This window comes from Streptomyces sp. MnatMP-M17, from assembly GCF_900091995.1.
Classification (GTDB): domain Bacteria; phylum Actinomycetota; class Actinomycetes; order Streptomycetales; family Streptomycetaceae; genus Streptomyces.
In genome coordinates this window covers 1-48436 of record NZ_FMDK01000088.1, presented here as the reverse complement: position 1 = coordinate 48436, position 48436 = coordinate 1, and the positions used below count along the sequence as shown (strand labels likewise).

Genomic DNA, 48436 nt, shown 5'->3' with positions numbered 1-48436 from the left:
TCAGCCGCTCCCGCGGCGGGCGCTCCCTCACCCAGCCTGATCCAAACGAAAGACCCTAGCCCGGTGGTCGAGGTCCCGGTCGCGCCGCGAGAGAGGGGCAGCCGCGCACAGCGGGGCCGGACGTCGTCCGTGGAGGACCACTCCGCACAGAAGCACCGGCTGTTTGGGTGTCGAGTTCCCGGACGGCGCCCGTGCGTACGTCTTGCTGGACGGATCGGCAGGTCCGAGCGCGTCGGGGACTGGATCCGTCAGGCGGTCCGACGGGGCGCCCGCGCGGCCTCCCGGCGGGCCGATGCCGAGGCCAGACTGTGACGCATGCGCAGGGCGCCGTCGTGGAGATGGATGGTGCGGGTGGCGAGGCGGGTGAGGGCCGGCCGGTGGGTGGTCATGACCGCTGTCCGGCTCTCGACCAGACGGCCGAGCGCGCGGACGACGAGTTCTTCGGCGGCGTTGTCCAGTCCCGTGGTGGGTTCGTCGAGCAGCACAACGGGGGCGTCGGCCAGCAGGGCGCGGGCGATGCCGACGCGCTGGCGCTGGCCGCCGGACAGTCCGGCGCCTCGGTCGGCGAGCCGGGTGCCCAGGCCATCGGGCAGGCGTTCGGTGAACTCGGTGACCAGGGCTGCCTCTGCCGCCCGGGCGATCTCGCGCGGGCCGGCGTCGGGTCGGGCGTAGCTGATGTTGTCGGCGATGGTGCCGGAGAACAGGAACGTGTCCTGGAGCACGACTGCGATCTGGCGGTGCAGCCAGATGGCGGGGATGTCGGTGAGCGGTAGTCCATCGAGGAGCAGGTGGCCGCGGGTGGGCGGGTAGAGCCCGGCGATGAGGGAGAGCACGGTGGATTTGCCGGAGCCGTTGGGTCCGAGCAGCGCGAGGTGTTCGCCGGGGTGGACGGTGAGGTCGAAGTGGTTCAGGACGGGGCCGCGGCCGTAGTCGAGGGTGATGTCGCGCAGGTCGATTCGGCCGGTGGCGCGGTCGGGCAGGCGCCGGTGTGGTGTCGGGGACGGCGGTGGCTGGTCGAGGATGGCGGCGACGCGTTCCGCGGAGGCCGCGCCCTGGGGGAAGGTGATCGAAAGGCGGGACATCGATCGCATGGGCTTGATCATGTCTTTGAGGTAGCTGGTCACCACGACCAGCAGACCGACGCTCCACCAGTGGTTCACGACACCGAGGCCGCCCGCCCACAGCAGTGCCGCGGTGGCCACCGCGGCGGCGGCTTCGAGCAGTGGAGTGAATCGGGCCCGCAGTTCGACGCTGCGCAGGCCGGCGTCGAGGGTGGTGCTGTTGCCGGCGGCGAAATGCGCGTCGTGCAGATCCTGGCGGCCGAAGGCGTGGATGGTGCGGATGCCTTGAAGGGATTCGGTGACGAAGGCGGCCAGGTGTCCTTCGGCGGCGCGCTGCCGCCGTTCCGTCTGGCGGGTCAACCGGGTGTAGCGGGCGGCCGTGAAGAGTATCAGCGGGGCGCCCCCGATCGCGATCAGCCCCAGGCGCCAGTCAACGGAGAGGATGACGGTGGCGTAGCCCGCGAGGGCCAGCAGTCCGGGCAGAAGTGTGGAGAACAGGTCGACCAGAGCGTCCTGGATCCGGCTGGTGTCGATCGCGACGCGGCTCGTCAGTTCCCCGGCCGCCTGTCTGTCGTGGTAGCTCATGGGGAGCCGTTGCATATGGGCGAACACGTCCGTACGGATCTCCGCGGTGATGCGCTCTCCGGCGCTGTTCATCACACGGTCACCGAGGTAGTCGAAGGCCCCCGAGGCGAGAGTGATCAGCAGCAGTGCGACGGCGGCCACGCTGAGCATGGCCAGCGGGGAATCGCCCACGATGCCCGTGAGCCAGACCAGTGGGCCGCTGGTCCGGCCCTTGAGTACGTTGTCGATGACCAGCGCCAGCGGCCAGGGTGCGGCCAGGTCGGCGATCAGTTCTCCGATGCGCAGTCCCACGCCGAGCATGAGTGTGCCCAGGTGCGGTCGGCCGTAGGAACGGAATCGCCATAGGTGTCGCATCATTCCCACGTCGTCTTGGCGGGCCCTCATCTGCCCACCTCCCCGGTCAGGTCCGCGCGGGCGGCGTCTTTGAGGGCTGTGTTGCTCGCGCCTGGGCGTATGCCGTGCTCGGCCATGGCGGTCAGCACCACCGGCGCGAGTCCTGGGTCGGCACGCGTGATCGCGGACAGCAGCCGGGAGAACTGGCGGCGCTCGTTCAAGGCGTCCTTGGTCAAGGCGTCCTTGGTCAGCTGAGCGGCATGGGCACCGGCATCGGCCGACTCCATGCCGCGCAGCAGCGCCGCATCGAAGCGCGCCGCGTCGGCACCCGTATCGATGACCCGCTCACGAGCGGACCAGCATGCCGATGCCCACACGGTGCCGTCGGCGTGCGGGTCCTGGTCCCGCCCGCCCAAGAAGTGCGCCATTGTCCACCGGGGCTGAAGTTTGCGGCGCCGCTGGTCCCACTCGGCGATGGCCGCGCGGTGCCAGCCGTAGATGTCCGGGGTGCCCAGCAGGATGGCCGTGAAAACATCTGCTGTGCCCTCGTCCAGGGCGACCTTCAAGTTGGTCTGCTGCGCCGGGGGACGCAGCCGGTTGAGCCGGAAGTCCGCGGTGTGCCGGCACAGATGATGGCCGACCTCGTGACAGATGATCGCGGCGTTGTGCGCGGGGGCGTGGAAATACCGGCTGCCGTCCGGTGCCGGGACGAATCCGGCGCCGCCCCCCAGATGGATCTCACCCGCACAGCTGAGAGCGGCGGGCTCGTCCGTGAGTGACGCCCTGGGAAGCCGGTAATGCCCTCCGTGCCAGCGGCGGGGCTGGTTGTGCATCCCGATTCTGACCAGCAGATGAGGGAGAGGGTGGCCGAGCAGGGCTGAAGCGAACCGCAGGGCACGCTGGACGTGGAAGGCCGCGTTGGTCACGCCGAATGCTCGGGCCTGCCGCTCTGCGGCGGCGTCTGCCAGGGGGCCGCCACCGGCCGCGGGGTCGAACATCAACGTGGAGCCGTCGAACAGCCGCCCGCCGCGCTCGTCACGGACCGTGGCCTCGGGCAGCACCACTTCGGCCGGCCGCAGTTCAAGGACGTCCAGGGCGGCTTCGTGCAACTCACCGGGCCGGGGACGCCCGTCAGGTATGTAGACGATCACCGGTATCACGGGGCATCAGCCCCAGGCAGCAGCGTCGGCGAAGGGTCCCGTCGTGGCGGCGGTCTGCCGGGCCGGCGCACGCACCAGGAGGTCCACGGCCGCGCCGTTTGCCAGCTGTGGCGGGGACAGGACCGGCAGTCCCGTGGCCGCGTGTGCTTCCTGGGAGGCAAGGGGGCTGGCGGTGACCAGGCCACTCACCATACGGACCGGGACCCCCAGTCCCTGGAGGATCGTCACCCCGGCCACCGCGTCCAGCGCGTTGGCCGCCGCCAGTACGACACCGTGGGCGAATCCGGGCAGGCACTCGGCAAGCGCCCGTGTCTCGGACTGCAGCAGCCCGTCGGCTATCTCCAGGACGACTGCGTCCGCACCGTCGTCGACCAGGGCATCGCGGATGGCGATCATCGTGGTCCGCAGCCGCTCGACCGGATAGCCGAACGTGGATGACATGCCGAAGTCGAGGAATTCGGCTACAGTGCTGGCGCCCGCGTCGATGTACATCCAGCGGTCCTTGCCGCTGCCGGAACCGGTGACCTTGCCCGCACCGGCAGCCAGTCCGGCTCGCGTCCAGCCGGACACCATGGCCGACGCCGTCGTGGTCTTGCCCGCGTTCATCGACGAGCCGAGCACGACCAGAGTGCCCCACTCGGGCGCCGTGTGCGGCGACGGCGTCCGCGCGTAGTGATCCAGCGACAGTGGCATCCCGGACCGGTCGTTCAGCGTGCCGATCACCTTCAACTCGGTCGGTGGGAGCCGTCGCGTATGCGCCGAGGCGACCGTTCCCACAAGGCCGCCCGCCGTCAGCAGATGAACGTGGGGCCCGGTCGGCAGGTAACCCTCGTAGAAGTCCGTGGCATACCGGTTGCCGTACGCACCCACGACAATGTCGCCCGAGTAGAGACGGACGCGCCGACCGTGGACATCCTCCAGATGGTCGAGCTCGCCCAGGTGGACCACGGTGGCAACCACGAGATCCCCGAGCTGCGGTTCGCGAACCGACCCACCGGGTACGGTCGCGTCCCGGTCGTGGATTCTGCGTGTCACATAGCCCCACTTGGCCCCGGCAAAGTCTCTCATCACAGATCCCTCACGGTGCGGGTCGGGCCCGTTCCGGCGCCCGAACGAGTGGTCGTCCATTCGATCGCTCACACCCATGTTCCGTGCTCCCGCGATCGATCGCATTGTGGTGGTGGCTCTGGCGATGACCGGCGAGGCGAAAGTCCAGGGCCAGGGCGGGAGTCCGCAGGTCCCAAAAAATTCCCGGCGGGTGCGGTGGTCAAGGTGCTGCCGCAGGACCTACCGGGAAAGCTGAGAATTCGAGCAGACTCCCGCCGGGCCTGGATTCGTGTATGACACACCCAAGCCCTGGCGGCACAAAGGCGGGCAACACAGAGACAAGAAAGGGCAACAGAGCACGCAAGGGCACCGCGCAAGAAGAACCGATGGCGCGAAGACGCTCTCGCGCTCCCGTCTGACACTGTCTGACGACGGTCCGTCAGCCTTTGCGGGTAAGCCCCACCATCGGCGGACACGGAACTATAAGTACAGCAGCAAAGCACGGCAACCGCTGCGACTGACAGTGACCGTCAACAACCCTGCACGTTCTTCCGGAACGCATGGTCGCGAAGCATTTCCAGCCACCCCGCAACGACCGCCGAACTCTTCGTCGACGGCGGCCTGGCCCAGGTCCGATCGATCGCGCCCGCTGAGGAGCGGGCGTCAGCGATTCATCGGCGATTCGTCAGCGATCGTCCAGCTTCGGAGCGAGCAGATTCAGGGCTTCCTCCCAGTCGAAGTGGGCCCCGGCCGCGGCCGAGTCGGGCTGGTGAGGCGTGTGCGTTCCGATCAGGACGTCCATCTCGCGCAGCCGGTCGAGACTCTGCCGGTACGCGGGATGGGCGGCCTGGGCCGCGTTCAGATACGGGAGTACGGCAGTGGGGACGCCCAGACCGTACGCCTCGCACAAGATGCCCACGGCCAGCGTGTCGGAGATACCCGCCGCCCACTTGTTGATCGTGTTGAACGTGGCCGGCGCCACCGCTATCGCATCCGGAGGCGGCAGTGGACGCGGGTCTCCGGGGCCGCGCCAGGCGGAACGGATCGGATAGCCCGTCCGCGCGGTGATCGCCTCGGCGTCGATGAAGGCCAGCGCTCGCGGAGTGGCGATCACTCCCACGTCCCACTGCCGCTCCTGCGCCGCGGCGATCAGCGTGGTGACATCGCCCGCGATGCCCGCCGCGCAGACCACGACATAGAGAAACGGTTTCCCGCGCGGATCGTGCGGATCGCGCGGATCGCGCTGCTCAGTCATGAAGAGCTTTCCGTTGGAGTGGCAGTGCCTTCTACAGCGAGAACCTCGCCCGGTCGGACCTGTTCGTAGAGCCACTCGGCGTCGACGGAGCGCAGGCCGATCCAGCCGTGGGTGGCGTCGACGCGGCCGGGTGCGCTCTCGTTGTACGTCATGGCGACGACGTAGTTCGTGCGGTTGTCCGGCGCGCGCAGCTCGATGACCCACGGGAGCGTGACCTCGTACTCGCCACCCATGTCCTTGCCGGTGCCCATGCCGTCGGCGGGCATCCGCTTGGTGCGGTACTTGGCGACGACGGTCATCCGGCCCTGAGGCGTGAGTCCTTCGGCCGTGCCCGAGGAAATGGGCAGCTCACGGTCGGCAACGGTCAGCAGCCGACGCGCGAGATCGGCCGTGCCCACCGGGGGTGCCGGCGAGGCCGTGCCCGCCGAGGACGCCGTATCCGCCGGGATGGCACGCTCCTGGGTGGTTTGGCCACCGACGTCGGCGGTCAGGGCGAAGACGAGAACTCCGACCGCCGCGGCGGCGCCACCCGCCAGCACCGCTCCTCGGCGGCGCGCACGGCGGCGTATGGCACGGCGCCGGATCTCCGAACCCGGGATCGACGGAGGTGTCTCGTGTTCCTGGGCCAATTCCCGCAGCGTAGTGGTGAGTTCATCGGACACGGCCGTCCTCCTTCTCACCCTGCTCATCGGCGTCGCCCACGGACAGATGCCGGGCGAGCGCTGCCCGGCCGCGCGCCAGACGGGCCTTGACGGTTCCGACCGGAGCGCCGGTTTCGGAGGCTACCCGCTCCACGCTCAGGTCGCACAGATGGTGCAGTACGACCGCCGTGCACTGGGCCTCCGGCAACTGCCGCAGCGCCGCGACCAGTGCGGTGCGCTCGGGATCCGGGCCCGGTGTGTGTTCAGGCGCGGGATCACGCCGTACCAGCTCCAGCCAGCGGCGCGCCCGGCGCCAGCGGCTCACCGCGAGCCGCATGGCCACCGTACGGATCCACGCCTCGGGCGCCTCGTCTGCGAGGAAGCTCTGCCGCCGGTCCCAGGCCCGTACGAACGCCTCCTGGACCACGTCCTGCGCCTCGCCGTGATCCCCGGTCAGGGCGTACAACTGGCCGGTCAGCCGAGGGAACGCGGACGCGTAGAAGGCGTCGAACTCGTCCTCGGTCATGCCCCCGCCCCGCCGCTCTCCCCGGCACCGAACTTCTCGGTTCCGTGTGCAACCCGGTCGGCCCCGTCGTGCGTACAGGTCGCGTACATCGAAACACAACAGGGGGAACTCCATGACCTCGGGAGTCAGGACCAGTCGTCTCGCCCGCGCCTTGAGCGCGGCGGCCCTATGCGCGCTCGCACTCGCAGGCTGCTCGGCACAAGCAGACGCGGGTACGAGCACGGGCGCCGACGATCAGAAACAACAGCCCGCCGCCGCGGACCAAGCGCACCGGGCCAGTCCCCGGGCGGAACCTACGGCTTCCACGGCCTCGACGGCCTCAACAGTCCCGGTGCCGGCCGCGTTCAAGGGCGTACGGATCAATATCGCCGACCGGCAGACCGTCGGCGTCGGCATGCCCATATCGGTCACCTTCGACCGCCCGGTCCCGGCCACCGAACGGGCCGCCGTGGAACGGCTGCTGACGGTCGAGACCACGACGGGCGTCACCGGATCCTGGAGCTGGATCAAGGACCGCAATCTGCTCGACGGACAGCGTGTCGACTACCGGCCGCGCGACTTCTGGAAGCCGGGCACGGAAGTGACCGTACGGGCGGGCTCCGGCGGCTCCGGCAGTCCCGGCAGTCCCAGCCACTCCAACCGCTCAGGCCTCACCCGGCACTTCACCGTCGGCCGCTCGCTCGTCGCCACCGTCGACGTACGCACCCACACCATGACCGTCGAGAAGGACGGCACCACCCGGCGCGTCCCCATCACCGCGGGCGCGCCCGGGATGGACACCTGGAACGGCACCATGGTCGTCTCCGACAAACAGCGCCGGGTGCTGATGGACTCCCGTACGGTCGGCTACGGCGACGCGTACAAGGGCTACTACGCCTACGCCGTCCACCTCACCACGTCCGGCACCTATCTCCACGAGAACCCGAAGGCGGACACCTACGCGGGCCGGCAGAACGTCACCCACGGCTGTGTCGGACTCGCGACGGACGGCACCGCCCGGCGCTTCTACGAGGAGGTCATCCCGGGTGATGTGGTGCGGGTCACCGGATCCACGGAGACCGTGGCGGCGGGCAACGGATACGGGGACTGGAATCTCGGTTGGGACGAGTGGCGGGCGGGGAGCGCACTACGCTGACTTCGGTGACCGTGACACCTGTAAAGGCCGTATAGGTCAAAAGTTGCGCACGCTTTAAAGTGTCCGCATGGGCATGCGCATGGGCGATCACGATTACAGCGGAACGGATTGGGAGACCGCGGTCCTCGACGGAGGCCCCGCGGACGGGGTACGGATGCGGGTCGCCGACCGGCCCGCCGTGGTGCAGGTGACATATCCCTGCGAGGTGGACGGGCCGGCGGGCGGAGCGCAGGTGGAGGCGCTGTACGTGTACCGGCGCGATCCGCGCGTACAGGAGCAGCCACTGCGGTACGGGTTCGACCAGGCGAGCCCCTGACACAGCGGAAGGGCCGGAGCCGGTTCGGTGGGCAGTACCAGGGAAGGGCTGCCCGCCGAACCAGGTCGGTCCGCGGTACGACGTACACCCAGGCGGCCACACAGCCACGCGACCACACGACCACATGGGATCAGGCGCGACCAAGCGCGATCAGACATGGCGGACCGGCGCGTGGCGCACAGGAGCGCGCGCCGCCCGGTCGGTGAGCTGTCCGACCATCAGCCGGACCACGGTGACGACATCGGGATCGTCGACGAAGTAGACCTGTCTGCGGCCTTCGCGCCGCGACCGTACGAGCCCGGCCAGCTTCAGCTTGGTCAGATGCTGGCTCACGGCGGGAAGCGCGCCGCCCACCCGCTCCGCGAGCCCGGTGACATCGCTCTCGCCCTGGGCCAGCACCCATACGATATGCAGCCGCGCCGACGACGCCAGCAGCCCGAACGCGGCAGCCGCTTCCGCGAGCACCTCTGCGGACGGGTCTCCGGAGCCACCGACCTCTGCCGTCACGATCGCTCTCCCGTCCCGCGCGGACCCGACGGCTCAGTCTAGGCGTCGGGTCCGGGGACGGGCCCGGAGCGTTGGGGCGCACCTGGAGCGGAGCGCATACGGCGAAGAGGAGCTCGTACGGCCCAGGACCCAGGCCCCAGCGGGTCAGGGCCTCACCGTTCGGGCCCCAGCGAGTCAGGCGAGTCAGGACTGCGCAGGCGGATCGTTCCGCTCGACGATCGTGCCGGTCACGACGCGACGACCGGACGCGGCGGACTCCGACGCCTGGCTCTGCCCGCTCTGGCCCTGCCCGCTCCGACTCTGGCCGCCCTCGTCCTCCTTCTTCAGCGCCTTCGTCTCACTCTTGAGTATCCGCGCGGCCTTGCCCGCCGAACGGGCCAGCTCAGGCAGCTTCTTGGCGCCGAGCAGAACGACGATGACGATGAGGATCAGGGCCACTTCGCTCAAGCCGAACATCAGATCTGCTCTCTCCCGGGATCGGACGGGACCGGTCATAGGTATCTACAGTGCTGTAGAACTATCTCCTACCGTACGACCGTCCAACAAGACCACTTTCCGGCCCGGCCGCCAGACCACCGTCACGCCACCGCCGCCCCGCCACACCACCGGTCACGCTACGCGGGCGCCGTGAACTACGTGGGAACTCCCAGTGCCCTCTTCGACGAGCGGTACCGCGTGATCAGCACCGGACGCATCCAGCGCATGGGCGCGGGGAAATTGCTCACCAGAGGCGCGTAGCCCGGGACCTCCTCCGGGTCCTCCATCAGGCCGAACACCAGATGGGGCCCGGTGTGCGGGGCTCCGCCAACGATCGCCGACCGCAGCCTGCCGACTTCGGCGTCCGGCAGCTCCGGCATCAACTCCTTGATGAGGGCTTCCTCTTCATCGAAATGCCTGTTCAGAACGGATTTGACCCGCTGCGTCGAGGGCAGCCCGGACAGCGCGGCCTGGCCCACGACCACCAGGGCCGCGTCCCGTTCGCCCGTGACCTGCTGGGCGGCGATCGCGTCGACCGTCCTGGTGAGTTCATGCAGCTCGGCATCGAGCGCTTCGAGCGCGAAACCCAGCCCGCCGATCCTGGCGGCATCGCCGGGAACGAGCTCACGCAGCACCGGCCAGAGCAGCACGTCCTCGCTCGCGTGGTGGCGGCGGACGGACTCGATCAGCCAGCGAGCGGTGTTGACGAGCACCTTGACGTCGACGGGCTCACCGCTGGCGAGGCGCCCGAATGATTCGGATACGAGGGCGGTGCCCCGACGCAGAATCGTGTGCACGGCGAGCAACTCTTCATACATGCATGACCGTTCGGCGCAGAGCTTGGGTGGAGCAGCCATCGCGTATTCCTGCCTGTCCCAAAAATTGGGGTTGGTATTTGGGGTAATATTTGGGGTAAAAGAGAGAGTATTGAGAGCATCGTTCCCGCAGTGAATACCCACCAGATATAAGTTATGTGTCATGGCCGCCGAGACCCGTCGCGACATCGGCGACGCGGCCCGGCGGCTCTTTACTGGAGTGCGGCTATGCGCGGGCGCTGACCGCCGTCGTGGGCATCGCGCGCCGAGCCGGGCGGCAAGGAAACCGTGCGATTGATACGGAATTCAGAGGATGGACCTTCCGCAATCGCCCTGTCGGCACACCGCACGCGTCTCGGCAATGAGGAGTACGGCGAATCCATCGCCATCCCCTACAGCACCCTGCCGGTGCATGAAAACGCGGCAGAACTCCGAGAGGAAAGCACCTCTCTTTACTTCTCTGCCCTCCGGGAGATCGCCTCACACCTCGACAGCCTCGGTGCTCACCGGGACCGCCCCCCCGCTGTGGCCACGAGGATCCTGATCGACGTACGGGAGCTATCCACAGGCTGGTTGTCCACAGGCTGAGGGGGAGGCCGACGGGATGTCAGGGTTCCGGCGCAGAATGGGGGCATGAATCAGATGGCCGGTTCGATGCCGGAGTGGGAGAAGCGCTTCCGGGCGCCGCGGGTTTCGCTGCCGGACTGGGCGGAGGACGCGCCGGAGCGAGCGCTGTTCGTGTCCAATGCGACGGGGACGTATGAGCTGTACGCATGGGATCGCGCGACCGGCGCCCAGCGGCAGGTGACGGACCGGCCGAACGGGACGACGGACGGGGTGCTCTCGCTGGACGGTGAGTGGATCTGGTGGTTCTCGGACACGGACGGGGACGAGTTCGGGGTGTGGATGCGCCAGCCGTTCACGCCCGGGGAGAGCGGGGCCGGGACCTCCGGTCTCCCGAGCCTCTCCGGTCTCGATGAGCCGGCGGCGCCGGGGCTCGCTCCCTCCTATCCGGCCGGGCTCGCGCTCGGACGGGACGGGACGGCGGTCGTCGGGCGGTCGACCGACGAGGACGGCACGACGCTGCATGTCGTACGGCCCGGGGAGGCGCCCGTCGAGATCTACCGGCACCGGGAGTCGGCCGGAGTCGGGGATCTGTCGTACGACGGCACGCTGCTCGCGATCGAGCACACCGAGCACGGGGACGCGATGCACTCGGCACTGCGGGTGCTGCGGCTGGACGGTTCGGTGGTGGCGGAGCTGGACGACACCGAGGGCGGCACGCGTGAGCTGGGCCTGGAGGTGCTGGGCTTCGCGCCGGTGGCCGGCGACAGCCGGCTGCTCGTCGGGCATCAGCGGCGAGGTCGCTGGGAGCCGGTCGTCTGGGATCCGCTGACCGGCGAGGAGACCGATCTCGCCGTCGAGCTGCCCGGGGACATCAGCGCCGAGTGGTATCCGGACGGGTCGGAGCTGCTGATCGTGCACAGCTTCGAGGGCCGCAGCGAGCTGTGGCGTTATGACTTCGCCAAAAGTGCGCTGATCGAGGTGGAGACTCCGGCGGGGACGGTGTCGGGAGCGACGGCCCGGCCGGACCGCAGCGTGGAGTATCTCTGGTCGTCCGCGGCCGAGCCGCCGCGGGTACGGTCCACGGCGGGCGGCGTCGTGCTCGATCCGCCGGGGATGACGGCGCCCGCCTCGGTGCCGGTGGAGGACGCGTGGGTCGAAGGTCCGGGCGGCAGGATCCACGCGCTGGTGCAGCGGCCGGCGGGCGAGGCTCCGTTCCCGACGGTCTTCGAGATCCACGGCGGTCCGACCTGGCACGACAGCGACGCGTTCGCCGCGGGACCCGCCGCCTGGGTCGACCACGGCTTCGCGGTCGTCCGGGTCAACTACCGCGGATCCACGGGCTATGGGCGCGAGTGGACGGACGCGCTCAAGCACCGCGTCGGGCTGATCGAGCTGGAGGACATCGCGGCGGTCCGGCAGTGGGCGGTGGACTCCGGTCTGGCCGATCCGGCGAAGCTGGTCCTGGCGGGCGGCTCATGGGGCGGCTATCTGACTCTGCTCGGGCTCGGCACCCAGCCGGACGCCTGGGCCGTGGGGCTGGCGGCGGTGCCGGTCGCCGACTATGTGACGGCGTACCACGACGAGATGGAGGCGCTCAAGGCGATGGACCGCACCCTGCTGGGCGGTACGCCGGAGGAGGTGCCGGAGCGTTTCGAGGCGTCGTCGCCGCTGACCTATGTCGACGCGGTCCGGGCTCCGGTCTATATCTCGGCGGGAGTGAACGACCCTCGCTGTCCGATCCGCCAGGTGGAGAACTATGTGGACCGCCTGGCCGCCCGAGGCGCGGTCCATGAGGTGTACCGCTATGACGCGGGCCATGGGTCGCTGGTCGTGGAGGAACGGATCAAGCAGGTCAGGCTGGAGCTGGACTTCGCCACAAGACATCTGAAGTAGACGAGACATCTGAAGCAGAGGAGGAAGACGCGGGGGAAGACGCAGGGGCTGGGCCCAGAGACGGGCCCGGGTCCGGGTCCCCGGGTCCGGGCCTCAGCGAGGACCGGAGACCGCGAGGTCGCGAGGCACAGGAGTGGAGGGCCAGGAGCCGGGCCGGGCGGAAGTGGATGGCGGGACCCGGGAAGTGGCGGGACCCGGGAAGTGGGCGGGAAGGAGCGTTCCGTACGGTGGAGGCGTGTACCGATTCCTGGTGACTCCGCGCTGGTGGGGAATCAATGCCTTCGTTCTGCTGGCGATCCCCTTCTGCATCTTCATGGGGACCTGGCAGCTCGGCCGCTTCGAGGACCGCGTCAGCACCCACCAGGCCGCACAGGAGCGGCCGGATCCCGGGGAGCGGGCCGCGGTGGCGGTGCAGACGCTGCTGCCCGTCGATCAGGAGACGTCGGGTCGTCATGTCACGGCGACAGGACGGTACGGAGATCAGTTCCTGGTTCCGGACCGGGTGCTGGACGGCAGGAACGGCTCGTACGTACTGACCATGCTGCGTACGGACGGCGGCAAGGCGCTGCCCGTGGTGCGCGGATGGCTGGCCGAGGGCAGGAAAGCGCCCGCGCCGCCGGCCGGTGAGGTCAGTGTGACCGGCGCGCTCCAGGCCTCCGAGTCCGTCGGATCCGACGGCGTGCGGGCGGGCGGCGGTCTGCCTCAGGGACAGCTCGCCATGATCAGTGCGGCGTCGCTGGTCAATGTCGTGCCGTACGAGGTGTACGACGCGTGGATCACCGTGACGCGGGCGTCGGACGGGCTGCTGCCGGTGCCCGCCGCCGCACCGCAGAACTCAGGGCTGGACCTCAAGGCGTTCCAGAACCTCGGCTACACCGGTGAGTGGTTCGTCTTCGCCGGCTTTGTGATCTTTATGTGGTTCCGGCTGTTCCGGCGCGACGCGGAGGCGGTCAAGGACCGGGCGCTGGGACTGGAGACCGCCGCGTAGGCCACCGCCGCGCAGGCCCTGTGCGGTCGACCGGTCGACGGGCGGCCAGAGCCCCAGGTGGCCGACATCATCCCGAGGCCGTGGCCAACGCCCGTTCCGCTTGAGCGGCCCGGCCACCGCGACCACCGGACCGCTACGGCGCGTTGAGGACGCCCGTTCGGTAGATCGTGCCCGCGCAGGCGTTGGGGATCGTCGCCTCGGCGACCGGTGCGCCCGGCTCCGGGGTGTGGACGACAGAGACGGTGCCGTCCATCGTGCCGCCCTCGGTGAGGAGCTGAGGCTCCGCGTTCGTTCCCGTACCCGCTCCGGCGTCGGTGCCCGTACCGGTGCCACCGCCCGTGCCCGCGCCCGCCGAGCTGTCGCCCGACGGTGTGGGATCCGGGGAGGCGCCGGTGGTCGGACAGCTCTCCGCCGGTACCCAGGCGAACTTCACCTCGTACGCGCTGTTCGGCGCCAGCGTCACCGCCGCCGCTTCCAGGGACGGATCGGGCAGGCCGGTGGCCGCGTCGCCCGCCGTGTGCGTCACGACGGTGATCTTGGCCTTGTCGGCCGCGCCTCCGGTCTGGAAGTCGACCGTGCCGCGGCCGGTGACCGAGCAGTCGGTGCCCGAGGCATTGGCGACGCGGAAGGTGCCGTACACCTTGCCGCCGGAGTCGGGCGCGCCGGCTTCGGCGACGGTGATTTGGAGCTGGTTCGGCGCGCAGGTGGGCAGGGACGAGGACTGGGTGCCGCCGCCCGGATCGGCCGTACCGGCGGTGCCGCCCTCGGCCGTACCGCCCGAGGCGGTGTCCTCCGGCTTGGCCACCTTGTCCGGGTCGTCCGCGTCGGGAGACACCTGGTCGGCGGGATGGTGCGGATCCTCGCCCGCGCCGCCGCCGGAGTCCTTGCTCGTGCCCGTACCGCCCTGGGCCTGCTCGCCGTGGCCGGCGTTGACGGAGTGGTCGTCCGCCGTGCCGCCGGAGTTGGCGACATGCACGAACGCGGGCACCGCCGTACCGAACAGCAGTGCCGCGGCGGCCATACCGACGACGGCCTGGCGCTTTCTGGCCCGCCTGGTCGGTACCGCCTTGCGGAGATGGTCGAGGGCGCCCTCGGACGGCCGCAGATCGTCCACGGCGCCATGCAGCAGACGGCGCAGCGCCAGCTCGTCCATGTCGAGGCCGTCGAGGCTTCCGCCCACGTCCCCGTCCAGGTCACGGCCCGGCTCGCCGCCGAGGTCGGCGTTCAGATGGCCGGCGTCTCCGCCGGCATCACCGCCCGGCTCATGGCTGCCCGTACTGCCCTTGGCGCCACCGGCGCCACTGACACCGCCGATGCCGCCGGCGCCGGTCTCACCACCAGCACCACTGGCACCGGCGCCGCCGTCTCGACTACCGCCACTTCCACTGCTGCTGCCGGCACCCGTATGACCGAGGCCGCTCAGCTCGTTATCCGGCCCGTTGTTCACAATTCCGTTCCCAGTCAGGTCGTTCAACGGCGCGTCCGGCCCGGTCGCCCTGTCGGGCCCGTCCTGCCGGTCCTTCCGCGCACTCATGCCGTGGCCTCCATGGCGACGCGCAGCGCCTTGATGCCGCGCGAGCCGTACGCCTTCACCGAGCCCAGTGATATCCCAAGAGTCTCGGCGACCTGCGCCTCGGTCATGTCCGCGAAGTACCGGAGAACCAGCACCTCGCGCTGCCGCCGCTGCAATCCGCGCATCGCCTTGATCAGCGCGTCCCGCTCCAGCTGGTCGTACGCGCCCTCCTCCGCGCTCGCCATGTCCGGCATCGGCTTGGAGAGCAGCTTCAGACCGAGGATGCGCCGGCGCAGGGCTGACCGGGAGAGGTTCACCACGGTCTGCCGCAGATACGCGAGCGTCTTCTCCGGCTCCCGTACACGGTTGCGCGCGGAGTGCACCCGGATGAAGGCCTCCTGGACGACATCCTCGCAGGAGGCCGTGTCGTCCAGCAGCAGAGCGGCGAGACCGAGCAGCGACCGGTAGTGGGCGCGATAGGTCTCCGTGAGGTGATCGACGGTGGTACCCGCTGCCATCGCGCCGTCAGCGCCCTCGCGCTGGGACGGCAGACGTGCGGAACGCGCGGCGGGCATGGGCGCGATCACCGGCATACCGCCGGGTGTACGGGGCCGCCGGAGCGGACGCACCGCCGCGCCGCGTACCGGGACGATCGCTGTGATGTCGAGAACCTCTGCCACGCCTGTTGGACACGCTTCCCCCCGTCAGGGTTGTACGCGCACGTCACCCCATTTGACGCTGCACCAATTGCCGTCATGCGTACCCGATCTCCCCCTATGCCCCAATTCTCGCGACACCGCGAAGGGGTGACCGCAGAGACGCTTCCCGGCCGGTCAGCGGTTGCGGTGTTCTCGCAGGAAAGACAGACGGGCAACGTCGAACAAGACAACGTCCCAGTTCAAGCCGGTGTGACCATGAACCTGACCAAAGGACGTTCACAGATCCTACAAAGTTTTAGGGTTCAACGGCTTCTGATTTTCGTCGACTTTTGAGCCACAGTTGAGGTTTCTCGCGGTTACGGCAAAGAACCGTGACCAGGGTCACTGCTACGGCTTCGGCTACTACGGCCGCTACGGTTTCGACAGTTCCAGGGCGATGGCCTCGGCGATCTGAGCCGTGTTCAGGGCCGCGCCCTTGCGGAGATTGTCGCCGCAGACGAAAAGCTCCAGCGCCCTGGGGTCGTCCAGCGACCGCCGTACGCGCCCCACCCAGGTCGGATCCGTCCCCACCACATCCGCGGGCGTCGGGAAGTCGCCCGCGCCCGGGTTGTCGAACAGCACCACGCCCGGCGAGGTCGCCAGGATCTCGTGCGCCCGGCCGACGGTGATCTCCTGCTCGAAGCGCGCGTGCACGGTGAGCGAGTGCGCGGTGATCACCGGGACATGGACACAGGTCGCCGTCACGCGCAGACCGGGCAGGTCGAGGACCTTTCTGGTCTCGTCGCGTATCGCCATCTCGTCCGAGGACCAGCCACCGTCCTGCGGCGCACCGGACCAGGGCACGACATTGAGCGCCAGCGGAGCGGAGAAGGGACCGGTGGTGTCACCGACCGCGCGGCGCACATCGCCGGGATGCGTGCCCAGTTCCGTACCGGCGACGAGGGAGAGCTGGTCGCGCAGGGCGGTGATGCCGTCCTGGCCGGCGGCGCTGACCGCCTGGTACGAGGAGACCACCAGCTCGCGCAGTCCGAACTCGGCGTGCAGGGCGCCCACCGTGACGATCATCGACAGTGTCGTGCAGGCCGGGCTCGCGACAATTCCACGCGGCCGGGACCGTACCGCGTGCGGATTGAGCTCGGGGACGACCAGCGGTACGTCCGGATCCATCCGGAAGGCGGCCGAACTGTCCACGACGACCGCGCCCTTGGCGGCGGCGACGGGCGCCCATCGGGCGGACACCTCGTCCGGTACGAGGAACACCGCGACGTCGACGCCGTCGAGCGCCTCTTCGGTGAGGCCGACGATCTCGGTCGGCTCGCCGCGCACGGAGAGCTTGCGGCCCTCGGTGCGCGGCGAGGCGATCAGCCGGATGTCGCCCCAGACGTCGGCGTGCTGGGAGAGGATCTGGAGCATGACGGCGCCGACGGCCCCGGTCGCACCCACGACCGCGAGCGTCGGCCGGCCGTTCACGGCGCGGCGCTCCCGCGTCTGCCCCCGACGTCGCCGTACGACCGGCTTCCGCGCGGCCGGTTCATCGGCCGGTGCCTCCGTAGACCACGGCCTCGTCGGAATCGCTGTCGAGACCGAAGGCGGTGTGCACCGCCCGTACGGCCTCGGTGACATCGTCCGCGCGCGTGACCACGGAGATCCGGATCTCGGAGGTCGAGATCAGCTCGATGTTCACACCCGCGTCCGACAGCGCCTCGAAGAAGCTCGCGGTGACGCCCGGGTTGGTCTTCATGCCCGCGCCGACGAGGGAGATCTTGGCGATCTGGTCGTCGTAGCGCAGCGACTCGAACCCGATCGTCGACTTCGTCTTCTCCAGCGCGTCGATGGCCTTGCGGCCCTCGGTCTTCGGCAGCGTGAAGGAGATGTCGGTCAGTCCCGTCGCCGCGGCGGAGACGTTCTGGACGACCATGTCGATATTGATCTCGTTGTCGGCGATGGCTCGGAAGATCGTCGCGGCCTCGCCGGGCTTGTCGGGGACGCCGACGACCGTGATCTTCGCCTCGGAGGTGTCATGGGCGACACCGGAGATGATGGCCTGCTCCACCGTGCGGTCCCCTTGCGGCTCGTTGCTGACCCATGTGCCCTGAAGCCCCGAGAACGAGGAACGGACATGGATCGGAATGTTGTAACGGCGTGCGTACTCGACGCACCGGTGCAGCAGCACCTTGGAGCCGGAGCTGGCCAGCTCCAGCATGTCCTCGAAGGAGATCCACTCGATCTTCCGGGCCTTCGTCACGACCCGCGGGTCGGCGGTGAAGACACCGTCCACATCGGTGTAGATCTCACACACCTCCGCGTCCAGTGCGGCTGCGAGCGCAACGGCGGTGGTGTCGGAACCGCCGCGTCCCAGTGTGGTGATGTCCTTCTTGTCCTGGGACACACCCTGGAACCCGGCGACGATGGCGATATTGCCCTCGTCCAGCGCCGTACGGATCCGGCCCGGCGTGACATCGATGATGCGCGCTTTGTTGTGGACCGAGTCGGTGATGACGCCCGCCTGGCTGCCGGTGAACGACTGGGCCTCGTGGCCCAGGTTTTTGATCGCCATCGCCAGCAGGGCCATGGAGATCCGCTCTCCGGCGGTCAGCAGCATGTCGAACTCACGCCCGGCAGGGATCGGGGACACCTGCCCTGCGAGATCGATCAACTCGTCCGTCGTGTCGCCCATCGCCGAAACCACGACGACCACTTGATGGCCGTTCTTCTTGGCATCGACGATTCGCTTGGCGACCCGCTTGATGCCCTCGGCATCGGCTACGGAGGAGCCTCCGTACTTCTGCACGACAAGGCCCACGTGCGCTCCTCGCTCAGTTCATCACTACTGTCGGCACAGTTTAACGAGCGACCGCACGACGACTCGGACATATCACATCGTGAGATGTTCCGCTCACTCAGTGATCATCGAGGACTGGCCGCCGCCCGCTCGGTGAGGATGCATGCCCCGGCTGAACAGCACCACGCAAAAAAGTGGGACGCGTCACACAGCAGGGCTAGGGTCTTTCGTTCGGATCAGGCCGGATCAGGGAGCGCCCGCCGCGGCAGCGGCTGATGTCGGCGTTGGTGCCGTGGATCGCAAGGCGGAGGAGGGAGGCGACGCGGAGCGTCGTCGACTGACGTCAACGCGCTGGTCAGCCGATCGGGCGGCGTATCTCTTCGCGCGCCTTCAGGACCGTCCGCGCTGTCGCTTCGAGGTCGATGGTGCCGGGGTCGGGCTCGGTGTCCACGGGGGTGAAGATCGCGACGCCGGCGACCGTGTTCTCGTCGCCCCATGCGCACACAGGGACGACGAAGGTGGCGGCCCCCTCCTCGGAGAGCATGACGGTGCACGTCAGGTCGGTGTCGGAGCCGGGCGGAGTGACGTGCTTCCGAGGGCTGAGTTCCTTCAGACCACCCTTCTGTATCCCGTCCAGCGTGCTCGTCACCTCCAGCGCCGGGTTCTTGAACTGGCCGTACATGCCGGCCAGGCTGAGCCCACCGGAGTTGTCGGCAGCGGCGTACATGCCCAGGGACGTCTTCACATTCCGCGAAATCAGGGTGTCGCGGAGATCCTCCTTCCTCACCTCACCGTTCATCTGCTCGGTCACGTCGTCGAGCCGCTTGTACTCGTTGTCCAGCAGTTTCTTCGGAACCGTGAGGCGGTACTCGGCGGCGGGGAACTTGCTCGCGGAGGCCACCGCGTCGCCGGCCTTGTTGCCGACATAGGCGAGGGCCGCGACGAGCGCGATCGAGCCGGTGACAATGCCGAAAATCAGCCCGGTCCGCCTCTTGCGCGGAGGCGGACCCACCGGCGGCTGCCCCCAGGAGCCCTGGCCGGCGTACGACGCGTACGCCTGGGGAGGCTCCTGCCCCTGCGGGTACGGCAGCCCGTGCGGGGGCTGGGCAGACGGGTTCTGCTGGTGCGGAGAGCCGTTGGGGCCTGGAGCCTGCGAAGGCGGCATGGTCATGACGGGACACGCTACAGCGCGACGGCGTCCCGTCCTGACGACACGGTTTCTCGCAGGCGACGGCCCGGTGACCGTACGGATTATCCGGTGACCGTACGAATATCCGGTGACCGTACGGATTACCTGACGGTGCGCAGACCCAGAGGGCCGGCGATTTCTTCCGCCATTACTTTGCCCGCCTCTTCCGCGAGGGCGTCCTCGCCGAGGTCCTGGTCCGTGTCGAGGCCGTCCAGGGCCGGGAGCGGTTGGTCGAGGCGGACGTGGGCCACCAGGGACTGGAGGGCGCGCAGCGTCGCGGAGGCGGTGGAGCCCCAGTTGGAGAAGTACGAGAACTGCCACCACCACAGCGCCTCGGCCGTACGGCCCGCACGGTAGTGGGCCATACCGTGGCGGAGGTCCGTGATCACACCGGCGATGTCGTCGGAGATACGGGCCGCGACGGGCGCCTTGCGCGGCTCGTACGGATCGAAGACCTCGGAGTACACGTCGATCGGCTCCAGGATCACCGCGAAGCGCTCGCGCAGCTCGTCGACATCCGGCTCCGGGCCGAGGTCGGGCTCGTAGCGCTCGTCGGGAAGGAAGTCCTCGTGCGCGCCCAGCCGGCCGCCGGCCAGCATGAGCTGGGAGAACTCCAGCAGCAGGAACGGTACGGCGCTGTCCGGCTCATCGCCCTTCGCCACTTCCGTGACGGCCACGATGAAGCTCTCGATCTGGTCGGCGATCTGGACCGCGAAGTCGTCCGGATCCTGATGGGCGGCGTGCAGCGTTGCGTCAGACATCGAGAAGTCGTCTCCCCTCGAAGGCACGCCCGAGCGTGACCTCGTCGGCATATTCCAGGTCGCCCCCCACGGGCAGACCGCTGGCCAGGCGTGTGACCTTCAGGCCCATCGGCTTGATCATGCGGGCGAGGTACGTGGCCGTGGCCTCGCCCTCCAGATTGGGATCGGTCGCCAGGATCAGTTCGGTGACCGTGCCGTCGGCGAGCCGGGCCAGCAGTTCACGGATCCGCAGATCGTCCGGGCCGACGCCCTCGATGGGACTGATCGCGCCGCCGAGCACGTGGTACGTACCGCGGAACTCACGGGTGCGCTCGATGGCGACGACGTCCTTCGGTTCCTCCACCGCGCAGATCACCGTCGGATCGCGGCGCGCGTCACGGCAGATACCGCAGCGCTCCTCCTGGGCGACATTGCCGCACACGGCGCAGAACCGGACCTTGTCCTTGACCTCAAGGAGGGCATGGGCGAGACGGCGGACATCGGTCGGCTCGGCCTGGAGGACATGGAAGGCGATCCGCTGCGCGCTCTTGGGACCGACGCCGGGCAGCCTGCCCAGTTCGTCGATGAGGTCCTGAACGACGCCTTCGTACAACGGACTGCCTTCCCGTGCTGTTGCTGTTGACTGCTGGCTTGTCGGCTGTTGCCTTGTCGGCTGCTGGTGCCGTGGCTGTGCTGCGGCTGTGCTCCGGTGCTGCGGGTGCGTACGGGCCTTGTACGTACGCTAGTTGGTGCCGGGAGGTCTTAGAAGGGCAGGCCCGGCATACCGCCGAGGCCCTGCGCGAGCGGACCGAGCTTCTGCTGCTGGAGCTGCTGCGCGTTCTCGTTCGCCGCGTGGACGGCGGCGATGACGAGATCCGCGAGCGTCTCCCCCAGCTCCTGCAACGAAGACGCGGACTCCGGGTCGACGGCCTTCGGATCGATGACAAGGCCGCGCAGTTCGCCCGAGCCGTTGACCGTCGCCTTGACCAGACCACCGCCCGACTGGCCGTCGACCTCGGTCGCCGCCAGCTCCTCCTGCGCCCGGGCGAGTTCCTGCTGCATCTGCTGAGCCTGCTGGAGCAGCTCTTGCATATTGGGCTGACCACCACCGGGAAACACGGTCACTCCTGGCATTCGACGACGATTTCCTCTGTAAGCCGAGCCTACGTGGTCACCGGGCAGCCCGCTCCACCCCACCGGAACGAACTCTTTCGAGTGAGAGCCCCATGGCTCCTCCACCTGTTCAAGGCCCACACGTGGTGGTAAATACCGGGATTTCGGACACACAGCCCACCATTCGGCGGTAGGAATGCATGCGCGGAATCGCCCGCCGTACGTCTGTCATCCGTCCGTCATCCGCCCGTCCGACCACCCAAGAGCCGAGAACCGAGAACCGAGACCGAGAACCGAGACCGAGAACCGACCGATCGTCGACCAGCCGTACACACAAAGTCACAGCAGACCGCAGAGGAGTGCCCAGGTGAGCCAGCCGGAGATGCAGCCCGGAGGCCCTGCCCGGGAGGAGGACGCCTCGTCCGGTGGTGCCGTGCCGCACGGCGGCGAGACCGAGGGCGACCGCGATCTGACCGGAGGGCCGTTCCCGCTCGGCGACTGGGGCGAGCCCGCGGAACGGCTCGACGAGCTGTACCGCTGGGTCGAGACCGGCGCGCTGCGCACCGTCGACTGGTATCTGAGCACCCGGTTACGGAAACGGCGCGCCGCCCGCGTCCTGCGGGCCGCGACGGCGCTCGGCGTGACCGCGGGCGCCGTCCTGCCGCTGCTGGATCTCACCGGAGCGCTGGCGGGAGCGGCGGGCTGGGGCTATGTCTCGCTGCTGCTGGGCGCCGCCTGTCTGGCGTGCGACCGCTACTTCGGGCTGACGTCCGGCTGGATGCGCGCGGTCGCGACGGCGCAGGGCGTCCAGCGCAGATTGCAGACGCTCCAGTTCGACTGGGCGTCGGAGTGCGTACGGGAGGTCCTCGGGCCGACCGAGGGCACCGCGAGCGAGGCCGCGGAACGCTGTCTGGCGGTGCTGCGGCGGTTCACGGAGGACGTGACCGAGCTGGTACGGGCCGAGACGGCGGACTGGATGATCGAGTTCCGCTCGGGCCCCGCGCCGCTGGTGATGCAGTCGATGCCGATGGGCGGCGTACGAGGCGAGGGCTCCGTACCGCCGCCCGGACGTTTCCCGCTGCCGCCGGGCACCCGGCCGAATATGCCGAGACAGCGCCCGCCCGAGCCGCGGTGACGACCGCGCCGTGTCCTCACGCGCCGGACGGGCTTCGGTCAGCCCGTCCGGCGGTTGAGGACGAATCGGCGTCCGTCAGCTGAAGATGATCATTGAACCCTGGCCCAGACTCCTGGTCGCCGCGGCGTGCAGGCCCAGCCAGACATGGCGCTCCCGGGCGAACGGGCTGTCGTCGTACGGGATCGAGGTCGCCGGTTCCTCCAAGGACGTGGGGCGCTCCGGCGGAGCGGGCGCGGCCGGCGGGTTGGCCGGGTCGATACCGATCGCCGGAGCGACGATCTCCAGCTCGCGCAGCAGGCCCTGGGTGGAGCCCAGCGGGCCGCCGCCCGCGAGGAGTTCCTCGTTCGAGAGAGGCGCGTCGTAGTCCACCGGGACATACGCGCCCGCGTGGTCGTAGTGCCAGACGAGATGCGACTGCTGGGCCGTCGACTCGAACATCTCCAGCAACTGCTCGTAGTCACCGCCCAGTTCGCCGACCGGCGTCACCGCCAGACCGCAGAGCTGGAGCAGATACGCGCGCCGCAGAAAGTGCAGCGCGTCGTAGTCGAAGCCGGCGACCGGGGCGACATCGCCCGAGAGGCCCGGCATATAGGCGAAGACGGGGACGGACGGCAGCCCGGCGTCGCCGAGCGCCTTGTCGTATACGGCGATCTCTTCGGCGAAGGGATTGTCGGGGCTGTGGCACAGCACATCGACGAGGGGGACCAACCACAGGTCACAGGCCAAGGGAGGCTCGCTCTCCAACGGGTCGTACGCGTACGCGCGATGGTCGGGACAGCGTAATGCGACGGGCACGTTCAGCGAAGGGCCCCGGTCGGCCCTCCCCTACGCGTCCCGCTCGGCGCAGGACCGCCGGTACGGTCCGACACGGTCCGGAACGGTCCGGCACGGTCCGGAACGCGGTCCGGAACACAGACCGATGACACCGCGTCAGGCCATCATCCCGTACGGACCGCTCCCGCTCCTCCGGTGGGCGGCAGATCCCAGATCCAGACTCCGCCGATCCGCTTCCCGGGCCGTCCCAGCAGCTTCTCCACCGTCTCGTACAGCGCCGCGTCATTGGCCTGAGGCGCGAGCACCACGACGCCCGCCCGCCAGAAGGCGAGGTCGAAGCGCGCCTGCGCCCGCCAGTTGGCCCCGATGACCGGCGCCTGGCCGCTGTAGCGGACATCGCGCAGCAGATTGGAGGTGTAGCGGGCGGGAGCGCCGTAGATGCCCATACGTTCCTTGCCCCACGGCCCGTTGAAGTAGCCGCCGGGCACGGAGAATCCGAGGCCCGTCGCGGACTGCCAGTGCAGCGCCTCCGCGCTGCCGGGATCGGGCAGCGGTACGGGTACGACGGACTCGCCCTCGGAGACATACGCGCGGTACATCCCGTCGGCGATGAACCGCGGGACGTCCGGACGGTCCCGTACCGGCAGCGCCGTCGGGACGATCGGGATCAGCGCCGCGGCCACCGCCGCGAGCCCGACGAGCCGGTGTCTGCGCCATCGCGCCCGGGCCCGGTCGCCCGGTCCAGGGCCCGCGGATTCCGTATCCGTATACGCGTCCGCGTCCGCGTCCGGCGTATCCGCATCCGCCGCATCCGCGTTCGCTTCCGCCTCCGCCCGGTGGGCCGCCAGCCGGTCCGCCGCCAGTGCCACCAGCGCGCCCAGCGCCGGCGCGCAGATCATCGCCACGCGCGACTCGATCACCGACTCGAAGAGCGGCTGATGGGCGAGGGCCCGCCATGGGCCGGTCAGTACGACATCCGTGAACGGGATACGGATCTTCGGCCCCATGGAGAGCAGCGCCGCCGCCACCGCCGTGAACGCCAGCGCCCTGACCACGGCCAGCCGCCACAGCCACACCACGATCCCGAAGGCGAGGGCGATCAGCGGCCAGCCGTAGAAGGCGTTCTGCTCGGTACGGTTCATCGCGAGCGCGTCGGCGGTCGTCTCGTCGCCCAGCAGCGCGCGCCCGGAGAACTCCAGGAAGGCGAGCGGGCTGTTGCCCGCGTTGTCGCCGTGCAGAACGCTGTGGTAGCTCTGCGGGCCGAAGAACTGCCAGTACAGCGGGAACGCCAGCAGCGGCAGACAGACCTGCAACGCGTATCCGAGGCCCAGCAGCAGAGGCCGTAGCGCGGCGCGCGCCACATCGCGGCGTACGACGGCGTACGCCAGCGCGAAGAGCAGCATGCCCATCACGGCGAGCAGCAGCGGTTCCTCGCCGAGGAAGATCTGGTATGTGACGAAGAGGCCGAGCAGCACGCCATCGCGCAGGACTCGGCGCCCTTCGGCCTCGCCGTCGGGATCCTCGATGTCCTCATCCGTCACGCCCACGCAGAGCCGCAGTGCCCGGTCGATGATCACCGGAATCATGAAGAGGACAAGGAAGTTGGGATGCGCGTTGGCGTGCGACATCATCGGAGGCGCGAACGCGGCGAGCGCCGCGCCGAGCGCCGCCGCCCGGCGGTCCCGGACGAGCCGGCGCGCGAACAGCCGGTACCAGGAGATGGCTGTGGCCGTCAGACCGAGCGTGAGGACCAGCGCCCAGGTGACGGTCGGTCCGAAGACGAGCGTGACGGGTGTGAGCGGGACGGAGAGCCCGAGCATGACCGTGTTCGCCATCAGGTTCACACCGTCGGGAAAGTTCTGGAGCGTCGTGAACAGCGGGTTGCGCAGATGGACGACATTGTCGGCGGTGACGCGGAAGAACCACTCCCACTGGTTCTGGTCCGAGCCCGCGTCGGCGAGATAGGCGTGGTCGAGATCCGCCCACAGGCCCTTGTAGAGAAAGAGGGAGACGAGAAGGAACAGCCCGGCGACGGCGAGATCGGTACGGCGGAGCCCGCGCGGCCCGCGGACGCCGATGACTCCACGGCCTCGGCCCTTCTGGCCGTCCGCCCTGCCTGCTGACCGTTCGCCCGCCCTGAGCCGCGCCAGCTCCAGCAGGACCTTGCCGTAGTCCAGCGGCCGTACCTTCGAGCCCGGCTGGTGCGCCCAGCGCACGGGCACCTCCGTCACCGGCCAGCCCGAGCGCCGGAAGTGGCGCAGAATCTCGACGTCGATGCTCCAGCCGTCGAGCCGGGACTCGGCGAAGGCGACGCGCGCCCGCTCGCCGTCGAAGAGCTTGAAACCGCACTGGGTGTCGCTGATGCCGTCGACCGCGACCAGCCGTATCAGCCGGTTGCCGAGCCGGCCCAGCCACTCGCGCAGCGCGAGCTGGCGTACCTCGATGCTCGCGTCCGGATGGGCGCGCGAGCCGATCGCCGCGCCGTCGCCGTCCGCCGTGAGCTGCTTGTCGAGCCGGTCCAGTTCATCGATGGGAGTGGCGAGATCGGCGTCGGTGACCAGGACGCGCCGGCCGTGCGAGGCCAGTACGCCCTGGCGCAGGGCATGGCCCTTGCCGTGGTTGCCGTCGCTCCTCAGCAGCTGGATACGCGGCTCGTGGGCCGCGGCCTCGGCGGCGATGGCGGCCGTGCCGTCCGTCGAACCGTCGTCGACGACGATCAGCTCCCACTCGCCCCAGCGGTCCGGATCGGCGCGGAGATGGGCGCGGATGGCGTCGAGAGTGGGGCGCAGCCGCGCCTCCTCGTTGTACGCCGGTACGACAACGCTCAGCGCCACGCTCCCGGCGCGCGCCTGGCGCTCAGTGGCGTCCGTGCTCTCCGCACCCGGCGGCTCCGGCGCGTCCGCTCCCTCCGCGCGTGCCCTGGCCGTACCGTCCGCGCGTCCCCCGTCCCCACTCACCGCCGCGAACTCTCCAGTCTGTCGGCCCACTTGAGCGCGTGGTCGTCGTAGTCCGCGATCACGGCGCGCACCGCCGCCGCGTCGCCGAGCGTGAGCGCGTCCACGAGCTGTTCATGCCCGCTCCACAGCCACTTCCCGCCCTCGGCCTCGTCCCGGAGGAAGGGCACCGAGAACACCCATGCCTGCACCCGCAGCCGGTGCAGGAAATCGGCGACATATCGATTGGCGACCAGCGCGCCCAGCTCGCGCCAGAACCGCAGGTCGTAGCCGATGAGGACATTCAGATCCCCGCTCCTGGCCGCGCGCGCGGCCTCCTCGGCCCGGCGCCGTACGGACACCAGCGCCGCGCCCTGCGCCTTGGCGGCCAGCTGCTCGCCCGCCAGCTTGCGGAAGACACCGTCCACGATCAGCGAGCGCGCCTCGACCATGCCGCGGAAGTCGTCGATCGAGAACCGGTGGACCCGGAAACCGCGGTGCTGGTCGGAGTCCAGCAGATCCTGCGCGGAGAGGTCGACCAGCGCTTCCCTGACCGGCGTCGCGGAGACTCCGTACTGCTCGGCGATCTGCTTGACGGTGAACTCCTGCCCCGGCAGTAAACGCCCTGCCAGCACTTCGTCACGCAGCGCGTCCGCGATCTGCTGCCGCAAGGTACTGCGGGTCACGGCTCCGCTGGCGGGCATGGTTCGTCTCCTCGTCCGGCTCCGGACACCTTAAGCCAGGGGGTGCCGGAGGGCGGGACGGGACGGGTGTGGTGTGGCCGACTCCGGCCTACGAAGTGCTCGTACGCCGTGCAGCCGTCGCCTACGCCGTGTACTCGTCCGCGACCGTCAGCGCCAGGTCCAGGATCGCCAGCCCTTCCTTCGCCTCGGCCTCGGTGATGTTGCAGGCCGGGACCGCGTGCGTACGGTTCATGTTCACGAAGGGCCACAGACCGTTCGCCTTGCAGGCCGCGGCGAAGGCGGCCATGGGCGCGTTCGCCTCGCCCGTCGCGTTGTACGGCACGAGCGGCTCGCGGGTCTCCCGGTCCCTGACCAGGTCGAGGGCCCAGAACACACCCGTACCGCGCACCTCGCCCACCGAGGGATGCCGGGCCGCCAGCTCGCGCAGCCCAGGACCGAGGACCGTCTCGCCGATACGCGCCGCGTGCTCCACGACCTTCTCCTCCTCCATCACCCGGATCGTGGCGACGGCAGCGGCGCAGGCCAGCGGATGGCCGGAGTAGGTGAGCCCGCCGGGATAGGGCCGGGCCGCGAAGGTCTCCGCGACGGCCGCGGAGATCGCGACGCCGCCGAGCGGGACATAGCCCGAGTTGACGCCCTTGGCGAAGGTCAGCAGATCGGGTACGACGTCGAAATGATCGGCGGCGAACCACGCGCCCGTACGCCCGAAGCCCGCCATCACCTCGTCGAGCACGAAGACGATGCCGTGCCGGTCGCAGATCTCCCGTACGCCCGCGAGATAGCCGGGCGGCGGCACCATGACACCGGCCGTGCCCGGAATGGTCTCCAGGATGATCGCGGCGATGGTGGCCGGGCCCTCGAAGGCGATGGTCGATTCGAGGTGCTCCAGCGCGCGGGCGCACTCCTCGGCCTCCGTCGAGGCGTAGAAGGGCGAGCGGTAGAGGAACGGCGAGTGGAAGTGGACCACACCGGACGAGCCGCTGTCGGACGGCCAGCGGCGCGGATCGCCGGTGAGATTGATCGCGGTGGAGGTGGCGCCGTGGTACGAGCGGTACGCGGAGAGCACCTTGGGCCGGCCGGTGTGCAGCCGGGCCATCCGGATGGCGTTCTCGACGGCCTCGGCGCCTCCGTTGGTGAAGAAGATCTTGTCGAGATCGCCGGGAGTGCGCTCGGCGATCAGCCGTGCGGCCTCGGAGCGAACGTCGACGGCGAAGGCGGGCGCGAAGGTGGCGAGGCGCCCGGCCTGCTCCTGGATCGCGGCGACGACGGCCGGATGCTGATAACCGATGTTGGTGAAGACGAGACCGCTGGTGAAGTCGAGATAGCGGTGGCCGCCGTAGTCCCAGAAGTACGAGCCTTCGGCGCCGGCGACGGCGAGCGGATCGATCAGGCCCTGGGCGGACCAGGAGTGGAACACATGGGCACGGTCGGCGGCCTTCACGGCGGCGCCCGTCGTCGGATCGGCATGAGGGATCATGCGGTCCAGGGTAGAGAACGGCTGGTCGGGGCCGGTATGGCCAAGATGTATGGACTGAGCGGCCCGGGTCGGCATGGTGTCGGGCGGTTGCCGGGCCGTTGGGAAGCGGATCGCCGGACAGCGGACTGCCCGGTGCCGTCGCGCGAGCGCCGGCGCCCGGGTGCCCGCCCCCGGGCGCCGGATGTACGTCCATGGAGAAATGGCAGGGCCAGGGCGTACGGGGCCACAGTGGAATCAGGGGCCCGGCGCCCCCCGGGCCCCTCAGTGGTCTCTGTGGTCTCTGTGGTCTTCTCTCCCGAAAGGAATTCCGCCATGACCGAGCGCATCGCCGACATCGAAATCCCCGACAGCGGCCTCGTCAAGGAAGCCACCGAGCTGATACGGGACATCGAGAGCCCTCTGCTGTACGACCACTCCCGCCGGGTCTTCCTCTTCGGCTCCCTCCAAGGGCGGCGGCAGGGCCTGTCGTACGATCCCGAACTGCTCTACATCGGCGCGATGTTCCATGACCTCGGCCTCACCGAGGGCTACCGCTCCTCGCGGCAGCGCTTCGAGCTCGACGGCGCCGACGCGGCCCGTGACTTCCTGCTCGGCCAAGGGCTGCCGCCGGAGAGCGCGCGGACCGTCTGGACCGCGATCGCCCTGCACACGACACCGGGGATCCCCGAGCACATGGAGCCCGAGGTGGCGCTGGTGACGGCGGGCGTCGAGTTCGACGTCATGGGAATGGGTCTCGACACCGTCCCGCAGAGCGTCAGGGACGCGGTCGTCGCCGCACATCCGCGGCCCGACTTCAAGCGGCGGATCCTGCGGGCGTTCACGGACGGTTTCGCACACCGGCCCGAGTCGACCTTCGGCACGGTGAACGCGGATGTGCTGGCGCGCTTCTCGCCCGGATTCGTACGGACGGACTTCGTGGACGTGATCGAGAACTCGGCCTGGCCGGAGTGACGTCGACGGAGTGACATCGACCGAGTGACGTCGCTCGTATGGCGTCGGCCGAGTGACGTCGCAGCTCAGCCTCGGGCGAGGACCGCGAGGACGGCCCGTTCCAGATGCCCGCGGACGGCTTCGGAGTCGTCGAGATCGCCGCCGACCATCGCACCGTCGCGCAGCAGCAGCGTCGCGGTGGCGTGGTCGGCATCGGCGCACCCGGCCGCCGTGACGACCCGGGCCTACGCGGTGAAGCGGCGTTCGGGATAGTCGGGATACTCGACGAGTCCGCCCGTCTCATGCGAGATGATCCAGGGCGGATACCGAACGTCGCACGTACGGGAGGGGCCGCGCGGCCATGGAGAAGCTCGTAGCAGAAGACCCGCAGCACATCGGCGCCTACCGGCTGCTGGCACGGCTGGGTGCCGGCGGTATGGGCCGGGTCTATCTGGCGCGGTCCGACCGTGGCCGTACGGTCGCGGTGAAACTCGTACGGCGTGAACTGGCCGAACAGGAGCAGTTCCGCAGCCGGTTCCGGCTGGAGGTGGCGGCGGCGCGGCGCGTCGGCGGTGCGTGGACGGCGCCCGTGCTCGACGCCGACACGGAGGCGCCGGTGCCATGGCTCGCCACCGGTTATATGGCGGGCCCGAGCCTTCAGGCCGTCGTGTCCGGCGGTCACGGTCCTCTTCCGGAACGTTCGGTGCGGATACTCGCCTCCGGTCTCGCGCACGCGCTCCAGGACATCCACGCGGCGGGACTCATCCACCGCGATCTCAAGCCGTCCAACGTACTGGTGACGATCGACGGGCCGCGCGTCATCGACTTCGGCATAGCCCGTGCGCTGGAGACCGTCACCGAGGAGGGCCTGACGCGGACCGGCGCGCTGGTGGGCTCTCCCGGCTTCATGGCGCCGGAACAGGTACGCGGCGACCGGGTGACGGCGGCGTGCGACGTGTTCTGTCTGGGCTCGGTGCTGGCGTACGCGGCGACCGGACGGCTGCCGTTCGGCGCGGCGGACAGCGGAGTGCACGCGCTGATGTACCGGATCGCGCAGGAGGCACCGGACCTGTCCGGGCTGTCGGACGACCTGGCGGTGCTCGTGCACGCCTGCCTCCAGAAGGAACCGGCCGCGCGGCCGACCACTAAGGACATCCTGGCCCGGGTGGGCGAGGCGGCGGACGCGGGCGCGGGTCCCGGCGGAGAACCGTGGCTGCCGGGCGGACTGCTCGCGCGACTGGGCCAGCACGCCGTACGGCTGCTGGAGTACGAGAACCCGACGGGACGGATACGGACACCGGCACAGGACGAGCTCGCCGCACCGGCCGCGGAAACGAAGGCGGAGGCGCAGACTCAGACGCCGGCGAAGGCACCCGCGCAGGTGACAGCAGCGCCGGCACAGGCACCTGAACAAGCTCCGGCCGAGCAGCAGAAGTCCCTTCCCGCGCCGACCGCCCATGGCGCGACAGCGCCACCGGTGACACCGACGCCAACCCCGCCCGCGCCAACGCCCACGCCGGTCGCGGCTCCGCAGACCGCTCCTCTGCCGGTTCTGGTACAGCCCGTACCTTCCGCGCCCGCCCCGGTCCAGGCACCACAGCCACAACCCGCACCACAACCACAGCCACAGCCCGCACCACAACCTCAGCCACAGCCACAGCCACAGCCACAGCCACAGCCCTACGGCTATCCCCAGCCGGGTTTCGGACCGCCTCCGCCCGCGCCCTACGGCGCGCCTCCCGCGTACGGTCAACAGGTCACGCCCTTCGGTCCCACTCCGCCGTACGGTGTCGCCCCGCCGCCGCCCCAGCAGCGTCCCGGGCGCAATCCGCGCGGTACCGCCGCCTTGATCGCCGTGGCGCTGATCGTCGCGATCGCCGCGGGCGGCTCGGTGTACGCGCTCATGAACGGCGGCAGCGCGCAGGACGACGGAAAGACACGGGTGAGCGGCTCCGCCGACCCGAAGCCGCCGGCGGACATCACCCCGCGGCCGTCCCCGTCCACCACCGCCTCGCCCACGGACGGGACGGCGGAGGGCGCGGTGCCCGAGGAGTACCTCGGCACCTGGACCGGCGGGCTGGACACCGCCGCGGGCTTCAGCACCCGCCGGCTCGTCATCCGGCAGGGCGAGGTCGGCGAAACGGTCCTCTCGCTGACGGCGGACGGCCCGGCCCAGGGCGGCGGCAGCTACCACTGTGTCTTCGAGGCGCCGCTCGCCTCGGCGCCCGATCCGGATCCGGAAGCCCCGCTCCGTATCGGCCCTTCCGAGGTGACCGAGGGCGAGCCCATGTCGTCCTGCACACCGGGAAAGCCGACGGAGCTGACGATCCTGCCGGACGGCAGCCTGCACCGGGAGTCGACCGGCGGCGAGTCCCTCACCTACACCAAGGGCGACTGACCGGAGACGGCCGAGGCCGGGGGCGACCGGCAGACAGCCGCCGCCCCTGGCCTTCACCACCGGCCCTGCTACAGGAACGAGTTGATCTCGATCGTCTCCGTACGCCCGGGACCCACACCGATCGCCGAGACCGGCGCGCCCGACATCTCCTCCAGCGCCTTCACATACGCCTGCGCGTTCTTCGGCAGATCCGAGAAGCTCTTCGCCTTCGTGATGTCCTCCGACCAGCCGGGCAGATACTCGTACACCGGCTTCGCGTGATGGAAGTCCGTCTGGCTGTACGGGAGTTCCTCGACACGCCTGCCGTCGATCTCGTAGGCCACACAGACCGGGATCTGCTCCCAGCCCGTGAGCACGTCCAGCTTGGTGAGGAAGAAGTCCGTCAGCCCGTTGACCCTGGTCGCGTACCGCGAGATCACCGCGTCGAACCAGCCGCAGCGCCGGTCGCGTCCCGTCGTCACACCGCGCTCGCCGCCGATACGGCGCAGCGCCTCGCCGTCCGCGTCGAACAGCTCCGTCGGGAACGGCCCGGCGCCGACGCGCGTCGTATAGGCCTTGAGGATGCCGATGACTCTGCTGATCTTCGTCGGCCCCACGCCCGAGCCCGTACAGGCGCCGCCCGCCGTCGGGTTGGACGAGGTGACGAAGGGATACGTGCCGTGGTCGACGTCCAGCAGCGTGCCCTGACCGCCCTCGAAGAGGACGACCTTGCCCTCGTCGATGGCGTTGTTGAGCACCAGGGTAGTGTCGGAGACGTACGGCTTGAGCTGGTCCGCGTAGGTCAGCAGTTCTTCGACGATCTTGCCGGACTCGATGGCACGCCGGTTGTAGAGCTTGGCGAGGATCTGATTCTTGAAATCGAGGGCCGCGTCGACCTTCTGGGTCAGGATCGACTCGTCGTAGAGGTCCTGGACCCGGATACCGACGCGGTTGATCTTGTCGGCGTAGGTCGGGCCGATGCCCCGGCCCGTCGTCCCGATCTTCCGCGAACCGAGGAACCGTTCCGTCACCTTGTCCATGGTGGTGTGGTACGAGGTGATCAGATGAGCGTTACCGCTGATGAGCAGCTTGGACGTATCGACACCACGCTCGTTGAGCCCGCTCAGCTCGGAGAGCAGGACGGCAGGGTCGACGACCACCCCGTTACCGATCACCGGGACACATCCCGGGGAGAGGATTCCGGAAGGGAGGAGATGCAGTGCGTACTTCTGGTCGCCCACGACGACCGTGTGGCCGGCGTTGTTGCCGCCCTGATAGCGCACGACATAGTCCACGGATCCACCGAGCAGGTCGGTGGCCTTTCCCTTGCCTTCGTCACCCCACTGAGCACCGAGCAGCACAAGTGCGGGCACAGGCGTACACCCCTTCCGGGCGGGGCATGTCCAAGGTCGGGGGCCGCGCACGCCGTCCATGTGGCTCACGTATGCCGTAAGACCCACAAGACTCACGTAAGCCGTAAGACTTCGCACGACGTTGTTCGCACGACGTTGTACGAGTCGGCCCTGACCGTCGAACCGGTTGCCCCGGAACAGACGAAGCCCCTGGCGCAATAGCGCAAGGGGCTCTTGCACAAAGATGCTACCCGAAGGAAGGACCGAGCTGTTGGCTCCAGAGCCCGCGGAGAGCGGCGCGCAGCAGCTTCTGGTGGTCATCGACCCGGTCGCGAGCCGGACCGACGGTGAATCGGTGCGGATCGCGAAGGACGTGCTCAGCGCGGGTGCCACGGTGAAGTTCTGCTTCCCCGACGGTCCCGAGGAGTTCGCGCGGGCGCTGGCCAGACGGAACGGCAGACGGCCCGTGGTGATCGGCGACGACCGCGCGCTGCTGCGTACGGTCGCCCTGCTCCACCGCGAGCGGGAGCTGGCCTCCGGAGCGCTCTCGCTGGTGCCGGTGGGAGTCTCGGTGGAGCTGGCGCGCTCGCTGGGCGTGCCGACGGGCGCGGTCGCGGCGGCGCGCGCCGTGCTGGACGGAGTGGTGCGCCGTCTCGATCTGCTGGTCGACGACAGCGACGGAGTGGTGCTGGACGATCTCCGTATCCCGGCCGTGCCGGCCCTGCCTGCCTTGCCCACGGCGGGCGGCGCGCCGGTGGCCGCGTCGGTCTGGCACGCGTGCCGTTCGCTGGTGCGTACGTTGGTACGGCCGGTTCCGCACGCGCTCGGAGGCCAGCCGCACCGGCTGCGGGTGGAGGCGGACGGTGTCGTGCTGAACGATCTGGACGAACCGGTCGAGGGCGTCACGGTCCGCTCGCGCGGCGGCCGGGCGGAGGTGGTGATCCGTGCGTACGGATCGCCCGAGACGGTGACCGCGAGCGCGCTCTCGGTGACGGTCTCGGGCGCGGACTTCCGCTATCGCGCGGACGCGCGGGTCAGGGGGCCGGTGCGGACGCGGACATGGACGCTGCGGCCGGGCGCCTGGGAGCTGATCCTGCCGAGCTCGGCGCCGGTACGGCCGTAGGCGTGTCCGATCCGGGCGCGCGGCGGGCAGGGCCGTAAGCGCTTCGGCGCGCGCGGCGATCGGGACGGCGGGGAGGCCGGGGCCAGGGCCAGGGCCAGGCCTTCACGCGTCCTCCGGCCGCCGTTCCGAGACTTCGCCCTGGTACAGCGTCTCCCGATGCTCCTTCCAGCGGTCCAGCATGGACAGCAGCTCCTTCTGGAGGAACTCGAAGAAGGCCACGGTCTCCGCGACCCGCGCGCCCGCCGGAGTGTCCCTGCCCAGCGACTCCACGCCCTCGCGCAGGGCCTGCTCCCAGCGGGTCAGCACCGAGTCCCGCTGGGTGAGGCTGGCGTACCAGATCTGATTGTGCAGCCGGTAGCGGTCGCGGCGGGAGCCCGGGTCGCGCTCCCTGCTGACCATGCTGACCTGAGTGAGATAGCGGACCGCGCCGGACACGGCGGCAGGGCTGATGCTGAGCTGCGCGCTCAGCTCGGCGGAGGTCAGGCTCGCGTCGTCCGAGGCGAGCAGGGCCGCGAAGACCCGGGACGCCGTGCGCTGCATCCCGGCCTCGGTCATCTCGGCCGCGAAGCGCTCGACGAAACGGGACACGGCCTCCTCGTCCCGCCGCGGACCGCTCTCACCGCTCTCACCGCGCTCAGCACTCCGGCGCCCGGCACCGCTCCCACCGCTCCCACCGCTCCCAGCGTTCTCAGCGTTCTCAGCGTTCTCAGCGCTTTCGCGGTTCTCGCTGCTCATCGCCCTCATCGTCTCCCGTGCTCGGCACCCGCCCCGGCGCTCCCGATTCTTCCCGATCTTAACGCGACCTCTTTTGACGCTTCCTTAACTTCACAACTTTCTGAAAGTAGCGTACTTTCCGAATCATGACGAAGGCAATCAGCGTCGCCGGACTGCACAAGTCGTTCGGCCGCACACATGCGCTGGACGGCCTCGACCTGGCTGTCGAGACCGGTGAGGTCCATGGCTTCCTCGGTCCCAACGGGGCGGGCAAGTCCACCACCATCCGGGTTCTGCTCGGGCTGCTGCGCCCGGACTCGGGCGCGGCGCGGCTCCTCGGCCGCGATCCGTGGCAGGACGCGGTCGAACTGCACCGGCGCGTGGCCTACGTGCCCGGCGATGTGACGCTGTGGCGGAATCTCTCGGGCGGAGAGGTCATCGATCTGTACGGGCGGCTGCGCGGCGGGCTCGATCCGGCGCGGCGGGCCGAGCTCATCGAGCGCTTCGAACTCGATCCCACCAAGAAGGGACGTACGTACTCCAAGGGCAACCGGCAGAAGGTCGCGCTCGTCGCCGCGTTCGCCTCGGACGTGGATCTGCTGATCCTGGACGAGCCGACCTCCGGGCTGGACCCGCTGATGGAGGAGGTGTTCCAGCGGTGCGTCGAGGAGGAGCGCGAGCGCGGCACGACCGTGCTGCTCTCCAGCCATGTGCTGAGCGAGGTCGAGGCGCTCTGCGACCGGGTCAGCATCATCCGCAAGGGCGTGACCGTCGAGTCGGGTTCGCTCTCCGAGCTGCGGCATCTGACCCGTACGAGCGTCAGCGCGGAACTCGTCGGCGCGCCCGGCGGACTGGCGCGGCTGCCCGGCGTCCACGATCTCGACGTCCAGTCGCTGGAAGGCGGCCAGGGACACCGGGTCAGACTCCAGGTCGACACCGATCGACTCGACGCGGTGCTGCGCTCGTTCTCGGAGTCCGGCACCCGCTCGCTGACCAGCACACCGCCCACGCTGGAGGAGCTGTTCCTGCGCCATTACGCGGCGGACGAGACGGGCGCGGCGGACGAGGCCGGCGCGGCGGTGTCGCGATGACCGCCACCGCCACCGCCGTCGCCGTACCGCCGACCCGTACCGGAGTCTCCCGGCAACTGGCCGGCACCGGACCGCTCTTGCGGCTCGCCCTGCGCCGCGACCGGATCGTGATCCCTGTCTGGGTGCTGGTCATCGGCGGTTCCTTCATGTCCGTCGCGCAGTCCTTCTCCGCGCTGTACGACACCGCCGCCAAGCGGGCCGATGTCGCGCGGTCCATGACCACCAACGGCTCGCTGCGCGCCCTCTACGGCCCTGTCTTCAGCGACTCCCTCGGCGGGCTGACGACCTGGCGCATGGTCGGTTTCGGCGCCGGGCTCGCGGCGGTGATGAGCCTGGTCATCGTCGTACGGCACACCCGGGAGGAAGAGGAGACCGGCCGTCAGGAGATGCTCTCCTCGGCGATGGTCGGCCGCCGGGCGCCGCTGACCGGCGCACTGCTCGCGGCGCTGACGGCCAATGCCGCCCTGGCCGCGGTGATCACGGCGGTGGTCGCCGCGTACGCCCGTACTCCCGAGGGGAGCAACGGCGTGACCGGCTCCGGGACCGGCGGCGGGCAGCTCGCCGGCGCGCTGGCGCTCGGCCTCGCCACAGCGGGCGTCGGCATGCTCTTCGCCTGCACCGCCGCCATCGCCGCGCAGATCACCGAGAACGCGCGGCTCGCGAAGGGCATGACGGCCGCGGTCATCGGCGCCGCGTATGTGCTCAAGGCCGCGGGCGATGCCTCGGCCGACGACGGCTCCTCCGTACTGACCTGGCTCTCTCCGCTCGGCTGGGCCGAGAACGTCCGGGCCTTCGCCGACGAGCGGTGGTGGGTGCTGCTGATCCTGCTCGCCTCGATCGCTGTCCAGGCCGTCATCGCGTACACGCTCGCGGGCCGGCGCGACATCGGCATGAGCTTCCTGCCCGCCCGGCCGGGCCCCGCGCACGGCGGTCTCGGCACAACGGGCGCGCTCGCGTGGCGGCTCCAGCGCGGCGGGCTGCTCGGCTGGGGAGCCGGTTTTCTGATCGCCGGAACCATCTTCGGCTCCATCACCGACGGCGCGGCGGATCTGGTCGGCGACAACGAGCAAACCAGGCAGATCTTCGAGCGCATGGGCGGCCAGCAAGGGCTGACCGACAGCTTCCTCGCCGCGATGACCGGCATGCTCGGCATGGTCGCGGCGCTGTATGTGGTCTCCTCCGTGCTCCGGCTGTACGGCGAGGAGACCGCCGGACGCGCGGAACCGCTCCTGGCGGGCGCGGTCGGCCGGCTGCGCTGGGCGGCGGGCCATCTGCTGATCGCCTTCGGCGGCGCGGCCCTGATCATGCTCCTCGGCGGTCTCGGCCTGTTCCTCGGATACGGCCACGACCTGCCCGGCATCCTCGCCGCCTCGCTCGTACAGCTCCCCGCGATCTGGGTGCTGGGCGCCCTGGTGGTCCTGCTCCACGGCGTCCTCCCCAGAGCATCCGTGGCAGGCTGGGCCCTCGCGGGCCTCGCCCTGGCCCTGGGCTGGATCGGCCCGGCGCTCGATCTGCCGCGCTCCCTGATGAACCTCTCGCCCTTCGGCCACCTGCCCAAACTCCCGGGCGCGGACATGACCTGGCCCCCGGTCCTGATCATGACCGCACTCGCGGCAGCGCTGGTAGCAGCAGGCCTGACGGGCCTGCGCCGCAGAGACATGCTGACGTAGGGCCATGCCGCACGACATCGGCCCGCTTTATCCACAAGCTGTGGATAAAGCGGGCCGCGGTGCGCACGTCAGCGCACGTAATCCTTCAGCTCGTCGGTGTCGAACTCGATGCCGACGGGATCAGGCAGCGCGAGCCTCGCGCCGAACTTCATCACTTGGGCGTAGCGGTAGCCGTCCGGCATCGGAACACTGTGCACGGTGATCGTGCAGTCGCCGCGGTCGATCAGTAGATACAACGGGATCCCGGCCGCCGCGTAGGCAGCGGGTTTCTCCTTTCGGTCCCGACGGTCCGTGTCGGAGTCGTACGAAGTGACTTCGACGGTCATCAGCACACGTTCAGGGCAGGCCCAATCACCCTGCCCGGCGAAGGTCCCCTTAGGAGCGAGGACGGCGTCCGGTTTGGCGCGCCCCTTGCGATACTGCTCGACCTGGAGACCCAGCTCACCACCGGCGTACAGCCACAGATCGGTCTGAACCCGCATGCAGCGTTCCTGAAGCCATCTGATGATCTCGCTGTGGTCGCCGTCGGTCATGCCCTTGATCCCGATCCGTCCGTGGATGAACTCCAACCTGACGGCGTCGGACTCCTTCTCGACGAGTTTGGCGAGCCTCTCGAACTCCTCGACCGACATCTGAACCGCGTGCTCTGCCATAGCTGTCATGGTGCACCTCCTGTCAGGCGGAGACCAGCGTGACGAGGACAGGGCAGGCTTTCCCAGTCCGATCACCCTCCTGAGTGATCAAATGTCTTGTACTCGCCACTCAGCCCGGCGTCACCAGCCGCGCCTCGTACGCGAAGACCGCCGCCTGCGTGCGGTCCCGGAGGCCCAGTTTCACCAGGATGCGGCTGACGTGCGTCTTGATCGTGGACTCCGCGACCACCAGGTGTTCGGCGATCTCCGCGTTCGAGAGGCCCTGGGCGATCAGGACCAGGACCTCCGTCTCGCGCTCCGTGAGATCGCCGATGCGGGCCATCGCCGGGGCCCTCGGTGTGTCCGCCAGTTTGGAGAACTCCGTGATCAGCCGACGGGTGACGGTGGGGGCCAGGAGGGCCTCGCCGGAGGCGACCACTCGTACGCCGTCGGCGAGCTGGCGCGCGGAGGCGTCCTTGAGCAGAAAGCCCGAGGCGCCCGCGCGCAGCGCCTGGTACACGTACTCGTCCAGGTCGAAGGTGGTCAGCACCAGCACCTTCGCGTCGGCGTTCGCCGCGACGATCTCGCGGGTCGCGTCGATGCCGTTCAGCTCCGGCATCCGGATGTCCATCAGCACGACGTCCGGGCGCAGGGCCGCGACCTGGCCGACCGCCTCGCGGCCGTTCACGGCCTCGCCCACGACCTCGATGTCCGGCATCGCGTTCAGCAGGACCGAGAAGCCCTCGCGGACCATCACCTGGTCGTCGACGATCAGCACGCGAATCGTCACACCGCTCGTCACACCGCTCGCCATGCCGCTCGCCATGCCGCTCGTCCCACCGCTCGTCATGCCGCTTCCCCGTTCCGCGCCTCGTCCCGGTCCGTCGCCACCCGGTCCGTCGCCACCGGGATGAAGGCCGCGACCTCGTAACCGCCGTCCTCGGTCAGGTCCGCCGTCATCTCACCGTTCAGCATGGTCACCCGCTCCCGCATCCCGGTGATGCCGTGCCCGGCGCCCGGCGACGGCTTGACCAGGCCCTGCGGCGCGGTGTTCACGATCCGCAGGCCCAGGCCGCCGAGCACATACGCGATCTCGACGGTCGCGGTCGATCCGGGCGCGTGCCGCAGCGCGTTGCTCAGCGCCTCCTGGACGATGCGGTACGCCGACAGCTCGACGCCCTGCGGCAGCTCGCGTACCGCGCCGGTCACCGTCTTCCGTACGGTCAGACCGGCGTCCCCGACATTGGCGAGCAGCCCGTCGAGATCGGCGAGTGTGGGCTGCGGAGCGTCGGGCGCCTGGTAGTCCTCCGCCCGTACGACACCGAGCACCCGGCGCAGCTCGGTCAGCGCGGCGACGGCGTTCTCCCGGATCGTGACAAATGCCTGCTCCAGCTCGGGCGGCGGATTCTCCACCCGGTACGGAGCCGCCTCGGCCTGGATCGCGACCACCGACATATGGTGCGCGACCACATCGTGCAGCTCTCGGGCGATGGTCGTGCGCTCCTCCAGGAGCGTGCGCCGGTCGCGTTCGACGGCGGTCACGCTCTGCTGCGCCGCGACCTCCTGCTCCGCGTTCCTGCGCACCTGGAGCAGGCTCACGGTCAGCAGGGCGAGGGCGGAGACGAAGAGCATGGGGATGCCCGCGGTCCGGTACCCGTACGGGCTGAAGAGCAGCTCGGAGAACAGCGCGTACGCCGCCGTCACCGCCCACATCCAGGCGGCGGTGCGCGGACGGGTACGGGCCGCCACCACCGTCATCACGATCAGATAGGCGGCGAAGGCGCTGGGCTCCCAGGGCCAGCCGCGGTATCCCACGACGCTCAGCACGGCGGACAGCGCCAGCGCCAGCCACCAGGCGCCGACCGGCCTGGTCAGGGTCAGCAGCACCGGCACGACGGGCAGCAGGCGGAATATGGAACCGCCGTCGGCATAGCCGATGAACAGCACCAGCAGCGCCGCCGCCACGATGAAGGCGTGCGGAGTCCGGGCCGCGTACTCACGTATCCGGTCCGGCAGCCGACGTGTGATCGGGCCGTCCGTCCGCATGGGCGCGAGCCGACGGTAGGCGAAGGCGTCGTGGAAGAGGTCCTGGCGAAGGCTGCCGAAGGCTCCCGCGGCCAGGCGGAACTCGGGGCTCCGGGTCTTCCCGGTATCTGTCTCGGTCACGTTGCCACGGTAGGGGCACGGGCGGAGAGGGTCGTCAGCACGGAAGCGGATCCTTTTCCGTCCGTCGCAGGTACTACACGCTCCGACCAGGCGCACAGCGGCCGACCGCGGTCGGGCGCTCCGTCCGCCCTCACCATGCGAGCTGCCCGGTCACCACGCGAGGTCACCACGCGAGCTGGGCGATCTCCTCCGCGACCACCGCGCACGCGTCCGCCGTCGGGTCGATGAGCGGGAAGTGGCCGACGTCCTCCAGCAGCGTCAGCCCGACCGTCTCGCCCGCTCTGGCCGCCGCCGCCACATACTCCTCGGCGACGGCGTACGGCACGGTCAGATCCGTGCGGCCCTGCACCACGGCCGTCGCGATTCCTGTCGGCAGCAGCGCCGCCGGATCCGCGCTCTCCCGGCGCCGCTTGAACTCTTCCTCGCCGCCGAGCAGTTGGTGAATCGCTCCACCGCACACATCCAGCTCCACGGCCCGTACAAGATCCGCGATCGGCGCCAGCGCGACGACTCCGCGCAGCGGCGGCGGTTCCGGCAGCCGCCAGGGCGAGCCCTCGGGCAGCACATGACGGGCCGAGGCCCAGAGCGCGAGATGGCCGCCCGCGGAGTGCCCGGTGACGACCGTCCGCCGGGCATCCGCCTGCGGAAGCGCCTCCGCGGCCAGCGCGGGCAGCGCGTCCATCGCCGCGGCGATGTCGTCGAAGGTCTCCGGCCACCGTCCCGCGACCGGCGCGCCGCCGCCCTGCCGCGGGACTGCGGGACCGCGCCGGTACTCGACATTGGCGACGGCGAAGCCCCGGCGGGCCAGGAAGTCGGCGAACGGCGTCAGATGCTCACGGTCGTACGGCGCCCGCCACGCGCCGCCGTGCAGCACGACGACGAGCGGCACCCGCTCCTGGTTGGCTCTCGGAGCGTAGAAGTCGATCACCTGATCAGGGTGGTCGCCGTACGCCGCGCTGGCGTCGGGCCGGACGGCCGGATGGGCGAAGACCGACTCGGTCTCTGCGGCGTCACGAGCGACGGCATCGTGCGCGGCGGGGTCCGGCATCTTGCGCCAACCTTTCGGTACAGGGGCCGAATTGACCTGATCAGCGGGGACGGTATCAGCCCCGGAGGGAGTCGATCACACCCCGCTTGCCGGTGCGGGTCCCGTCCCGGCCCCCGCACCGGTCCGAGGGCTGCTCCCGCACCGGTCCGAAGGCTGCCCCGCACCGGTCCCAGGGCTGCCTCGCACCGTTCCGAGGGCCGCCCCCGCACCGTCCAAGAGCTACGCGAGCGGCCCGGCCGGGACCTCGCGGAGGACTTCCCCGAGCACCCGCGCGGCCCGTTCCGTATCGGCGAAACCGACATACAGCGGCGTGAATCCGAAGCGCAGCACATCCGGTCTGCGCAGATCGCCGACGATTCCCCGGGCGATCAGCGTCTCCATGACCACCGGCGCCTCGGCGCAGCGCAGGGCGACCTGACTGCCGCGTTCGGCATGCGCGGCCGGGGTCAGCGAGGCGACCCGGCCCGGCGGCGCGTACGCCGTCACGCACTCCAGGAAGAAGTCCGTGAGCGCCAGGCTCTTCTCGCGCACCGCTTCCACCGTCACTCCGGCCCAGACGTCGAGGGCCGCCTCCAGCGCCAGCATGGAGAGGATGTCCGGCGTGCCGACCCGGCCTCGTACGGCGCCCTCCGCCGCCGCGAAGTCCTGCGTCATCGCGAACGGATCGGCGTGCGAGGTCCAGCCGGGCAGCGGCGAGTCGAAACGGTCCTGGTGGCGCTCGGCGACATAGAGGAAGGCGGGTGCGCCGGGCCCGCCGTTCAGATACTTGTAGGTGCATCCCACGGCGAGATCCACACCGTGGTCGTCCAGGCCGACCGGCAGCGCGCCCGCGCTGTGGCACAGGTCCCAGACGGCGAGGGCTCCGGCCTTGTGCACGGCCGCGGTGATTCCCGGCAGATCGTGCAGCCGGCCGGTACGGAAGTCGACATGGTTGACCAGCGCCACCGCCGTACGCGGCCCGAGCGCGCCGGGCAGCTCCTCGGGTGCGACGGGCACGATCCGGCTGCCGGTCATCCGGGCCGCGGACCGGGCGATGTAGCCGTCCGTGGGAAAGGTCGTGGAGTCGACGAGGATCTCGTCCCGGCCGGGACCGGCGAGCCGTACGGCGGCCACCACGGCCTTGAAGACATTGACGCTGGTGGAGTCGCCGACCACGATCCGGCCGGGAGCGGCGCCGACGAGCGGCGCGATCCGGTCGCCGATCCGCTCGGGCGCCTCCCACCAGCCGCTCTCGGTCCAGGAGCGGATGCGCAGCTCGCCCCACTGACGGGCGATCACCTCCTGGAGGCGCTCCGGGACATGGCGGGGCAGCGCGCCCAGCGAGTTGCCGTCGAGATAGACGACATCGTCTTCGAGCGCGAACAGCTCACGCCGGCAGGCCAGTTCATCGGCGGCGTCCAGCGCGACGGCCCGCGCGGCGAGGGACTCCACGGTCAGGGACTCGGCCCGTGCGGCCACGAACTCAGACATGGCTGCGCGCCGTCCACAGCTCGGGGAACACGTTCTTCGTGGCGCGCTTCTCCAGCCAGGCGACACCCGCGGAGCCGCCCGTACCGGTCTTGGAGCCCATCGCGCGCCGGGTCGCCACCAGATGGTCGTTGCGCCATCGCCAGACCAGCTCACCGACGTCCGTCAACGCCTCGCCGAGCCTGATCAGTTCGCCGTGCTGGTCGGAGTCCGCGTAGATCCCGGTCCAGATCTCCTCGACGGCGGGCGACGGCTCGTACCTCCGCGCGGGATCGCGGTCGAGCACCTCCGCCGGCACCGGCAGCCCGCGCCGGGCGAGCAGCCGCAGGACCTCGTCGTACAGGCTCGGCTCCTGGAGCGCCTTCTCCAGCTCGGCGTGGACGCGGGGCGCGCCGCGGTGCGGGACGAGCATGGACGAGGACTTCTCACCGAGCAGGAATTCCATCCGCCGGTACATCGCCGACTGGAAGCCGGAGCCCTCGCCGAGCGCGCCGCGGTACGAGTTGAACTGCGCGGGCGTGAGCTGGGCGAGCGGACGCCAGGAGGCGTTGAGCGCCTCCAGCTCGCGTACGGAGCGCTTGAGCGCGTCGACCGCCACCTGGGTGCGGTCCTCGCGCAGCGCGCGCGACGCGGTCTCCCACTCGTGGACGATGACGGTGAACCACAGCTCCATGACCTGGGTGGTGACGAGGAAGACCATCTCGCCGGGGTCCTCGGAGCGTGGATGCTGAAGGTGGGTGAGGACGTCGGCCTGGACGTAGTCCTCGTACGGGGTGGTCCCCGCGAAGTCGAGATTCGGGGCTTCCGAACCGGCTCCGGGGGCATCGGGGGCGTACGACATCTCTGTCTCCTCGATATGAACTGCCGGGTAGCGGTCCGCCCCTTTCCGTGTGGTTACGGAGCCCCGGTCCCCTCCCGGCATCATAAGCCGGAGGCCGCGCCCGAGGTCAGGGCGCGGACCAGGCGGAGGCCAGGTGGGGGCCACGTGGGGGCCAGGTGGGGGCCAGGTGGGGGCCGCTCAGACCCGCGGCCCGGCGATGTACTTCCCGTCCTCGCCGTACGGCCACGCGTTGGACACACAGCCGTCCAGTCCCTTGATCTGCTGCATCATCACCGGCGCGAGCCTGCCCTGGCCCGAGCAGCCCAGATGGTGGTGTATGCCGATCTCATGGCCGACCTCGTGGTTGATGATCAGATGCCGGTACTCGGCGGCCGGCCCGTCGAATGTCGGCGAGCCCAGCACCCAGCGGCGCAGATTGACCACGACGCCGTCGACGGTCTCGCAGTTCAGCTCGCCGCGGGTGTTGAGGCCCTGGGCGAGACAGAGCCGGTCGGCGGTGGCCGGAGTGGCGATACGGATGACGAAGTCGGCGTCGGCCTTCGAGGAGACGAGCTGGAAGGAGCCCCGGCCGTGCGCGGCCCAGCCGCGCGGATGGGCGAGTATCCGCTCTATCTCGGCGGCGGCCTCCGCCGCGGATATGTCGATGCCCTTCTCGACCTGGACGCGGTAGCGGCGCAGCGGGCCTGAGCCGACCGGGCTGCCCTCCGTACGCGCGGTGGTGAAGCTGCCGGGTCCCGAGGCGGGCACACGGGGCGGCGCGGGCGGGCCGGAGGAGCGGGAGGCGGAGGGCGTACCGGACACGGACGGGCTCGCCTCACCGGAACCGGCCCCGGGACTGCTGTCGGCCCCGGAACCGGAACCGGAATCGCTGCCGGGCGCGGGCCGCGAGGACGGCGCGGACGGACTCTTCGGGGACGCCGGCGCGGTGGGAACGCTCCGGGACGGACCGATAGGTCCTCCAGGGGCGCTGACCTCGCCGGCCCTGGCGGGCCCTTCGTCGGTGCCCGGCACAAACGCGAACACCGCACCGCCGAGAACGGTCACGACCGCCAGGCCGAGCCCGCCGAGGGCCAGCGGACCGAGAGGACGACGACGGCTGCCGCTGCGATTCCCGCGGCGACCGCCGACGCGTCCACGACGGCCGCATCGACGGGTGATGACACGCTTGCCCAAGACGGGACTTCCCCCCTGGTGGGTGTGGACGGTGGACCCGCGGGGCGTGCGATCGTACAGACGACCGAAGGCCCGCGCCCTGGCAGACGGGCGGGGCCTTCGAAAGGTTCCATACGCAACCGGATGACTTCACGCAAGGGACATGGCGCGCGCACGGGACATGGCGCGCGGCCGGCGGTCGGACTGCTGGTCAGCCGAGGGTGTCGGCCGCCAGCGCCGAGGAGTCACGCAGAAACGTCGAGCAGCGCTCGTACTCGTCCTGCTCACCGATCGCCTGCGCGGCCCGCCCGAGCGCGTGCAGCGCACGGAGGAAGCCACGGTTCGGCTCGTGCTCCCACGGCACGGGCCCATGGCCCTTCCAGCCGTTGCGCCGCAGAGCGTCGAGCCCGCGGTGGTAACCGGTCCTGGCATACGCGTACGACTCGACGACCCGGCCGTTCTCGAACGCGTCATCGGCGAGCTGCGCCCAGGCCAGCGAGGACGTCGGATACTTCGCGGCGACCTCGGCGGGCGGCGTCCCGTCGGCAAGCAGCTCACGCGGCTCGGGATCATCAGGAAGCTGAGTGGGGGGAGGTCCCCCCAGAAGGTCTTTATGGATGGCCATACCTACAGTCTGCCCTGCCCCACCTCCAAGCCCACCCACCCGCCCCCGAAGGGCCGGGCCGTCGGGTCAGCCGTTCGGGGCCGGGCGGTCTGTCGTTCCTTCGTCGGGGGAGGACCGTGCGGCGTTCGGTTCCAGTGGGGGCGCCGTCAGGCCGCAGTGGATCTTGCACTCGGGCTGCTCGACCGGTGCCTTCGGGTTCCGTACCGTCGCGAAGGCGATCAGCGCGCCCGCGACCAGGATGCCCGCGCACAGCGGCATCGCGCGGTTGAAGCTGGCGCCGAACTGGGTCGCCGAGCGGTACGCCTCCGGGCCCAGGCCCGCCAGCAGAGGCAGGGCCGCCACCGCGAGCAGGCCGGCCGCGCGGGCCGCCGCGTTGTTGATACCGCTGGCCAGGCCCGCCCGCGCGGTGTCCACGGAGGCCAGCACCGTCGCCGTCAGCGGCGCGACCAGGGTCACCATGCCCATCCCCATCACCAGCAGTGCGGGCAGCACATCCGGAAGGTACGAGGCGCCCGCGCCCACGCGCAGCATCAGCAGCATCCCACCGGCGCACAGCAGCGGTCCCACGGTCAGCGGAAGCCGCGGTCCCGTCTTCTCGCCCAGCGCCCCGGAACGCGCGGAGAGCAGCAGCATCAGGATCGTCGTGGGCAGCAGAGCCGCGCCCGCGCCCAGCGCCGAGTACCCCACCACCACCTGGAGTTGGAGCGCGGCGAGGAAGAAGAAACCGCCGAACGCCGCGTACACGCACACCGTCACCAGATTCACCGCGGTGAACTGCCGGGACCCGAAGATCGACGGCGGCAGCATCGGTTCCGGGCGTCGCCGCTCGACCATCACGAACGCCACGGCGACCGCCACGCCGATCAGCCCGGACCAGATGTCCTTGCCGATCAGCGCATAGGTGATCAGCGCCAGCCCCACCGCACCGAGCACCGCGCCCAGCACATCGAACCGGCCGTGCGCCGCCGGATCCCTGGACTCCGGTACATGCCGCAGCGCCACCGGTGTACAGATCGCCGCCAGCGGCACATTCAGCAGAAACACCCAGCGCCAGCCGGGACCGTCGACCAGCCAGCCGCCCACGAACGGGCCGATCGCCGCCCCGACCCCGCCGAACCCGGACCAGAGTCCGACGGCCCGGGCCCGGTCGTCCGGATGGAAGCTCGCCTGGATGATCGCGAGCGAGCCCGGCACGAGCAGCGCGCCACCGATGCCCTGCAAGGCACGTGCGGTGATCAGAATGGCGGCGTTCGGCGCGATCCCGCAGAGCAGCGAGCCGAGCGCGAACCAGACCACACCGAGTACGAAGATCTTCCGCCGCCCGTACCGGTCGCCGAGCGAGCCGCCCAGCAGGATCAGCCCGGCCAGCGTGACCATGTACGCGTTGACGGTCCACTGGAGCGATGCCAGATCCGCGTTGAGCGACCTCCCGATATGAGGCAGCGCGACATTGACGACGGTGGAGTCGAGCAGGGCCATGCTCGAACCGAGCACCGTCGTCAGAATGATCCAGCGGCCCTGGGCCGAGGACAGCCTGATCTCCATACGGGGATCATCCTCGCCCGGAAGCCCAGGGGCGACCCGGCTGCCGTAATCGCCACGGCCGATTCCGGCGCGGCCCGGACCGCGCCGCTCGGTACGACTCGGACCCGGCACCATACGAGAGGTGCCGGGCCCGGTGTGCGAGCGTCCCGCGGATCAGATGCGCCGCACGCTACTTGAGCTTCGTGCCCGTCGAGCGCAGCGCGCCACACGCCTCGGTGACACGCTTGGCCATGCCCGCCTCGGCCAGCTTGCCCCAGGTGCGCGGGTCGTACGTCTTCTTCGAGCCGACCTCGCCGTCGACCTTCAGCACACCGTCGTAGTTGGTGAACATGTGCCCCGCGATCGGACGCGTAAAGGCGTACTGCGTGTCCGTGTCCAGATTCATCTTCACCACGCCGTTCTCCAGCGCCGTGGCGATCTCCTCGGCCGTGGAGCCGGAGCCGCCGTGGAAGACGAAGTCGAACGGCTGGCTGCCCGCGGCCTTGCTGTACTTGGCGGCCACACCGGCCTGAAGGTCCTTGAGCAGCTCGGGACGGAGCACCACATTGCCCGGCTTGTAGACGCCATGGACATTGCCGAAGGACGCGGCCAGCAGATAGCGGCCCTTCTCGCCCAGACCGAGCGCCTCGGCGGTACGCAGCGCGTCCTCGACCGTCGTGTACAGCTCGTCATTGATCTCGTGGCTGACGCCGTCCTCCTCGCCACCGGTCGGAGTGATCTCGACCTCAAGGATGATCTTGGCGGCGGCGGCCTTGGCGAGCAGTTCCTCACCGATGGCCAGGTTGTCGGCCAGGGTCTCGGCGGAGCCGTCCCACATATGCGACTGGAAGAGCGGGTTGCGCCCGGCCCGTACCCGCTCGGCGGAGATGTCGAGCAGCGGACGGACATAGCCGTCGAGCTTGTCCTTGGGACAGTGGTCGGTGTGCAGCGCGACCGTGATGTCGTACTTCGCGGCGACCACATGCGCGAACTCGGCGAGCGCGACCGCGCCGGTCACCATGTCCTTGTTGTACTGACCGCCCAGGAACTCCGCACCGCCGGTGGACATCTGGATGATGCCGTCGCTCTCGGCCTCCGCGAAGCCGCGCAGCGCAGCGTGCAGGGTCTGGGACGAGGTCACATTGATGGCCGGGTAGGCGAACTTGCCTGCCTTCGCCCGGTCGAGCATCTCGGCGTAGACCTCGGGGGTTGCGATGGGCATCGGGCCGCTCCTTGTGATGTGCGGGTGTGAGGTGCTTGTCCCTGACTGGGGTCCCTGACCTGGGGGCGACGTCATCGTCTCCCCCATCCTTCCAGACTCCGGTACGGGCTCCACTTGGAGCCCGGCATCCGCGAGACCTTCTGTACCACGGCCCGTACCGCGACGCGGCGCTGGGTG

General features: G+C 69.9%; 45 protein-coding genes. 12 read left to right on the top strand and 33 right to left on the bottom strand.

Translation table 11 applies throughout. The annotated features are described in order from the left end of the window. Positions 1-248: 248 nt before the first annotated feature. The 6 genes from GA0115259_RS05095 to GA0115259_RS05070 form a co-directional block, all read right to left on the bottom strand. Positions 249-1937 (bottom strand): ABC transporter ATP-binding protein, encoded by a 1689-nt coding sequence (locus tag GA0115259_RS05095; protein WP_176732431.1) that lies wholly within the window; start codon positions 1935-1937, stop codon positions 249-251. An 89-nt stretch (positions 1938-2026) separates the two neighbouring features. Next, entirely contained in the window at positions 2027-3130 is a 1104-nt protein-coding gene (locus GA0115259_RS05090) for a gluzincin family metallopeptidase (RefSeq protein WP_141716455.1), read from the bottom strand. Between the two features lie 15 nt (positions 3131-3145). Continuing rightward, on the bottom strand, positions 3146-4207 hold the full coding sequence (locus GA0115259_RS05085; RefSeq protein WP_141716454.1) for a DUF1611 domain-containing protein: 1062 nt from the start codon (positions 4205-4207) through the stop codon (positions 3146-3148). Positions 4208-4871: 664 nt separating this feature from the next. Next, positions 4872-5441: a flavoprotein gene (locus tag GA0115259_RS05080; protein WP_093591445.1), complete on the bottom strand. Its 570-nt coding sequence runs from the start codon at positions 5439-5441 to the stop codon at positions 4872-4874. Further along, entirely contained in the window at positions 5438-6103 is a 666-nt protein-coding gene (locus GA0115259_RS05075) for a L,D-transpeptidase (protein ID WP_161230292.1), read from the bottom strand. The genes GA0115259_RS05080 and GA0115259_RS05075 overlap by 4 nt, the downstream gene beginning before the upstream one ends. Continuing rightward, entirely contained in the window at positions 6093-6608 is a 516-nt protein-coding gene (locus tag GA0115259_RS05070; RefSeq protein WP_093591439.1) for a SigE family RNA polymerase sigma factor, read from the bottom strand. Before GA0115259_RS05070 ends, GA0115259_RS05075 begins: the two co-directional genes overlap by 11 nt. On the opposite strand from GA0115259_RS05070, the gene GA0115259_RS05065 reads away from it, so the two are divergent. Together GA0115259_RS05065 and GA0115259_RS05060 are read left to right on the top strand one after the other, a co-directional pair. Then, the gene (locus GA0115259_RS05065) at positions 6607-7743 is read left to right on the top strand and encodes a L,D-transpeptidase (protein WP_345940993.1); all 1137 of its coding nucleotides are present in this window, start codon (positions 6607-6609) and stop codon (positions 7741-7743) included. The two genes, GA0115259_RS05070 and GA0115259_RS05065, sit on opposite strands and share 2 nt — an antisense overlap. A 67-nt stretch (positions 7744-7810) precedes the next feature. Then, on the top strand, positions 7811-8059 hold the full coding sequence (locus GA0115259_RS05060) for a hypothetical protein (RefSeq protein WP_237539767.1): 249 nt from the start codon (positions 7811-7813) through the stop codon (positions 8057-8059). A 150-nt stretch (positions 8060-8209) separates the two neighbouring features. Here GA0115259_RS05060 and GA0115259_RS05055 read toward each other — a convergent pair whose 3' ends face one another. The 3 genes from GA0115259_RS05055 to GA0115259_RS05045 all read right to left on the bottom strand — a co-directional run bounded on the left by GA0115259_RS05055 (position 8210) and on the right by GA0115259_RS05045 (position 9900). Next, a complete protein-coding gene (locus GA0115259_RS05055; protein ID WP_370747335.1) occupies positions 8210-8569 on the bottom strand; it encodes an ArsR/SmtB family transcription factor in 360 nt (119 codons plus the stop codon). 180 nt (positions 8570-8749) lie between these two features. Next, entirely contained in the window at positions 8750-9022 is a 273-nt protein-coding gene (locus GA0115259_RS05050) for a twin-arginine translocase TatA/TatE family subunit (protein ID WP_093591430.1), read from the bottom strand. Positions 9023-9198: 176 nt separating this feature from the next. Then, a complete protein-coding gene (locus GA0115259_RS05045; protein ID WP_161230291.1) occupies positions 9199-9900 on the bottom strand; it encodes a hemerythrin domain-containing protein in 702 nt (233 codons plus the stop codon). Between the two features lie 591 nt (positions 9901-10491). Here GA0115259_RS05045 and GA0115259_RS05040 point away from each other — a divergent pair. Both GA0115259_RS05040 and GA0115259_RS05035 read left to right on the top strand, forming a co-directional pair. After that, positions 10492-12318, top strand: coding sequence for a S9 family peptidase (locus GA0115259_RS05040; protein WP_093591424.1), 1827 nt, complete (start codon positions 10492-10494; stop codon positions 12316-12318). A gap of 235 nt (positions 12319-12553) precedes the next feature. Next, a complete protein-coding gene (locus GA0115259_RS05035) occupies positions 12554-13306 on the top strand; it encodes an SURF1 family protein (protein WP_093591421.1) in 753 nt (250 codons plus the stop codon). Between the two features lie 133 nt (positions 13307-13439). On the opposite strand, the gene GA0115259_RS42575 is transcribed toward GA0115259_RS05035, so the two are convergent. Beyond that, positions 13440-14840 carry a hypothetical protein gene (locus GA0115259_RS42575; RefSeq protein ID WP_272921090.1) on the bottom strand — a complete coding sequence of 467 codons (1401 nt, stop codon included), beginning with the start codon at positions 14838-14840 and terminating at the stop codon, positions 13440-13442. Further along, positions 14837-15412, bottom strand: coding sequence for a SigE family RNA polymerase sigma factor (locus GA0115259_RS05025; RefSeq protein ID WP_093591463.1), 576 nt, complete (start codon positions 15410-15412; stop codon positions 14837-14839). The genes GA0115259_RS42575 and GA0115259_RS05025 overlap by 4 nt, the downstream gene beginning before the upstream one ends. Before the next feature lie 213 nt (positions 15413-15625). Between GA0115259_RS05025 and GA0115259_RS39545 the strand changes: the two genes are divergently transcribed. Next, the gene (locus GA0115259_RS39545) at positions 15626-15811 is read left to right on the top strand and encodes a hypothetical protein (protein WP_141716453.1); all 186 of its coding nucleotides are present in this window, start codon (positions 15626-15628) and stop codon (positions 15809-15811) included. A 78-nt stretch (positions 15812-15889) separates the two neighbouring features. Here GA0115259_RS39545 and GA0115259_RS05020 read toward each other — a convergent pair whose 3' ends face one another. The 6 genes from GA0115259_RS05020 to GA0115259_RS04995 all read right to left on the bottom strand — a co-directional run bounded on the left by GA0115259_RS05020 (position 15890) and on the right by GA0115259_RS04995 (position 21308). Continuing rightward, a complete protein-coding gene (locus tag GA0115259_RS05020) occupies positions 15890-16948 on the bottom strand; it encodes an aspartate-semialdehyde dehydrogenase (protein ID WP_305129275.1) in 1059 nt (352 codons plus the stop codon). Between the two features lie 61 nt (positions 16949-17009). After that, positions 17010-18281 carry an aspartate kinase gene (locus GA0115259_RS05015; RefSeq protein ID WP_093591415.1) on the bottom strand — a complete coding sequence of 424 codons (1272 nt, stop codon included), beginning with the start codon at positions 18279-18281 and terminating at the stop codon, positions 17010-17012. Between the two features lie 334 nt (positions 18282-18615). Then, positions 18616-19431, bottom strand: coding sequence for a hypothetical protein (locus GA0115259_RS05010; RefSeq protein ID WP_093591412.1), 816 nt, complete (start codon positions 19429-19431; stop codon positions 18616-18618). Positions 19432-19550: 119 nt separating this feature from the next. Further along, positions 19551-20210 (bottom strand): DUF5063 domain-containing protein, encoded by a 660-nt coding sequence (locus GA0115259_RS05005; protein ID WP_093591409.1) that lies wholly within the window; start codon positions 20208-20210, stop codon positions 19551-19553. Further along, complete coding sequence (gene recR / locus GA0115259_RS05000; RefSeq protein ID WP_093591406.1) at positions 20203-20802, bottom strand: recombination mediator RecR; 600 nt, start codon at positions 20800-20802, stop codon at positions 20203-20205. The genes GA0115259_RS05005 and recR overlap by 8 nt, the downstream gene beginning before the upstream one ends. A 149-nt stretch (positions 20803-20951) precedes the next feature. Continuing rightward, positions 20952-21308: a YbaB/EbfC family nucleoid-associated protein gene (locus GA0115259_RS04995; RefSeq protein ID WP_093591403.1), complete on the bottom strand. Its 357-nt coding sequence runs from the start codon at positions 21306-21308 to the stop codon at positions 20952-20954. A gap of 361 nt (positions 21309-21669) precedes the next feature. Between GA0115259_RS04995 and GA0115259_RS04990 the strand changes: the two genes are divergently transcribed. Then, positions 21670-22437, top strand: coding sequence for an SLATT domain-containing protein (locus GA0115259_RS04990; protein WP_093591400.1), 768 nt, complete (start codon positions 21670-21672; stop codon positions 22435-22437). Positions 22438-22512: 75 nt separating this feature from the next. Here the strand turns inward: GA0115259_RS04990 and GA0115259_RS04985 are convergent, their stop codons facing one another. The 4 genes from GA0115259_RS04985 to GA0115259_RS04970 all read right to left on the bottom strand — a co-directional run bounded on the left by GA0115259_RS04985 (position 22513) and on the right by GA0115259_RS04970 (position 28325). Further along, on the bottom strand, positions 22513-23163 hold the full coding sequence (locus GA0115259_RS04985) for a hypothetical protein (RefSeq protein WP_066953143.1): 651 nt from the start codon (positions 23161-23163) through the stop codon (positions 22513-22515). A 212-nt stretch (positions 23164-23375) separates the two neighbouring features. Next, entirely contained in the window at positions 23376-26045 is a 2670-nt protein-coding gene (locus GA0115259_RS04980; protein ID WP_176732432.1) for a dolichyl-phosphate beta-glucosyltransferase, read from the bottom strand. Between the two features lie 119 nt (positions 26046-26164). Then, the gene (locus GA0115259_RS04975; protein WP_093591394.1) at positions 26165-26848 is read right to left on the bottom strand and encodes a GntR family transcriptional regulator; all 684 of its coding nucleotides are present in this window, start codon (positions 26846-26848) and stop codon (positions 26165-26167) included. Between the two features lie 121 nt (positions 26849-26969). Then, the gene (locus GA0115259_RS04970; RefSeq protein ID WP_093591391.1) at positions 26970-28325 is read right to left on the bottom strand and encodes an aspartate aminotransferase family protein; all 1356 of its coding nucleotides are present in this window, start codon (positions 28323-28325) and stop codon (positions 26970-26972) included. 312 nt (positions 28326-28637) lie between these two features. Here GA0115259_RS04970 and GA0115259_RS04965 point away from each other — a divergent pair, with 312 nt between their 5' ends. From GA0115259_RS04965 to GA0115259_RS04960, 3 genes are all read left to right on the top strand, one after another. Next, positions 28638-29276 carry an HD domain-containing protein gene (locus tag GA0115259_RS04965; RefSeq protein ID WP_093591388.1) on the top strand — a complete coding sequence of 213 codons (639 nt, stop codon included), beginning with the start codon at positions 28638-28640 and terminating at the stop codon, positions 29274-29276. A gap of 104 nt (positions 29277-29380) precedes the next feature. Beyond that, positions 29381-29632 carry a hypothetical protein gene (locus GA0115259_RS39540; protein WP_141716452.1) on the top strand — a complete coding sequence of 84 codons (252 nt, stop codon included), beginning with the start codon at positions 29381-29383 and terminating at the stop codon, positions 29630-29632. Next, positions 29617-31653 carry a serine/threonine-protein kinase gene (locus GA0115259_RS04960; RefSeq protein WP_093591384.1) on the top strand — a complete coding sequence of 679 codons (2037 nt, stop codon included), beginning with the start codon at positions 29617-29619 and terminating at the stop codon, positions 31651-31653. Before GA0115259_RS39540 ends, GA0115259_RS04960 begins: the two co-directional genes overlap by 16 nt. A 68-nt stretch (positions 31654-31721) precedes the next feature. Here GA0115259_RS04960 and GA0115259_RS04955 read toward each other — a convergent pair whose 3' ends face one another. Next, the gene (locus tag GA0115259_RS04955) at positions 31722-33005 is read right to left on the bottom strand and encodes an adenylosuccinate synthase (protein WP_093591381.1); all 1284 of its coding nucleotides are present in this window, start codon (positions 33003-33005) and stop codon (positions 31722-31724) included. A gap of 223 nt (positions 33006-33228) precedes the next feature. On the opposite strand from GA0115259_RS04955, the gene GA0115259_RS04950 reads away from it, so the two are divergent. Then, entirely contained in the window at positions 33229-34107 is an 879-nt protein-coding gene (locus tag GA0115259_RS04950) for a diacylglycerol kinase catalytic domain-containing protein (RefSeq protein WP_093591378.1), read from the top strand. A 102-nt stretch (positions 34108-34209) separates the two neighbouring features. Here GA0115259_RS04950 and GA0115259_RS04945 read toward each other — a convergent pair whose 3' ends face one another. Next, on the bottom strand, positions 34210-34695 hold the full coding sequence (locus GA0115259_RS04945; RefSeq protein ID WP_370747319.1) for a GbsR/MarR family transcriptional regulator: 486 nt from the start codon (positions 34693-34695) through the stop codon (positions 34210-34212). A 272-nt stretch (positions 34696-34967) separates the two neighbouring features. Between GA0115259_RS04945 and GA0115259_RS04940 the strand changes: the two genes are divergently transcribed. Then, positions 34968-35912 (top strand): ABC transporter ATP-binding protein, encoded by a 945-nt coding sequence (locus GA0115259_RS04940; RefSeq protein ID WP_093591372.1) that lies wholly within the window; start codon positions 34968-34970, stop codon positions 35910-35912. Beyond that, positions 35909-37582 carry an ABC transporter permease gene (locus GA0115259_RS04935; RefSeq protein ID WP_093591369.1) on the top strand — a complete coding sequence of 558 codons (1674 nt, stop codon included), beginning with the start codon at positions 35909-35911 and terminating at the stop codon, positions 37580-37582. The genes GA0115259_RS04940 and GA0115259_RS04935 overlap by 4 nt, the downstream gene beginning before the upstream one ends. A 68-nt stretch (positions 37583-37650) precedes the next feature. On the opposite strand, the gene GA0115259_RS04930 is transcribed toward GA0115259_RS04935, so the two are convergent. From GA0115259_RS04930 to fbaA, 10 genes are all read right to left on the bottom strand, one after another. Continuing rightward, entirely contained in the window at positions 37651-38244 is a 594-nt protein-coding gene (locus GA0115259_RS04930) for a Uma2 family endonuclease (protein ID WP_093591366.1), read from the bottom strand. A 100-nt stretch (positions 38245-38344) separates the two neighbouring features. Continuing rightward, positions 38345-39028, bottom strand: a complete 684-nt coding sequence (locus tag GA0115259_RS04925) for a response regulator (protein ID WP_093591460.1) — start codon at positions 39026-39028, stop codon at positions 38345-38347. 32 nt (positions 39029-39060) lie between these two features. Next, positions 39061-40380, bottom strand: coding sequence for a sensor histidine kinase (locus GA0115259_RS04920; RefSeq protein ID WP_093591363.1), 1320 nt, complete (start codon positions 40378-40380; stop codon positions 39061-39063). Between the two features lie 163 nt (positions 40381-40543). Further along, positions 40544-41428, bottom strand: a complete 885-nt coding sequence (locus GA0115259_RS04915) for an alpha/beta hydrolase (protein ID WP_093591360.1) — start codon at positions 41426-41428, stop codon at positions 40544-40546. 219 nt (positions 41429-41647) lie between these two features. Then, positions 41648-42898 carry a kynureninase gene (kynU, locus tag GA0115259_RS04910; protein ID WP_093591357.1) on the bottom strand — a complete coding sequence of 417 codons (1251 nt, stop codon included), beginning with the start codon at positions 42896-42898 and terminating at the stop codon, positions 41648-41650. Further along, a complete protein-coding gene (locus tag GA0115259_RS04905; RefSeq protein ID WP_093591354.1) occupies positions 42891-43736 on the bottom strand; it encodes a tryptophan 2,3-dioxygenase in 846 nt (281 codons plus the stop codon). The genes kynU and GA0115259_RS04905 overlap by 8 nt, the downstream gene beginning before the upstream one ends. A 177-nt stretch (positions 43737-43913) precedes the next feature. Next, positions 43914-44537 carry a DUF3152 domain-containing protein gene (locus GA0115259_RS42685; RefSeq protein WP_345940992.1) on the bottom strand — a complete coding sequence of 208 codons (624 nt, stop codon included), beginning with the start codon at positions 44535-44537 and terminating at the stop codon, positions 43914-43916. Between the two features lie 562 nt (positions 44538-45099). Beyond that, complete coding sequence (locus tag GA0115259_RS04895; RefSeq protein WP_093591348.1) at positions 45100-45513, bottom strand: DUF3151 domain-containing protein; 414 nt, start codon at positions 45511-45513, stop codon at positions 45100-45102. A gap of 66 nt (positions 45514-45579) precedes the next feature. Then, the gene (locus GA0115259_RS04890; protein ID WP_093591344.1) at positions 45580-47058 is read right to left on the bottom strand and encodes an MFS transporter; all 1479 of its coding nucleotides are present in this window, start codon (positions 47056-47058) and stop codon (positions 45580-45582) included. A 169-nt stretch (positions 47059-47227) separates the two neighbouring features. After that, positions 47228-48259: a class II fructose-bisphosphate aldolase gene (gene fbaA, locus GA0115259_RS04885; RefSeq protein WP_093591341.1), complete on the bottom strand. Its 1032-nt coding sequence runs from the start codon at positions 48257-48259 to the stop codon at positions 47228-47230. Positions 48260-48436: the final 177 nt, after the last annotated feature.

What these genes read in the sequence shown, in the direction of transcription:
- GA0115259_RS05085 (WP_141716454.1), bottom strand. Translation starts at nt 4,207, where the DNA reads ATGAGAGACTTTGCCGGGGCCAAGTGGGGCTATGTGACACGCAGAATC.
- GA0115259_RS05080 (WP_093591445.1), bottom strand. Translation starts at nt 5,441, where the DNA reads ATGACTGAGCAGCGCGATCCGCGCGATCCGCACGATCCGCGCGGGAAA.
- GA0115259_RS05065 (WP_345940993.1), top strand. Translation starts at nt 6,607, where the DNA reads ATGCCCCCGCCCCGCCGCTCTCCCCGGCACCGAACTTCTCGGTTCCGT.
- GA0115259_RS05070 (WP_093591439.1), bottom strand. Translation starts at nt 6,608, where the DNA reads ATGACCGAGGACGAGTTCGACGCCTTCTACGCGTCCGCGTTCCCTCGG.
- GA0115259_RS05060 (WP_237539767.1), top strand. Translation starts at nt 7,811, where the DNA reads ATGGGCATGCGCATGGGCGATCACGATTACAGCGGAACGGATTGGGAG.
- GA0115259_RS05050 (WP_093591430.1), bottom strand. Translation starts at nt 9,022, where the DNA reads ATGTTCGGCTTGAGCGAAGTGGCCCTGATCCTCATCGTCATCGTCGTT.
- GA0115259_RS05045 (WP_161230291.1), bottom strand. Translation starts at nt 9,900, where the DNA reads ATGGCTGCTCCACCCAAGCTCTGCGCCGAACGGTCATGCATGTATGAA.
- GA0115259_RS05040 (WP_093591424.1), top strand. Translation starts at nt 10,492, where the DNA reads ATGAATCAGATGGCCGGTTCGATGCCGGAGTGGGAGAAGCGCTTCCGG.
- GA0115259_RS42575 (WP_272921090.1), bottom strand. Translation starts at nt 14,840, where the DNA reads ATGAGTGCGCGGAAGGACCGGCAGGACGGGCCCGACAGGGCGACCGGG.
- GA0115259_RS05025 (WP_093591463.1), bottom strand. Translation starts at nt 15,412, where the DNA reads ATGCCGGTGATCGCGCCCATGCCCGCCGCGCGTTCCGCACGTCTGCCG.
- GA0115259_RS05010 (WP_093591412.1), bottom strand. Translation starts at nt 19,431, where the DNA reads ATGACCATGCCGCCTTCGCAGGCTCCAGGCCCCAACGGCTCTCCGCAC.
- GA0115259_RS05005 (WP_093591409.1), bottom strand. Translation starts at nt 20,210, where the DNA reads ATGTCTGACGCAACGCTGCACGCCGCCCATCAGGATCCGGACGACTTC.
- GA0115259_RS04975 (WP_093591394.1), bottom strand. Translation starts at nt 26,848, where the DNA reads ATGCCCGCCAGCGGAGCCGTGACCCGCAGTACCTTGCGGCAGCAGATC.
- GA0115259_RS04970 (WP_093591391.1), bottom strand. Translation starts at nt 28,325, where the DNA reads ATGATCCCTCATGCCGATCCGACGACGGGCGCCGCCGTGAAGGCCGCC.
- GA0115259_RS04965 (WP_093591388.1), top strand. Translation starts at nt 28,638, where the DNA reads ATGACCGAGCGCATCGCCGACATCGAAATCCCCGACAGCGGCCTCGTC.
- GA0115259_RS39540 (WP_141716452.1), top strand. Translation starts at nt 29,381, where the DNA reads ATGCCCGCGGACGGCTTCGGAGTCGTCGAGATCGCCGCCGACCATCGC.
- GA0115259_RS04960 (WP_093591384.1), top strand. Translation starts at nt 29,617, where the DNA reads ATGGAGAAGCTCGTAGCAGAAGACCCGCAGCACATCGGCGCCTACCGG.
- GA0115259_RS04950 (WP_093591378.1), top strand. Translation starts at nt 33,229, where the DNA reads ATGCTACCCGAAGGAAGGACCGAGCTGTTGGCTCCAGAGCCCGCGGAG.
- GA0115259_RS04940 (WP_093591372.1), top strand. Translation starts at nt 34,968, where the DNA reads ATGACGAAGGCAATCAGCGTCGCCGGACTGCACAAGTCGTTCGGCCGC.
- GA0115259_RS04935 (WP_093591369.1), top strand. Translation starts at nt 35,909, where the DNA reads ATGACCGCCACCGCCACCGCCGTCGCCGTACCGCCGACCCGTACCGGA.
- GA0115259_RS04930 (WP_093591366.1), bottom strand. Translation starts at nt 38,244, where the DNA reads ATGACAGCTATGGCAGAGCACGCGGTTCAGATGTCGGTCGAGGAGTTC.
- GA0115259_RS04925 (WP_093591460.1), bottom strand. Translation starts at nt 39,028, where the DNA reads ATGGCGAGCGGTGTGACGAGCGGTGTGACGATTCGCGTGCTGATCGTC.
- GA0115259_RS04915 (WP_093591360.1), bottom strand. Translation starts at nt 41,428, where the DNA reads ATGCCGGACCCCGCCGCGCACGATGCCGTCGCTCGTGACGCCGCAGAG.
- kynU (WP_093591357.1), bottom strand. Translation starts at nt 42,898, where the DNA reads ATGTCTGAGTTCGTGGCCGCACGGGCCGAGTCCCTGACCGTGGAGTCC.
- GA0115259_RS04905 (WP_093591354.1), bottom strand. Translation starts at nt 43,736, where the DNA reads ATGTCGTACGCCCCCGATGCCCCCGGAGCCGGTTCGGAAGCCCCGAAT.
- GA0115259_RS04895 (WP_093591348.1), bottom strand. Translation starts at nt 45,513, where the DNA reads ATGGCCATCCATAAAGACCTTCTGGGGGGACCTCCCCCCACTCAGCTT.
- GA0115259_RS04890 (WP_093591344.1), bottom strand. Translation starts at nt 47,058, where the DNA reads ATGGAGATCAGGCTGTCCTCGGCCCAGGGCCGCTGGATCATTCTGACG.
- fbaA (WP_093591341.1), bottom strand. Translation starts at nt 48,259, where the DNA reads ATGCCCATCGCAACCCCCGAGGTCTACGCCGAGATGCTCGACCGGGCG.